Annotated in this window: 52 protein-coding genes and 2 other annotated features (1 of these 54 running past the window's edge); of the genes, 41 read left to right on the plus strand and 11 right to left on the minus strand. The window is 43.4% G+C overall.

Going from position 1 to position 57671, the window contains the following annotated elements; all coding sequences use genetic code 11:
- Positions 1-149: 149 nt before the first annotated feature.
- From ABS301_RS23990 to ABS301_RS24100, 23 genes are all read left to right on the plus strand, one after another.
- Positions 150-860 (plus strand): LytR/AlgR family response regulator transcription factor, encoded by a 711-nt coding sequence (locus ABS301_RS23990; RefSeq protein ID WP_349668419.1) that lies wholly within the window; start codon positions 150-152, stop codon positions 858-860.
- Positions 857-2167 (plus strand): GHKL domain-containing protein, encoded by a 1311-nt coding sequence (locus ABS301_RS23995; RefSeq protein WP_349674584.1) that lies wholly within the window; start codon positions 857-859, stop codon positions 2165-2167. Before ABS301_RS23990 ends, ABS301_RS23995 begins: the two co-directional genes overlap by 4 nt.
- Positions 2168-2318: 151 nt before the next feature.
- A complete protein-coding gene (locus tag ABS301_RS24000; RefSeq protein ID WP_349674585.1) occupies positions 2319-5186 on the plus strand; it encodes a glycoside hydrolase family 3 protein in 2868 nt (955 codons plus the stop codon).
- Complete coding sequence (locus ABS301_RS24005) at positions 5183-7606, plus strand: beta-glucosidase (protein WP_349674586.1); 2424 nt, start codon at positions 5183-5185, stop codon at positions 7604-7606. Before ABS301_RS24000 ends, ABS301_RS24005 begins: the two co-directional genes overlap by 4 nt.
- Before the next feature lie 14 nt (positions 7607-7620).
- Positions 7621-8214, plus strand: a complete 594-nt coding sequence (locus ABS301_RS24010) for a hypothetical protein (RefSeq protein ID WP_349674587.1) — start codon at positions 7621-7623, stop codon at positions 8212-8214.
- Between the two features lie 225 nt (positions 8215-8439).
- Complete coding sequence (locus tag ABS301_RS24015) at positions 8440-8721, plus strand: hypothetical protein (RefSeq protein ID WP_349674588.1); 282 nt, start codon at positions 8440-8442, stop codon at positions 8719-8721.
- On the plus strand, positions 8711-9382 hold the full coding sequence (locus ABS301_RS24020; RefSeq protein ID WP_349674589.1) for a hypothetical protein: 672 nt from the start codon (positions 8711-8713) through the stop codon (positions 9380-9382). Before ABS301_RS24015 ends, ABS301_RS24020 begins: the two co-directional genes overlap by 11 nt.
- Positions 9383-9469: 87 nt before the next feature.
- Positions 9470-10750, plus strand: coding sequence for a DNA polymerase Y family protein (locus tag ABS301_RS24025; protein ID WP_349674590.1), 1281 nt, complete (start codon positions 9470-9472; stop codon positions 10748-10750).
- Between the two features lie 18 nt (positions 10751-10768).
- Positions 10769-11086: a hypothetical protein gene (locus ABS301_RS24030; protein WP_104435797.1), complete on the plus strand. Its 318-nt coding sequence runs from the start codon at positions 10769-10771 to the stop codon at positions 11084-11086.
- Between the two features lie 21 nt (positions 11087-11107).
- Complete coding sequence (locus ABS301_RS24035) at positions 11108-11695, plus strand: SOS response-associated peptidase (protein WP_349674591.1); 588 nt, start codon at positions 11108-11110, stop codon at positions 11693-11695.
- A 156-nt stretch (positions 11696-11851) separates the two neighbouring features.
- Positions 11852-12355 carry a MarR family winged helix-turn-helix transcriptional regulator gene (locus ABS301_RS24040; RefSeq protein ID WP_349674592.1) on the plus strand — a complete coding sequence of 168 codons (504 nt, stop codon included), beginning with the start codon at positions 11852-11854 and terminating at the stop codon, positions 12353-12355.
- A 4-nt stretch (positions 12356-12359) separates the two neighbouring features.
- A complete protein-coding gene (locus ABS301_RS24045) occupies positions 12360-14093 on the plus strand; it encodes an ABC transporter ATP-binding protein (protein ID WP_349674593.1) in 1734 nt (577 codons plus the stop codon).
- Positions 14093-15967 (plus strand): ABC transporter ATP-binding protein, encoded by a 1875-nt coding sequence (locus ABS301_RS24050; RefSeq protein WP_349674594.1) that lies wholly within the window; start codon positions 14093-14095, stop codon positions 15965-15967. Before ABS301_RS24045 ends, ABS301_RS24050 begins: the two co-directional genes overlap by 1 nt.
- 522 nt (positions 15968-16489) lie before the next feature.
- Positions 16490-17812, plus strand: coding sequence for an electron transport complex subunit RsxC (gene rsxC, locus ABS301_RS24055; RefSeq protein WP_349674595.1), 1323 nt, complete (start codon positions 16490-16492; stop codon positions 17810-17812).
- 11 nt (positions 17813-17823) lie between these two features.
- A complete protein-coding gene (locus ABS301_RS24060) occupies positions 17824-18747 on the plus strand; it encodes an RnfABCDGE type electron transport complex subunit D (RefSeq protein ID WP_349674596.1) in 924 nt (307 codons plus the stop codon).
- Between the two features lies 1 nt (position 18748).
- Positions 18749-19363, plus strand: coding sequence for an RnfABCDGE type electron transport complex subunit G (locus ABS301_RS24065; RefSeq protein WP_349674597.1), 615 nt, complete (start codon positions 18749-18751; stop codon positions 19361-19363).
- An 11-nt stretch (positions 19364-19374) separates the two neighbouring features.
- Positions 19375-20169, plus strand: a complete 795-nt coding sequence (gene rsxE / locus ABS301_RS24070) for an electron transport complex subunit RsxE (protein WP_349674598.1) — start codon at positions 19375-19377, stop codon at positions 20167-20169.
- A gap of 12 nt (positions 20170-20181) precedes the next feature.
- The gene (gene rsxA / locus ABS301_RS24075; RefSeq protein WP_170821694.1) at positions 20182-20757 is read left to right on the plus strand and encodes an electron transport complex subunit RsxA; all 576 of its coding nucleotides are present in this window, start codon (positions 20182-20184) and stop codon (positions 20755-20757) included.
- 18 nt (positions 20758-20775) lie between these two features.
- A complete protein-coding gene (locus tag ABS301_RS24080; RefSeq protein WP_349674599.1) occupies positions 20776-21564 on the plus strand; it encodes an RnfABCDGE type electron transport complex subunit B in 789 nt (262 codons plus the stop codon).
- 200 nt (positions 21565-21764) lie between these two features.
- Complete coding sequence (locus ABS301_RS24085; protein WP_349674600.1) at positions 21765-22103, plus strand: cytochrome b5 domain-containing protein; 339 nt, start codon at positions 21765-21767, stop codon at positions 22101-22103.
- A 15-nt stretch (positions 22104-22118) separates the two neighbouring features.
- Positions 22119-22511, plus strand: coding sequence for a hypothetical protein (locus ABS301_RS24090; RefSeq protein ID WP_349674601.1), 393 nt, complete (start codon positions 22119-22121; stop codon positions 22509-22511).
- Between the two features lie 288 nt (positions 22512-22799).
- Positions 22800-23564, plus strand: coding sequence for a C39 family peptidase (locus tag ABS301_RS24095; protein WP_349674602.1), 765 nt, complete (start codon positions 22800-22802; stop codon positions 23562-23564).
- 88 nt (positions 23565-23652) lie between these two features.
- Entirely contained in the window at positions 23653-24795 is a 1143-nt protein-coding gene (locus ABS301_RS24100; protein WP_349674603.1) for a hypothetical protein, read from the plus strand.
- Between the two features lie 74 nt (positions 24796-24869).
- On the opposite strand, the gene uxaC is transcribed toward ABS301_RS24100, so the two are convergent.
- Positions 24870-26267, minus strand: coding sequence for a glucuronate isomerase (uxaC, locus tag ABS301_RS24105; protein WP_349674604.1), 1398 nt, complete (start codon positions 26265-26267; stop codon positions 24870-24872).
- Between the two features lie 31 nt (positions 26268-26298).
- Entirely contained in the window at positions 26299-27300 is a 1002-nt protein-coding gene (locus ABS301_RS24110) for a LacI family DNA-binding transcriptional regulator (RefSeq protein ID WP_349674605.1), read from the minus strand.
- 214 nt (positions 27301-27514) lie between these two features.
- Between ABS301_RS24110 and ABS301_RS24115 the strand changes: the two genes are divergently transcribed.
- The 9 genes from ABS301_RS24115 (at position 27515) to ABS301_RS24155 (ending at position 37703) form a co-directional block, all read left to right on the plus strand.
- Positions 27515-28276 carry an IclR family transcriptional regulator gene (locus tag ABS301_RS24115; RefSeq protein WP_349674606.1) on the plus strand — a complete coding sequence of 254 codons (762 nt, stop codon included), beginning with the start codon at positions 27515-27517 and terminating at the stop codon, positions 28274-28276.
- A 110-nt stretch (positions 28277-28386) separates the two neighbouring features.
- On the plus strand, positions 28387-29037 hold the full coding sequence (locus ABS301_RS24120; RefSeq protein WP_104435835.1) for a bifunctional 2-keto-4-hydroxyglutarate aldolase/2-keto-3-deoxy-6-phosphogluconate aldolase: 651 nt from the start codon (positions 28387-28389) through the stop codon (positions 29035-29037).
- Positions 29038-29071: 34 nt separating this feature from the next.
- Positions 29072-30103, plus strand: a complete 1032-nt coding sequence (locus ABS301_RS24125) for a sugar kinase (RefSeq protein WP_277407273.1) — start codon at positions 29072-29074, stop codon at positions 30101-30103.
- A gap of 117 nt (positions 30104-30220) precedes the next feature.
- Positions 30221-31246: a sugar kinase gene (locus ABS301_RS24130; RefSeq protein WP_349674607.1), complete on the plus strand. Its 1026-nt coding sequence runs from the start codon at positions 30221-30223 to the stop codon at positions 31244-31246.
- A gap of 331 nt (positions 31247-31577) precedes the next feature.
- On the plus strand, positions 31578-32846 hold the full coding sequence (locus tag ABS301_RS24135) for an extracellular solute-binding protein (RefSeq protein WP_349674608.1): 1269 nt from the start codon (positions 31578-31580) through the stop codon (positions 32844-32846).
- A gap of 23 nt (positions 32847-32869) precedes the next feature.
- Positions 32870-33799: a carbohydrate ABC transporter permease gene (locus ABS301_RS24140; RefSeq protein ID WP_349674609.1), complete on the plus strand. Its 930-nt coding sequence runs from the start codon at positions 32870-32872 to the stop codon at positions 33797-33799.
- Between the two features lie 12 nt (positions 33800-33811).
- Entirely contained in the window at positions 33812-34663 is an 852-nt protein-coding gene (locus tag ABS301_RS24145; RefSeq protein ID WP_349674610.1) for a carbohydrate ABC transporter permease, read from the plus strand.
- Positions 34664-34695: 32 nt separating this feature from the next.
- Complete coding sequence (locus tag ABS301_RS24150) at positions 34696-35739, plus strand: LacI family DNA-binding transcriptional regulator (RefSeq protein WP_349674611.1); 1044 nt, start codon at positions 34696-34698, stop codon at positions 35737-35739.
- 17 nt (positions 35740-35756) lie between these two features.
- On the plus strand, positions 35757-37703 hold the full coding sequence (locus tag ABS301_RS24155) for a glycoside hydrolase family 127 protein (RefSeq protein ID WP_349674612.1): 1947 nt from the start codon (positions 35757-35759) through the stop codon (positions 37701-37703).
- Positions 37704-37747: 44 nt separating this feature from the next.
- Here ABS301_RS24155 and ABS301_RS24160 read toward each other — a convergent pair whose 3' ends face one another.
- From ABS301_RS24160 to ABS301_RS24170, 3 genes are read right to left on the minus strand one after another with little or no spacing between them, the layout of a single operon-like run.
- Positions 37748-38521 carry an ABC transporter ATP-binding protein gene (locus ABS301_RS24160; protein ID WP_349674613.1) on the minus strand — a complete coding sequence of 258 codons (774 nt, stop codon included), beginning with the start codon at positions 38519-38521 and terminating at the stop codon, positions 37748-37750.
- A complete protein-coding gene (locus ABS301_RS24165; RefSeq protein ID WP_349674643.1) occupies positions 38518-39399 on the minus strand; it encodes an ABC transporter permease in 882 nt (293 codons plus the stop codon). The genes ABS301_RS24160 and ABS301_RS24165 overlap by 4 nt, the downstream gene beginning before the upstream one ends.
- A gap of 25 nt (positions 39400-39424) precedes the next feature.
- The gene (locus ABS301_RS24170) at positions 39425-40474 is read right to left on the minus strand and encodes an ABC transporter substrate-binding protein (protein ID WP_349674614.1); all 1050 of its coding nucleotides are present in this window, start codon (positions 40472-40474) and stop codon (positions 39425-39427) included.
- A gap of 80 nt (positions 40475-40554) precedes the next feature.
- Positions 40555-40798 (minus strand) — a binding site (T-box leader).
- A 120-nt stretch (positions 40799-40918) separates the two neighbouring features.
- Here ABS301_RS24170 and ABS301_RS24175 point away from each other — a divergent pair.
- Entirely contained in the window at positions 40919-41431 is a 513-nt protein-coding gene (locus ABS301_RS24175; RefSeq protein ID WP_349674615.1) for a cysteine hydrolase family protein, read from the plus strand.
- Positions 41432-41491: 60 nt separating this feature from the next.
- On the opposite strand, the gene aroA is transcribed toward ABS301_RS24175, so the two are convergent.
- The 3 genes from aroA to aroF are packed head-to-tail and all read right to left on the minus strand — an operon-like array spanning position 41492 to position 44891.
- On the minus strand, positions 41492-42769 hold the full coding sequence (gene aroA, locus ABS301_RS24180; protein ID WP_349674616.1) for a 3-phosphoshikimate 1-carboxyvinyltransferase: 1278 nt from the start codon (positions 42767-42769) through the stop codon (positions 41492-41494).
- Between the two features lie 12 nt (positions 42770-42781).
- Complete coding sequence (locus ABS301_RS24185; RefSeq protein ID WP_349674617.1) at positions 42782-43879, minus strand: prephenate dehydrogenase/arogenate dehydrogenase family protein; 1098 nt, start codon at positions 43877-43879, stop codon at positions 42782-42784.
- Entirely contained in the window at positions 43872-44891 is a 1020-nt protein-coding gene (aroF, locus tag ABS301_RS24190) for a 3-deoxy-7-phosphoheptulonate synthase (protein WP_349674618.1), read from the minus strand. The genes ABS301_RS24185 and aroF overlap by 8 nt, the downstream gene beginning before the upstream one ends.
- A gap of 337 nt (positions 44892-45228) precedes the next feature.
- Between aroF and ABS301_RS24195 the strand changes: the two genes are divergently transcribed.
- The 6 genes from ABS301_RS24195 (at position 45229) to leuS (ending at position 55798) form a co-directional block, all read left to right on the plus strand.
- The gene (locus ABS301_RS24195; RefSeq protein ID WP_349674619.1) at positions 45229-47667 is read left to right on the plus strand and encodes a hypothetical protein; all 2439 of its coding nucleotides are present in this window, start codon (positions 45229-45231) and stop codon (positions 47665-47667) included.
- Positions 47645-48709, plus strand: coding sequence for an acyltransferase domain-containing protein (locus ABS301_RS24200; protein WP_349674620.1), 1065 nt, complete (start codon positions 47645-47647; stop codon positions 48707-48709). Before ABS301_RS24195 ends, ABS301_RS24200 begins: the two co-directional genes overlap by 23 nt.
- A gap of 22 nt (positions 48710-48731) precedes the next feature.
- Positions 48732-49652, plus strand: coding sequence for an N-acetylglucosamine kinase (locus tag ABS301_RS24205; RefSeq protein WP_349674621.1), 921 nt, complete (start codon positions 48732-48734; stop codon positions 49650-49652).
- 196 nt (positions 49653-49848) lie between these two features.
- Positions 49849-51951 (plus strand): elongation factor G, encoded by a 2103-nt coding sequence (locus ABS301_RS24210; protein ID WP_349674622.1) that lies wholly within the window; start codon positions 49849-49851, stop codon positions 51949-51951.
- A 141-nt stretch (positions 51952-52092) separates the two neighbouring features.
- The gene (locus ABS301_RS24215) at positions 52093-53007 is read left to right on the plus strand and encodes a CPBP family intramembrane glutamic endopeptidase (protein WP_349674644.1); all 915 of its coding nucleotides are present in this window, start codon (positions 52093-52095) and stop codon (positions 53005-53007) included.
- 46 nt (positions 53008-53053) lie between these two features.
- Positions 53054-53300 (plus strand) — a binding site (T-box leader).
- Between the two features lie 83 nt (positions 53301-53383).
- A complete protein-coding gene (gene leuS / locus ABS301_RS24220) occupies positions 53384-55798 on the plus strand; it encodes a leucine--tRNA ligase (protein ID WP_349674623.1) in 2415 nt (804 codons plus the stop codon).
- 78 nt (positions 55799-55876) lie between these two features.
- Here leuS and ABS301_RS24225 read toward each other — a convergent pair whose 3' ends face one another.
- Both ABS301_RS24225 and ABS301_RS24230 read right to left on the minus strand, forming a co-directional pair.
- On the minus strand, positions 55877-56167 hold the full coding sequence (locus ABS301_RS24225; RefSeq protein ID WP_349674624.1) for a hypothetical protein: 291 nt from the start codon (positions 56165-56167) through the stop codon (positions 55877-55879).
- 59 nt (positions 56168-56226) lie between these two features.
- The gene (locus tag ABS301_RS24230) at positions 56227-56802 is read right to left on the minus strand and encodes a hypothetical protein (protein WP_349674625.1); all 576 of its coding nucleotides are present in this window, start codon (positions 56800-56802) and stop codon (positions 56227-56229) included.
- A 74-nt stretch (positions 56803-56876) separates the two neighbouring features.
- Between ABS301_RS24230 and ABS301_RS24235 the strand changes: the two genes are divergently transcribed.
- Positions 56877-57029, plus strand: a complete 153-nt coding sequence (locus ABS301_RS24235) for a hypothetical protein (RefSeq protein WP_170072241.1) — start codon at positions 56877-56879, stop codon at positions 57027-57029.
- Positions 57030-57081: 52 nt separating this feature from the next.
- Here ABS301_RS24235 and ABS301_RS24240 read toward each other — a convergent pair whose 3' ends face one another.
- Positions 57082-57351: a chorion class high-cysteine HCB protein 13 gene (locus ABS301_RS24240; RefSeq protein WP_349674626.1), complete on the minus strand. Its 270-nt coding sequence runs from the start codon at positions 57349-57351 to the stop codon at positions 57082-57084.
- Positions 57352-57505: 154 nt separating this feature from the next.
- Here ABS301_RS24240 and ABS301_RS24245 point away from each other — a divergent pair, with 154 nt between their 5' ends.
- On the plus strand, positions 57506-57671 hold the 5' portion of the coding sequence (locus ABS301_RS24245) for an alanyl-tRNA editing protein (protein ID WP_349674627.1). It continues 1001 nt past the right edge of the window; the window shows 166 of its 1167 coding nt (coding positions 1-166); its start codon is at positions 57506-57508; the stop codon falls past the right edge of the window.

Raw genomic sequence — 57671 nt, forward strand, 5'->3', positions numbered from 1 at the left:
GTACGGTGTTGTGAGAGGACGGTAGATGAAATAATCATCTACCTCCTACTCGATTTGCGTATGAATCATAATCCAAATTGATTGCCAGCTGGAAAAAATTGGTGTATCCTTAAAGATATGTATTGATTAACCCACTGGAGGAGAGAGTTATGATTCGAATTGCAATCGTGGATGATGATGCAGGGAGTGTATTACAGCTAAAGGAATATTTACTCCGGTATCAGAACGAACGAAATGAGATGTTTAGCATTCTCACTTTTTCTGACGGAGATGAAATCGTTGAAAATTATAAAGCAGAGTACGATATTATTTTGCTGGATATAGAAATGAGATTTATGGACGGGATGACGGCAGCACAGCTGATCCGGGAAAAAGATCCGGAGGTAATTCTTATTTTTATCACCAATATGGCACAGTATGCCATTAAAGGTTACACTGTCCGGGCAACCGATTATGTGTTAAAACCGGTTTCCTATTTTTCTTTTTCCCAGAGACTTGATAAGGTGATCGGGCGTATCAACCGGAATGTGAAAAAATATATGGCAGTTAATATAAAGGGAGGTACGGTGAAACTGTATCTGCCGGATATTTATTATATTGAAAGTCTGGGACACAGGCTTATTTTTCATACGCTGACAGGAGAATATGTGACCTTTGGGGCAATGAAAGAGGTGGAGGAAAGACTGAAGGGGTTAAATTTCTTCCGCTGCAGTAAGGGATATCTTTTAAACCTGGAACATGTGGAAAGCGTGCAGGAGGGCTGTGTGCTGATGAAGGGAGCCCGGCTGACCATCAGCAGAACCAGGAAAAAGGAATTTATGGAGGAACTGACCAATTATCTGGGAGGGGCTTTATCATGAACCATATTGCGCTGACAGAGATTCCAAGGCTGTACACGGGGATCGCGGAATGGGCTGCATGCACCATCTATGTTTTGAATCTGAAAAGGAAATTGAAAGGGCCCTCCCTGGTGGCAGTCATGTGTGCTGCCTGCCTTTTGCAATGCGGGATACAGCTGGCAGCAGGTACGTTTCCCAAGTCACTGTGGATTCCCGGAATGCTTCTGGCAATCGGCCTGATGCAGGTATATTTTATGATCACCTGTGAGGTTACGGCGGGAAGTGCAGGGTATTACTGTGTCCGGTCATTTATTCTGGCAGAATTTACGGCATCTTTAGAGTGGCAGCTTTATTATAATGCCGTATTAAGTACCCAGATTTCGGAGATGTGGCTGGATATTCTTGTTTTTTTCATCGTCTTCGGAGCTGTTTTTGGAGGCGCTTATTTTTTGGAAAGAAAACATATCCGGAAGGAAACGATTACGCTGAAAGAACTGCTTTTTGTGACGGCTACCGGAGTAACTGTATTTTTCGTCAGCAATTTAAGCTTTGTATATTCCAATTCCCCATTCAGCAGCCAGATTACAAAAGAGATCTTTAACATCAGGACTCTGGTGGATCTAAGCGGTCTTGTCATCCTTTTTGCATATCACATATTAAGACAGGAGATGCAGGTAAAATATGATTTAGAGGCCATGCGTAACATCCTGCAGAGCCAGTATTCCCAGTACCGCAAATCCGGGGAAAGCATCGAGATGGTCAACCGGAAATACCATGATTTAAAACATCAGATCGCTGTTTTAAGGGCAGAACAGGACTCGGAGAAACGGCTGGCATTTTTAGATGAAATGGAAAGCGAAATCCGTACCTATGAGGCCCAGAACAAAACAGGTAATTCCGTGGTGGACACCATACTCACCGGGAAAAGTATGACCTGTCAGAGGCATGAGATCGAGCTGACCTCTGTGGTGGATGGCAAGCTGTTAAATTTCATCCATGTGATGGACATTTGCACCATTCTTGGAAATGCGTTGGATAATGCCATTGAATGTGTCATACAAATCGAAGAAAAGGAAAAGCGGCTGATTCACGTGGAAGTCCTATCCAAAAAAGACTTTGTTGTTCTGCGGTTCGAGAATTATTTTGAAGGAAATATTCAGTTTGAGAATAATCAGCCAGCGACGACTAAGGCCAACAAGGAGTATCATGGATATGGCATCAAAAGCATTAAATATACGGTTAAAAAATACAATGGCTGGGTGACCATTGATACGAAGGATAACTGGTTTAAATTAAATGTGGTCATTCCCCTTCCCAGAGAGGATTAAGTAAAAATCCGGCAGTGCCGCCTATCCACCCGGACAGGCGGCACTGCTTTTCATGTAGAAAAACCGACCAGTTGTGCAATTGACAATCCGGTCCGCCATAACTGTGCTAAAGTAAGAATACAAAAACGATGTATGGAGGAGGATGAAAGAAATGCTACAGATCAATATTGATGATGTGCTAAAAATCGTCAAGCTGTGTGTACCATATCTCATTGGCTTTGCCGTAGTTGTGGCAGCTGCGGTCGTAGTCATGGTGGTATGCAGAAAGAGGAAGGGGTCTACAAGATATCTGATCCGTAAAAACAGTCTTATGGCCATGCTTCTTGCTTTGGTTGTGGTTGTAAACTTAATCTGCTGGGGACCAATGTCCAATTTAATTTCACTGGCAACCGGCAGCGGAACTATTTCACAGGAAACATCTGATGAGGCAACCGCTCTTTGTACCGAGATTGCCAGGGAAGGAATTGTTCTTTTAAAAAATGATGCAGACCTTCTTCCCTTAAAGACTTCTTCCAATTTAAACGTATTTGGCTGGGCCTCCACAAACCCGTGCTATGGAGGAACGGGTTCAGGATCTTTGTCAAAGGCATATGAGACGGAGTCGCTGCTTCAGGGTCTTACGGATGCGGGCTTTAAACTGAATACCAGTCTGACTGATTTCTATACAGCATACCGGACAGACCGCCCAAGCGTTGGTATGTGGGATCAGGACTGGACGCTGCCGGAGCCTGCAGCAGATACCTATGGCAATAAGCTTATGGAAGATGCCAAAGCTTTTTCCGATACGGCTATGGTAGTCATTACCCGCGTTGGCGGAGAGGGGGCAGATCTTCCCACAGATGTAAGCAAGGTTACATACACCGATAACTCCAGGGATTACAAGGATTTTGAACCAGGGGAACATTATCTGCAGTTAAGCAAGACAGAGAAAAATCTGATGGATCTGGTATGCTCAAGCTTTGACAATGTCATTGTGGTATACAACGGTGCCAACGCCATGGAACTTGGCTTTGTCAATGATTACAGCCAGATAAAAGGGGTTCTCTGGTGTCCGGGAACCGGTCAGTCCGGTTTTAAAGGGCTGGGTGAGATTATGAGCGGAGCCGTCAATCCATCAGGAAAAACAAGTGATACATTTGCGGCTGATTTGACAAAAGCACCTAGTTACAATAACTTTGGAAGTTTCACCTACGATAACATGGATGAATTCAAAGGCAAGGCATTTAAAGGAGCGGATACCTATCCCAGCTTTGTTAACTATACGGAAGGCATTTACACAGGCTATCGTTTCTACGAGACGGCAGCAGCAGAAGGACTGATTGATTATAAAAAGGAGGTAATCTATCCCTTTGGCTATGGATTGTCCTATACGTCCTTTCAGCAGGAAATGGGGCAATTAACAGAACAAGACGGAACAATCTCATTTGATGTGACAGTAACCAACACAGGGAATAATCCGGGTAAGGATGTAGTGGAGGTCTATTACAATCCGCCTTATACCAATAAGGGAATTGAAAAAGCTTCCGCGAATCTGATCGCATTTGATAAAACCGATATTTTAAAGCCAGGGGACTCCCAGACCATCAGGATATCCGTTCAGGCGGAAGACATGGCTTCCTTTGATGAGGCTGTAAACGGCTGCTATGTATTGGAATCCGGTGATTATGGCATATCAATCCGGTCTGATTCCCACAATATCATTGCGGAACAGAAGTATCACGTACCGGAAACTGTGATATATAATGAGTCTGCACCACGTACTTCAGATAAGGCAGTTGCAGGTAATCAGTTTAAAGATGCCAGCGGAGATCTGACCTATCTTTCCCGTGCAGATGGATTTGCCAACTATGAAAAAGCCACGGCAGCGCCCAAAAATATGAGCATGCCGGAGAAATACAAGAAAACCTTTGTAAACAACAGCAATTACGATCCGGCAGCCCACAACAATGACAGTGATCCCATGCCGGTGACAGGAGCGAAAAACGGAATAAAGCTGGCTGATATGCGGGGACTGTCCTTTGATGACCCCAAGTGGGAGAAGCTGCTTGACCAGCTGACGGTGAGTGATATGGATGCGCTGACTGCAATTGGAGGTTATCAGACCTCAGAGGCAAAAAGTGTGAATAAAGTTGGAACCGTAGATTGTGACGGCCCTGCTTCCATTAATAACAACTTTACCGGAACCGGGTCCATCGGTTTTCCATCTGCTGTTATGATTGCCAGCACCTGGAATCATGATATTGCAGAAGCTTTTGGAGAGAAGATCGGTAAGATGGCGGATGAAATGAAGGTATCCGGCTGGTATGCACCGGCCATGAATATCCACCGCTGTGCATTTGCAGGCCGTAACTTCGAGTACTATTCTGAGGACGGTGTACTTTCCGGACAGATGGCAGCCAAAGCAGTGGCTGGAGCTGAAAAGCACGGAGTTTATGCATATATCAAACATTTTGCACTAAACGACCAGGAAACCAACCGTCTTAATATGCTTTGTACCTGGTCCAATGAGCAGGCAATCCGTGAGATTTATCTAAAGCCTTTTGAAATCGCGGTAAAAGAAGGTCATGCAAAGGCAGTTATGTCCTCCTTTAATTATATAGGAACCGTGTATTCCGGTGCCAATGATACACTGCTTAATACAGTTCTGCGTGATGAATGGGGTTTTCAGGGATTTGTTCTTACCGATTATTTTGGAGGTTATGGATTCCAGAATGCAGATCAGGAGATCCGCAACGGCAATGACGCCATGTTAGTTGCCTATGATACGGAAACAAATCATGTAAAAGACAAGACCAGCGCTACCAGCTTAAATGCCATGAGAAAGTCCAGTAAAAATATTATGTATACAGTAGTAAACAGCCGTGCCTATGAAGGAAACAATGCAAATGTGAGCCTGCTGATGTGGCAGATTTCGGCAATTATCATTGATATAATCCTGGCGGCAGGAATTATTATTCTAGAAATAAGAATTATTAAAAACTACAAAAAGCGGCTGGAAAAGGAAGGAATGACAGAATGAAACATGAGGATATCATCCGAAAAATGACAATGGAGGAAAAGGCGGCTTTCTTAAGCGGAAAAAACGTCTGGCAGTCCAGAAATATCGACCGGCTTGGAATTCCTTCCATATTTTGTGCGGATGGACCCCATGGAGTCCGTAAACAGGCCGGTGCAGGGGATCATTTAGGACTCAATGCCTCCCTGCCGGCGACCTGCTTTCCTACGGCAGCCACCGTGGCAAACAGCTGGGATGAGGATCTTGCAGAGGAAATCGGAAGGGCCCTTGGAGAAGAGGCTTCCAGCCAGGACGTAAATGTCCTGCTGGGGCCAGGGCTGAACATCAAACGAAGCCCACTTTGCGGAAGAAATTTTGAATATTTTTCAGAAGATCCTCTTTTGTCAGGGAAGATGGCAGCGGCCTATATCAGGGGAATCCAAAGTGAGGGCGTTTACGCCTGCCCCAAGCATTTTGCAGTCAACAGCCAGGAGCGGCTTCGGATGTCCGTTGATTCCGTCCTTGACGAACGGACACTCAGAGAGATTTATCTGGAAGGCTTTGAAATTGCGGTAAAAGAGGGCGGCGCAAAATCCATCATGACCAGCTACAACGCTGTAAATGGGGTTTATGCCAATGAGAATAAACATCTGCTAAAGGATATTCTGCGCACTGACTGGAAATTTGACGGAATTGTCATCACGGACTGGGGCGGTTCCAACAACCATGTGGAGGGAGTTTTGGCCGGTTCTGATTTAGAGATGCCGGCACCTGGGCTTGGTTCTGCAAGAGAGCTGTTAACAGCGGTAGAAAACGGCACACTTACCATGGAGGAACTGGATACCTGTGTGGATGATTTATTAGATGCTGTTCTGGATCTTACAGCAGCCCCCAAAAATAAAAAGAAATCCTTTGACAAAGAAGCCCATCATGAACTGGCAGGAAAGGCATCTTTGGAAAGCATTGTACTTCTTAAAAATGACGATGGTCTGCTTCCGTTAAATTCCGGTTGTAAGGTAGCCGTAATTGGAGATTTTGCATTTATCCCCCGTTATCAGGGAGCAGGATCTTCCATTGTTAATCCACTGTCTCTGGAGACCATTGAGTCAGTAATAAAGAGTGCCCCCTTAAATCTGGTGGGATGCTCCAAAGGATATGAACGAAACGGCAAAGAGAATGAAGCGCTGAAAAATCAGGCGCTTGCCCTGGCGGCAAAAGCCGATGCAGTTCTTTACTGTTTCGGGCTTGATGAACTCAGTGAATCCGAGGGGCAGGACCGGACTCATCTGGAAATACCAGGCAATCAGATCAGCCTGCTGAAAGATCTGGCCAGGGTCAATCCCAACATTGTGGGAGTTTTAAGTGCAGGATCTGTAATAGAATTGCCGTGGCAGTCCTGTTGCAAATCCATTCTCCATGGTTACTTAGGCGGTCAGGCAGGAGCCGGAGCCATGATATCAGTGATAACCGGCGAGGTCAATCCCTCCGGCCGGTTAGCGGAAAGCTATCCCATGAAGCTTACGGATACCCCCGCATATCATTATTTTCCGGGGAAGGAACGCTGTGCAGAATACAGGGAAGGGATCTTTGTGGGTTACCGGTATTACAATACGGCAGGGATCCCCGTCCGTTATCCCTTTGGTTTCGGATTGTCCTACACAACATTTGATTATTCCGGTCTGCAGTTACTGGAAGACCGTGTTCGTTTTACTATCAGCAACAAGGGGGACCGGGATGGGAAAGAGGTGGCCCAGCTCTATGTAGGCGGGCCTGAGAAAGCAATTTTCCGTCCGAAGAAAGAATTAAAAGGCTTTGTAAAGGTTGATTTAAAAGCAGGAGAGAGTAAGACGGTGGAGATCCTCTTTGACCACAAGACGTTCCGGTACTGGAATGTGGTGACAGACCGGTTTGAAGCGGAAAAAGGAGATTATACCATATCCATTGGAGCCAGCGTGGAAGATTTAAGATTAAGCGGGATGCTCACTCTTTTAGGTAGCACCGATGTACTGCCATATGCGGCGGAAAAAATGAAATCTTATTATTCCGGGCGAATTGCTGATGTATCCGCAGAAGAGTTTGAGACGCTGTTAGGACGCCCCATTCCCAACGGGAAATGGAGCGGAGAGCTGGGAATCAATGATGCATTCTGCCAGATGTACTATGCAAAGAGCCGGCTGGCAAGACTCATTTACGCTATTTTGACGGGACTGAAAAATAAAAGTGAAGCAAAGGGTAAACCGGATTTGAACCTGCTTTTTATTTACAGCATGCCGTTTCGGGGAATTGCAAAAATGACAAATGGCGTGGTCAGCATGGAAATGGCAGAGGGAATGGTTCTTGTTGTTAACGGACATTTCCTGAAAGGGATAAAAAAAGTGATCGGAGGCTTTTTCTCCAATGCAAAAGAGAACAGGATTTATGAAAAGAAGCTGTCTGGGAAATAGATTGGAGTGATGGAATGCTGACAGGTTTAAAAAGTGGGTGGAAGTCGTTTACAGGCAGACATCCCGCAATGGCACAATTTATAATATTTTTTATGGTATCCAATGGGGTTACGGTCCTGCAGATGATATTAATGCCGGTTTTCAGGAATGTATTTGAGATGACCGCTCTAGTAAATACCAATTTCCAGATCGGCCACATCGGTTCCAACTTAGATGGCTCTCCTTACTATATTTTTAATTACGGGGCAGGAACTCTTTCCATGGGCGGAGGCGGAGGACTTGCATACTTTCTGGCAGTGGAAATTACTATGGCAATTGCACAGGTGATCAATTTCTTTCTTCAGAGAAATGTGACATTTAAAGCCAATAACGGTATTTTTAAAGCAGCCGTGTGGTATGTGATCGCCTATGTGATCATTACCATCGGCGCAGCTGCCCTGCAGGGACTTTATAAGGCTCCGGTCTATGATCTCTTTATGAACAGGTTTCATTTAGGCAGAAGCGGTGAAACCATGGCAGATGTGATCACAATGCTGATTAATTCAGCTGTTTCATTCTGGGTCTTTTTCCCCATCTTTCGTATTATTTTTAAAAATAAGGAAGCTTAAAGCGGTATTTGCAGGAGCTGGCTCAGTTTCTGGGGCAGTTCACATCTTGTCTCTGTACTCCATATAATAAAGTGTACAGCAGATAAATCAAAATACACAAATGGCTAGTGAAACTTTTACGTCGCAGAAAGCTCTTTGCTGTCAGGAACATTTAAATACCTAAGTGTATTAACTAAAAGGTGTGAACGTTGAACTGCTTTTTCGAATCTTGCTGGAATAACTGTAATGGGAACTGCAGCGGCGACGATTGTAGTTAAAATAAGCGGAAGTCAGGTGGTAAGGGCTTCCGCTTTTCACATGAACAAAAGCAGAAAACAGACACAATTAAGGGGCAGGCTGCATATTCTGAATGGTACTATAAAAATATTAAAGGAAATTCAGAGCGATGCAAAGGGGGAAATACTACCGGGATTACCCGCCGGGAAGGGAACCATATTACTGCCTGAAAGGAGTCAGGAAAGAAAGAAACGTACTAAGAGCGTGGATAAAAGGCATATTGTGGTATAAACAGGCACTGAAGCAGGAACCGTTTATTACAACGAAAGTAAAACTTGTGGCACAGCAGACCGGTGTGGATATGGTCGGTACTCAGTACCGGATCAAGTCAGTTGGCTCTTATTTAAAAAAATTCTACCGCAAATACAGCCAGACAGGGCAGGCGTGTGAAATTAACGACATACTGCGTTACACCTATACCCTTTCTCCAGAAGTGCTTTCAGAAAAAGTATTAAAAATTATTGAAATCTACAAAAGTTCTGGTTATAATACGGTTGAAATTGAGAATTACTGGCTTGATAATCAAAATCCCTATAATGGAATCAATACGATACTGCGGTCACCACAGGGGCAGACGTTTGAGCTTCAGTATCATACACCGGAAAGCTTCGGTGTAAAGAGCGGAAAAATCCATGAACTATATGAGAAACAAAGACTGATAAAGGATGTCAGCAGCAGGGAATACATAGAACTGGGGGATCAGATGTTTGAACTTTCTGATTCTATGGAAATTCCGAAGGGCATAGAAAAGGTGCAGTTCTTTGGATATGAGAACGGAGAATGGGTGAGACGGGGATTGTCTCTGGGATATTTTTATGCCGACGCCCCGGAATTTGACTGCTATGAGGTCATTACGGAAATAGAAGCAAAACGGCTTTTAAATGAAAAATAAAAGGATGTATTCCGATAAAAATACATCCTTTTATTTCCACTATTAATCGAACATACATTCGGTTATCATATACTCAGAGGTGAGTGTATGAATCGGGTTATTTTTCATATTGATGTAAATTCTGCGTTTTTAAGCTGGGAAGCGGTTTATCGTTTAAAGCATCTTTCGGGAAATCTGGATCTGCGGCTGGTGCCTTCCGCAGTGGGGGGAGATGTGACCATGCGCCATGGAATTATTCTGGCGAAGAGCATCCCGGCAAAGAAGTATGGCATCCACACCGGTCAGTCCGTTACGGAGGCGCTCCAGAAGTGTCCAGAACTTTTACTGGTTCCGCCCAACTATAATCTGTATCAGCGGTCCTCGGAGAGTTTTATCCGCATTTTGAAGGAGTATTCTCCCACAGTAGAGCAATATTCCATTGATGAGGCATACATGGATATGACGGGAATGGAAGCGCTGTTTGGAGAGCCACAGAAAGCGGCTTTGGAAATCGGGAGGAGAATCAGAGAAGAACTGGGCTTTACCGTTAATATTGGGATTGCCGATAATAAAGTCCTGGCAAAGATGGCTTCGGATTTTAAAAAGCCGGACCGGGTTCATACGCTGTGGACCGGGGAAATCCAGGAAAAACTCTGGCCACTGCCGGTCAGTGAATTGTTTTTTGTAGGCAGGGCCACGTTTCGGAAACTTAGCCAGCTGGGAATAAAAACAATCAAAGATCTGGCGGAAACGGACCCTGGACTCATAAAAAGCCATTTTGGCAAGATGGGAGAGGTGATCTGGTGCTTTGCCAATGGGCTGGATTTTTCAGCGGTAGAACCAGTTCCGCCGCCCAACAAAGGATACGGCAACAGCACCACCATCGCCTTTGATGTAGCAGATAAGGAACATGCCCACCTGGTTCTGTTATCCCTTGCGGAAACCCTGGCTGCAAGACTTCGGTCGGATAACGTCCGCGCTGGAGTGTTATCCGTTGGAATCAAGGACTGGGATTTTCACTATTACAGCCATCAGACCATTCTTTCTTCCCCTACCAATATAACAGAAGAGATCTTTCAGGCAGCCTGCCAGGTATTTGATGAGGCATGGGATGAACAGCCCGTCCGCCACCTTGGAATTCACACAACCCGGATTACGAAGGGGAGTGACCGGCAGCTTGGCCTGTTTGACACAGGAGATTATGAAAAGCAGCAGCGTCTTGATGAGACCGTGGATGAAATCAGAAAACGGTTCGGCAATGATTCTATTATAAGAGCCTCTTTTTTAACATCACCACAGAATACGGCAGCACGCTGTCTGGATCATATGGGAGGCGGAATCAGCAGGGAAAAACGGACTGTGGATTACAGCAGACAGACTATTTTATAAAAACAGGAAGTGAGAAGGATGTCCACTTTTGGAATCGGGATCAATGCAGAGGCGATTGACAGCGGAGAAATAAAAGGTAAAATGTATCATATAGCCTGTAAGGCGTGGTTTACAGCCAGCTGTAATCTAAGACCGTTAAGCTTTAAATTTGAAGGCGATGACGGAGAGATCCAGACGGTAAGGGAAATCACGGTAAAGCATAGCGAAAATAAAATTTATTCAGGAATTCCTTCCAAAGAATATGGGTGCGAAGCCATAATCGGAGGAATACGCCATGAATTTAAGCTGATTTTTTACATGGAAGCCTGCAAATGGGTTATGATATTACCAAAATAAAATACAGGGAGGGAGAATGGCATGTGCGGAAGGTATTATGTGGATGATGAGACAGCAAGGGAAATTGAACAGCTGGTAAGAGAAATTGACAACAAAATAAGCAGAGAGCACCTTACCGGTGATGTTTATCCCACCAGCCAGGCAATGGTTCTTATCAGCAGGGACCGTCAGGTAATGCCTGTTCGGCAGCGCTTCGGATTTGAGAACTTTCAGAAAAAAGGTGTGATTTTTAATGCCAGATCGGAGTCTGTGCTTCAAAAGCCCATGTTTCGTGAAAGCATTCTCTTACGCAGGGCAGTCATTCCATGCAGCGGATTTTATGAATGGAGTAAAAACAAGGAAAAAGCGGCCTTTTACAGGGAACATCATCCCACCATATTTCTGGCTGGCTTTTATCAGCGGGCAGAGGAGGACCGTTTCGTAATTCTCACTACCAATGCCAATTCTTTTGTGGCACCGGTTCATGACCGGATGCCGCTGATACTGGAAAAAGATGAGATCAGGGACTGGCTTTCTGACAAAGAAGCGTTCCGGGATATGCTGGAGGAGAGGCAGATTCCGCTGAAGCGGCGTCAGGAATATGAGCAGCAGGAGCTTAAGCTTTTTTAACCATAATTGAGAATTTATATCAAAAACTTACAAAAAAAATGGGTTTTGCCGCCTGAATTCCATTAAAAAAAGGATTGTAAAGGAAATCAGGCGGTGTTATAATTTTGTATAGTTAATTAGCTAACTATTAACAAGCTAACAAAAGGAGGCGTGAAAATGAAACCGATGTGCCGTTTTGGAGCGGAAGGATCAATGGAAATTAGCTCACCGATGCACAACGTTATGACAAAATATATGAGGATCATGAAGATGCACCGGTGTATTTTAGATGAACAGGGAAAGCAGACGGGAGTATACCGAAGCCAGCATCAGATTTTAATGATGCTTTTTGAACATTCCAATGTGTCACAAAAGGAGATCGCAAAACGCCTTTACGTTTCCACTGCCACCATAGCGGTATCAGTAAAGAAACTGGAAAAAGGAGGTTACATTACCCGGATCGTCGACAAAGAGGATAATCGGATGAATCAATTGTGCCTGACAGAGAAAGGGAGGAATATGGTAAGCAAAAGCCGGGAATATTTCCGTAATGTAGAAATGAAGATGTTTCAGGGCTTTTCCGATGAAGATTTAATGAATATGGGCAAGGTTCTGGACCATATTTATGACAATTTATCCCAAATACCTGTAGAAAAGGACATGGCAGAAAGAGAGGAATAACAACTTGAAACGATACTGGAAATATATAAGACCCTATCTGGGTGCCTTTATTCTGGCTCCTGTTCTGATGCTCACGGAAGTGTTCGGCGAGATATTGCTGCCCAGGCTGACTTCCATGATTATCAATAACGGAGTGCTGGTAAGAGATGAAACATATATTGTAAAAATGGGCATTATTATGATTCTCATTGCTGTAGTCATGGCAATCGGTGGAATCGGAGCTTCTTATTTCTCGGCAAAGGCTTCCATCAGCTTCAGCACCGATTTAAGAAAAGATGTTTTTCATAAGGTTCAGGAATTTTCTTTTAAAAATATTGATGATTTCAGTACCGGATCACTGGTGACCAGGCTGACCAATGATATTCAGCAGATACAAAACGTAGTGATGTTAACCCTTCGTATGATGTTTCGGGCTCCCGGCATGCTGATTGGCGGGTTAATCATGGCATATTTAATGAACAGGGAGCTGGTCAGCATTCTTCTTGTGGTGATTCCCGTGCTGGTCATTATAATTGTCATTATACTGATCATAGCATTTCCCCGGTTCGAGGCCATGCAAAAGAAGATCGACCGCTTAAACTCCGGCGTACAGGAGGCATTAACCAATGTCAGGGTAATTAAATCCTTTGTCAGGGAAAGTCATGAGGAAGAAAAGTTTCAGGTCACCAACCGGGACTTAAAAGAAGGCAGCTTAAATGCCATGAAGGTAGTGATCACTTCCATGCCCTTAATGATGCTGATGATGAACATCACCACCATCGCGGTCGTGTGGTATGGAGGGAATTTAATTATCGCAGGCAAAATGCCTGTAGGAGATTTAACTGCATTTACCATATACATTGTTCAGATTCTCATGTCTCTGATGATGCTTTCCATGGTATTTTTGCAGGCCTCCCGTGCCATGGCCTCTTTAAAGAGAGTAAAAGAGGTCTTAGATACGGAAATTGACCTGACAGATGAACATGCTTCTCAAAAATCCGCACAGATTACTGCCGGAAAAGTGGAGTTTCGCAATGTCTGCTTCCAATATGCAGAGGATGATCTTGTTCTGGATCACATTAATTTCACTGCAAATCCAGGCGAGACCATTGGTATTATCGGCGCGACAGGAAGCGGCAAGACGTCCCTGGTTCAGCTGATTCCCCGCCTTTACGATGCAGGGGAAGGAGAAGTGCTGGTAGACGGGATTAATGTAAAAGATTATGCCATCCGGAATTTAAGAGAAGGCGTGGGTATGGTGCTTCAAAAAAATGTTCTTTTTTCGGGAACCATTGAAGAAAATTTACGATGGGGGAATGAAACGGCTGATCTGGATGAAATAGTCCTGATGTCAGAAAGTGCTCAGGCTCATGGATTTATCTCCGGCTTTAAAGACGGGTACGATACCGATTTGGGGCAGGGCGGCTCCAATGTCTCAGGCGGACAAAAACAAAGGCTGTGTATTGCCAGAACTCTTTTAAAGAAGCCTAAAATTCTTATTCTTGATGACAGCACCTCTGCAGTGGATACGGCGACTGAAGCAAAGATCAGGCAGAGCTTTACAACTACGCTGAAAGATACCACAAAATTTATCATTGCCCAGAGAATCGGGTCAGTGGAAAATGCGGATAAAATAATCGTTCTTGACGAAGGGAAAATTGCAGGGATTGGAACTCATGGAGAACTGATGGAAACCTGTGAGGCTTATCAGGAGATTTATTATTCACAAAAAGACCGGGAAAAGGAGGCAGGTGCATAATGGAAGAACAAAAGAAGATAGAAAGCTTAAAAAGGCGTTACGGCCGGTCTGCCTCAGCTCAAAAAGGCGAGAGAGGCATGGGAGGAGGCCCTGGGCACGGAAGACCCATGAAAAAAGGCAATCCCAGGAATGCCAATGTCACCGCCAGACGCCTCCTGTCTTATTTAAGAGAATACAGACCCCAGATGGCAGTCGCATTGGTCTGTGTAGTGATTGGAACTCTTTCTAATTTAGGCGGCTCCTATCTGTTGCGGCCAATTATGAATCAGTTTATTGCACCTTTAGATGGAAGCAGGGGAGATGTGGCAGGTCTTGCAAAAGGGCTTACAGTTATGGCGGCGGTTTTCCTGGTGGGAGTAGCAGCCAACTATGCCCAGTCAAGAATCATGATATCAGTTGCCCAGAACGCCCTCCAAAAAATAAGAGATGATTTATTTAAAAAGATGCAGACCCTTCCGGTACGGTTTTATGATACCAATAATACCGGAGACTTAATGAGCCGGTTCAGCAATGATGTGGATACCATCGGTCAGATGTTAAGCAACACCTTAATCCAGCTCTTCTCAGGGGCATTAAGCATTGTGGGAACGCTGTTTCTTATGATTTATACGAATATCTGGCTGACACTGGTGACTCTGGTGCTCATACCGGTTATGATAAAGGCAGCAGGAATGATTGGTGCGAGAAGCCAGAAATATTTCAGCGCCCAGCAAAGCTCTCTGGGTGCAGTTAATGGATATATTGAAGAGACAATCAGCGGACAGAAAGTGGTAAAAGTATTCTGCCATGAAAATGATGCAGAAGAGGAATTTGGAATTCTCAATGATGATTTGAAGAATAACATGATAAAAGCCCAGTTTTTCGGCGGTGTCATGATGCCGATCATGTTTAACCTAAGTCAGCTGAATTATATTTTAACTGCCTGCATCGGCGCACTTTTATGTGTAATTAAAGGATTTGACGTTGGCGGACTGACGGTATTTTTAAATTTTTCCAGACAGTTCAGCCGGCCGATTAATGAAATTTCCATGCAGATCAGCAACGTCTTTTCTGCTCTTGCAGGAGCAGAACGGGTATTTGCGATAATGGATGAAAGCCCGGAGCCTGCAGACGATGATAATGCAAAAGTGCTGGAGCCAATGAATGGTTTTGTGGAATTAAAGAGCGTGACATTTGGCTATAATCCGGATAAAGAGATTTTAAAAGATATCAGCCTTTATGCTAAGCCAGGCCAGAAGATTGCCTTTGTAGGTTCAACCGGAGCGGGTAAAACAACAATTACCAATTTGTTAAACCGTTTTTACGATATACAGGGCGGAGAAATTAACATTGACGGAGTGAATATCAGAAATATAAAAAGAGAAAATCTTCGGGAAAACATCGCCATGGTGCTCCAGGACACCCATTTGTTTACAGGAACCGTAATGGAGAATATTCGGTATGGAAGACTGGATGCGACAGATGAAGAAGTGATTGAGGCGGCAAAAACAGCTTCTGCCTATTCCTTTATCATGAGACTGCATGACGGATTTCAAACGGTTTTAGAAGGAGATGGAGCTAATTTAAGCCAGGGTCAGAGACAGCTTCTTAACATAGCAAGAGCAGCTATTTCCAAAGCCCCCATTTTAATTCTTGACGAGGCCACAAGTTCCGTAGATACAAGAACAGAAAAGCATATTGAACGGGGGATGGATCGCCTTATGGCCAACCGGACCACCTTTGTAATCGCTCACCGGCTGTCAACTGTTAGAAATGCCAATGCCATTATGGTACTGGAAAATGGTGAGATCATTGAACGGGGGGATCACGAGGAGCTTTTAAATCATAAAGGACGATATTATCAACTTTACACCGGAGCAGTAGAATTGGATTAATCCATGGTTTTTAACAGGTGATTTAGTGAGGGAGCATTGGGTGAAGCTATGAATGGGAAGGGATTTCTGCTCATAGTAAGCCGGATGCTCCTGTTTTGTTATTATTTTTTTTAATAAATAAATGGGTTGATTAATGAAAAATATTTATTAATAATAAAGATAATTTTCCAACAAAAAGAAAAAATTAACAAAAATTTAACAAAGAAGAATGTATAAAAATAAAAACAATATTTAAAAAAGCTGATTATTTTGTTTTTTTATGTATACATGAAGAAATGATTGTTTTTTTTAGAAAACAAAGGCATTGGTTACAAGGCCTGATTGTTTATAGTTTAACAATGAATCGCAACTTAAGGGAGGTCATTCCTCCCACCAATGGTAAGAATTACAATCCGAACACAGTATACAATATGTAATTTCGGATTGTTTCGACCTACAGATTGTGTTATACTTACTCCGGTGACAAAGTGAGAATATTTTGTCGGGAGAGATAAAGAATTGTAGAGAAAGAGGGTTAGTCTAATGGGTTTGGCTACATTTAAAGGCGGCATTCACACCTATGAGGGAAAAGAATTGTCGGAAAATAAACCTGTGCAGGTACTGCAGCCAAAAGGCGAGATGGTGTTCCCGCTATCCCAGCATATCGGTGCTCCTGCGAAGCCTCTGGTGGTGGCAGGTGATCAGGTATTAGTTGGTCAGAAGATCGGAGAAGCAGGCGGTTTTATTTCAGCTTGTGTAATCAGTTCTGTTTCAGGAACAGTAAAAACCATTGAACCAAGAATGGTTGCCAACGGCTCCATGGTAATGTCAATCATTGTTGATAATGATGGCAAATATCAGGAGGCGGAAGGTTTTGGAAAACAGCGGGATCCCAAATCCCTGTCAAAAGAGGAGATACGTGATATCGTAAAGGAGGCCGGCATTGTAGGACTTGGCGGTGCAGGATTTCCCACACATGTAAAGCTTACACCAAAGGATGAGACAAAGATTGATACGATTATCGTAAACGGAGCAGAATGCGAACCATATCTGACCTCCGATTATCGGATGATGCTGGAAGAGCCGGAAAATATTATTAAAGGTCTTAATATTGTCCTTCAGCTGTTTGATAATGCAAAAGGTGTAATTGGTATTGAAGACAATAAACCGGAGGCAATCAGAGTGATGACAGAGCTTGTAAAAGATGAGCCAAGAATCACGGTTTGCCCCTTAAAGACAAAATATCCACAGGGTGGAGAGCGCGCTCTGATCTATGCGGTAACAGGAAGAAAGATCAACTCTTCCATGCTTCCGGCTGATGCAGGCTGCATCGTGGATAACGTGGATACGGTTATATCCATTTACAATGCAGTTGCAAATTCCACTCCTTTAATCAGAAGAATTGTAACAGTTACCGGTGATGCGATTGCAAACCCACAGAACTATAATGTGAGAACAGGAACAAATTATGCCGAGCTGTTAGAGGCTTCCGGCGGATTCAAAACAGAACCGGAAAAAGTAATTTCCGGAGGACCCATGATGGGGCAGGCGTTGTTTAACATGAATATTCCTGTTACCAAAACCTCCTCTGCGCTTACCTGCATGTCAAAGGATGAGGTTGCACTGAATGCACCTACTGCCTGCATCCGCTGCGGCAGATGTGTCAATGTATGTCCAAGCCGCGTGGTTCCCCAGATGATGATGCAGGCAGCTATGAGATCTGACATAGATACATTTGTAAAATTAGATGGTATGGAATGCTGCGAATGCGGCTGCTGTGCATATGCCTGTCCGGCGAAACTGCCATTAACCCAGGCATTTAAAGAGATGCGCAAAACAGTGATCGCAAGCAGAAAAAAAGCGTAGGAGAGTGAAGTATGAGTAAATTATTAAACGTATCATCATCACCTCATGTCAGGGACCAGGTAACATCACAGAATCTTATGCTGGATGTTGCGATTGCCATGATCCCGGCAACTGCGTATGGTGTATATCAGTTTGGAGTAAAAGCTGCCCTGGTGTTGCTTGTCAGCATTTTATCCTGTGTATTAAGTGAATATGTTTTTGAAACCCTTATGGGGAAACCAGTAACTGTCAGTGATGGCAGTGCACTTGTAACCGGAATGATTCTTGGACTTAACATGCCTCCGGCAATTCCGTTATGGATGCCATTTTTAGGCGGTGTGTTTGCGATCATTGTTGTAAAACAGCTTTACGGCGGTCTGGGACAGAACTTTATGAACCCAGCCCTTGCGGCAAGATGTTTTCTTCTGATCTCTTTTGCAGGTCCTATGACCATGTTTACATACAATGACGCGGTTGTAAGTCCTACCCCTCTTGCAGCATTTAAAGCTGGTCAGTCAGTTGATGTGGCGGCCATGTTTATCGGAAAAATTCCTGGAACAATCGGAGAAGTTTCCGTTATCGCCCTTTTGATTGGTGCGGCGTATTTAATCGCAAGGAAAGTAATATCTATCCGTATTCCGGCTGCCTATTTAATTACATTTTCGCTGTTTGTATTTGTGTTTGGACAGCATGACCTGATGTACGTCCTGACTCACTTATGCGGCGGTGGTATCATATTTGGTGCATTCTTTATGGCAACCGATTATGTAACAAGTCCTGTTACAATAAAGGGGCAGATCTATTTTGGAATTCTGTTAGGTGTGCTTACCGGTCTGTTCCGTCTTTTCGGAGGTTCTGCAGAGGGAGTTTCTTATGCAATCATCATCAGCAATATTCTGGTTCCGCTGATTGAGAAGATTTCACTTCCAAAAGCATTTGGAAAGGAGGGCAAATAAGATGAAGAGTGGCGGATATATGAAAGACGCGTTGATTTTATTTGTCATTACTCTGGTTTCCGGTTTCCTGTTAGGCGGTGCTTATCAGATTACGAAAGCTCCGATTGAAAAAGCAACTCTTGCTGCAAATATTGAGGCATATAAGGCAGTGTTTCCAGAAGCAGCTGATTTTAAGTCTGATGATAAGATGAAGGCGGCCATTGAAACCTGCAATACAGATCTTACCACACAGAACTTTGGTAATGTTGGTGTGAACAATGCACTTCAGGCGGTAGACGCAAGCGGCACACTGCTTGGTTATGTTATCACGTCCCATTCCGATGACAGCTACGGCGGTACAATCCAACTGTCTGTAGGAATTAAAGCCGATGGAAGCATAAGCGGTATTGAATTTCTGGCAATCAGCGATACTCCAGGTTTAGGTCTTAAGGCGAAAGAACCGGCATTTAAAGATCAGTACAATGGAAAGAGTGCGGAGTCACTTACGGTTACCAAATCAGGTAATGCAGGCGATGCTGAAATCAACGCCATCAGCGGTGCTACCATTACATCAAGCGCTACTACCAATGCGGTTAATGCGGCATTGTATTATGTGCATCACTATATGAATCAGTAGGAGGTGGGAAGATGAACAACAAATGTACAGAACGTTTATTTAACGGTATCGTAAAAGAGAACCCGACCTTCGTGCTGATGCTCGGTATGTGTCCGACTCTGGCTGTTACCACATCTGCAGTAAACGGAGCAGGTATGGGACTTTCCACAACTGTGGTACTGTTATTTTCTAATATGATTATTTCTGCTATGCGTAAGATTATTCCGGACCGTGTCAGAATTCCGGCTTACATTGTTATTGTAGCAACTCTCGTTACTATCGTGCAGCTGCTTTTACAGGCATATGTGCCCAGCCTTTATTCAGCTCTTGGAATCTATATTCCGCTGATCGTAGTTAACTGTATTATCTTAGGTCGTGCAGAATCCTATGCTTCCAAGAACGGAGTGGCAGAATCCACATTTGACGGAATTGGTATGGGACTTGGTTTCACAGTAGCCTTAACCTGTATCGGAATTGTTCGTGAGATCCTGGGTTCCGGTGCAGTATTCGGACACACCATCATTCCGGAGAATTACCACATTGCTATTTTTGTTCTGGCTCCTGGTGCATTCTTTGTGCTTTCTATTTTAACTGCTCTGCAGAATAAATTTAAAGCTCCGTCTGCAACCAACGGCTCTGTTCCACAGTCTAAGTTAGCCTGCGGAGGCAACTGTATGTCCTGTACCGGTTCTTCCTGTATGTCAAACCATGAAGTTTTAGATACCAGAAAAAGACAGGCAGAGGAAGAAGCTCTTGCAGCGAAAAAAGCAGAAGTAGCCAGAAAAGAAGCAGAATTAAAAACTGCAACTTCCAAGAAAGACGAATAGGAGAGTGGATCGATGAAAGAATTATTACTAATTGCCATTGGCTCCGCACTGGTTAATAACGTAGTGCTCAGTCAGTTCCTCGGCCTTTGTCCATTCCTTGGAGTTTCCAAAAATGTGAAAACTTCTGCCGGCATGGGCGCGGCTGTTATCTTTGTTATTACCATTGCATCATTTGTTACCAGCTTAATTTATAAGAGTGTATTGGTCGGTCTTCATCTGGAATTTTTACAGACGATCGTATTTATTCTTGTAATTGCAGCGCTGGTACAGTTTGTAGAAATGTTTTTAAAGAAATCCATGCCTGCTCTTTATGAGGCTCTTGGTGTATATCTGCCCCTGATTACAACGAACTGTGCTGTTTTAGGTGTGGCACTGACCAATGTTCAGAAGGACTATAACATTCTGGAGAGCGTTGTAAACGGTGTGGGTATTTCCGTTGGTTTCACCATTGCCATTATTATGCTGGCTGGTGTCCGTGAAAGAATCGAATATAATGACGTTCCTCATTCCTTTAAGGGATCACCAATTGTTCTGATTACCTCTGGCCTGATGGCAATTGCATTTTTCGGATTTTCCGGATTAATTTAAGGGAGGAGACGAAAGAACATGATAACAGGAATTATTTTTGCGGCGGCCGTTGTTGGCATTATCGGTATTCTGATTGGAGTATTCCTCGGCATTGCAAGTGAGAAATTTAAAGTTGAGGTTGACGAGAAGGAGATCATGGTCAGAAATGAGCTGCCAGGCAACAACTGCGGCGGCTGCGGCTATGCAGGGTGCGATGCTCTTGCAAAAGCCATTGCTGCAGGTCAGGCTGATGTTGGTGCCTGTCCAGTCGGTGGTGCTTCTGTGACAGAAAAGATCAGTGAAATCATGGGAGTAGCTGCAGGTTCAGCTGAGAAGAAGGTTGCTTTTGTGAAGTGCAAAGGCAGCTGTGATAAAACAAAAGTTCAATATAATTATTATGGTATTGATGACTGCCGAAAAATTTCAGTCATACCTGGATCTGGTGAAAAGTCATGTGTTTATGGTTGTATGGGATACGGATCCTGTGTGAAAGCATGTGAATTTGATGCAATCCATGTTGTGGACGGTATTGCGGTAGTTGATAAGGAGAAATGCGTTGCCTGCGGTAAGTGCGTGGCTTCCTGTCCCAATGCATTAATTGATATGGTTCCATATAAAGCTGAGTATTTAGTTCAGTGTAACTCCCATGATAAGGGAAAAGATGTTAAGGCTAAATGCGAAGTGGGCTGTATTGGTTGTACCATGTGTATCAAACAATGTGAATTTGATGCCATCCACATGGACAATAATGTTGCAATCATTGATTATGACAAATGTACCAATTGCGGTAAATGTGCGGCCAAATGCCCGGTTAAAGTTATTATATAAGAAAATGATATAGGAATAAGAATGCTGTAATACAAGCTTGCTTCATAATAGTCTTGTGTTACAGCATTTTTTCTGTTAATTTTCTAGTAATTTAACAGAAAATGTAAAAAAAATTAGTTATAATTTAGATTAATTCTTGATAAAAAACAAATATACTGATATAATAGCAAATACAAAAAAGATAAAAAGGAGATGGTTCTATGAAAAAAAACATGATAATTTATGTTCTTTCATTCTTGATTATATTCCTGCTTGCGGGCTGTGCCGGTTCAAAAGTTCAGGACAATACTACTGGATCCTCAGAAAAACTGGAACTTACATTGGATGAACTTTCAAAATATAATGGTAAAGACGGAAATCCTGCTTATATCGCGGTTGACGGCGTGATCTATGATGTGACTGAAAGCAAGATGTGGAAGGACGGAGAGCACAACGGCTATACGGCAGGTAAGGATCTGACAGAAGAGATTAAGAAAGTATCGCCTCACGGAACTTCAGTTTTAAAAAAGATAAAAGAAGTAGGAAAAATTGTGGAATAAACGGGAGGCGATGATATGTATGAAGTATTAGGTATTACAAGCGCAGTTTTGTTTGCAATTGTTATGATGCCGTTTTTACTGAGGCATTTTAACCGGATATTCTACAAAGGGAAAAATCGTATGATTACCAGTTGGAGAATGAGGTTTAGAAAGATTCATAAACCTGCCGGGTTTGGTCTGGCAGTGATTTCCCTGATTCATGGATACCTGGCGCTTGGTTCAATCAGGCTTCATACAGGTACCCTTGCCTGGATTGTCAGTATTGCAGCGGTGATTCTTGGAGTACTCTTTTCCATAAAGAAAAAAGCTGTAATCTTAGTATGGCACAGGAGAGCAGCGTTGCTGGCGATTCTTTTTATAGCTTTGCATCTACTGGTACCAGGAGCGCTTTATTACATCGGATTTTAAAAGAAGAGTGTTACATTTTATCAGGATGAACAGACCCACACAGGTAGATTATAAATCAAACCTGTGTGGGTCTGTTCAATTTAGTGGAAAATAAGACCAGTATTTTATTACATATAAACTGCTATTTTCAACATGATTCCGTTTTTTGTAGAATTTTGTAGTATATTGGAATAACAGACCCAGGGGGAGGTGAGTGCTATTTCGTATTAAGTATTGCATCAGGTCGCCGGATATCCGGTAAATGAATCAAAAGAATCTGGTAACAAAAGAAAATGGAGGGTAATAATTATGAAAAAGCTACTTTTAATGTTTCTGACTTTATCGATGGCGTTGTCAGCCAACAGCATCTCCTTTGCTGCGCAAGAGGATTCCACGAAAGAATTTATAGAAGCGAAAACAGTATCTGTAAGTGGAGAGAGCAGCCCTGTAAGCGGGGATTCCCTGAAAACTCCCAAAGGCGCCCGATCTGCAAGACCACAGGATAAATCAGGCGTTAAGAAAGATGATTTGCTGAATCAAAGCCTTTCACGTCAGGCAGCTACTTCCTGGAAGTACCTAAATGGATATACCGTATACAGTCAGATTACAAACTATAATTGCGGTCCGGCAGCTGTTCAGGCTACATTAAATTATCTCGGAGTTGCCCGCAATCAGTCGGACATAGCAAGAGGATGCCGGACTACTGCCGATGGCTCTTATCTTGCTGATATGATAAACTATATTAACGGGCAGCAGACGAGATGCAGATACGTAGGAAGATACAATGAATCCTCCTCTGAGATGTGCAGACTATTATACAATGGTGTTTCCACATCCAAAGCGGCGCCCATTATTGGATTGACTTTTTCAACCAGTGACGGCTGGCTTTATTCAACAAACGGTCATTTTATGTCGGTGTATGGAGCGAAAAGTGATAAGTCTGCGTTTGCACTGGGTGATCCATGGATTGGATACTCTGGTTCAGGACTGGACGGAGAATCCTGGACATATACGAAGTCTGCCTCTACTTTATATAAAGCATACAGCCGGGTAAATATTGGATTTATGTATTAAATTTATAGAATGCCAGGTTTCTTAAAAAGACTGAGGGGATATGTTCCCTTTGGTCTTTTTAAGGCACTAAGAGGGAGTTCCTGAATATATGAATAAGAAAATCAAAGGCTTTATCCTGCCGCTGATCATGGTATGCATCATATTCCTGTCAGGATGCCATATTCAGACGGATCATGGCAATACCGGTGAATCCACATCAAATGAAGTCCAGGCATACAATGTGACCTTTGATGATTCTGCTCTGAGAACCTATATAGATATTTATGAAACCAAATTATTATATATGGAGATGAGCGAGTCGGATGCCACTTTTTATATTTACAATTTTAAGGATGGAAGTAATCAAACGATTTTAACCGTAGATAATTTCGCCTTGAAAGGGCTGAGCAACGCATTGATCAATGACACGCTCTATTTTTATTTAAGTCTTTATAATGGATCTGAACTGGAGAATGACTTATATGCTGTAAATTATACGAAAGATAAGATGTATGCAGTATCTAAAAATATGTATTCCCAGAAGCTTATTCCATTAACAGTCTTAGGGAGCAGCCTGGTATCTCTTCAAGGGAATCATACGGAGAATGGAGCCTTTTATTCTTTTGTGGAAACAATGAACAGTAACCAGAACATGGAGCTGGCTGAACTGGATTCAAAAGCCAGTACCCCGATTTCAAGTAAAGTAAACCCACCCCGTCAAATTATATATATAACCAGCGATGGGAGCTATCTGTATGCTTTAGAAAAAAGCAAGCCCGGTTCCAGCTTCAATTGCTTTATTACCAGGTATAATTCTGATTTCACTTTTATAAGTGAAACAAATATAACCGATCTGCTAAAAAACTACGAATTAACCAGTGGAATAGGTTCTTTTAGTGTATTCAATCACTATTTCACCATTACGGATTATTCCAATCATACCATTGTCAGTGATTTTGATCAGGGCGATAATCAGGCTCTTTTATATGAAAATGATGTTGAGTATGTCCGTGATTTTTCCGGTCTTTCTACTAATAAATACTTATATAAAAGGAATACCAATCAGATTTACAGAATGGATGAGGGTACGGGAAAAATTGAACTTCAAAATTTTGATTTAGAAAATGATTCATCGAATATTCGTGTCATGCTGTCTTATGGGGATAATCTCTTAATTGTAAAACAGCCGGATTCCCAACATAGCGGCAGTGAAACGGTATATCTGATTCCCCAAAATAACAATAAATCGTGAAGTGAAAAGAAAAGATGCCGTCAAGCAGCTGAAATCAGCTATGCTTTGCGGCATCCTGTCTTTATATTAATGACTTAGAATCCAAAATAGTTCATGGCATTGTTATAAGAAATGCCTTCGATCATTTCTTTTAACGCTTTCTGGTCGTCCGGATATTCTCCGTTATCTACCCAGCCGCCTACCAGCTCGCAAAGAATTCTGCGGAAATATTCATGTCTGGTATAAGATAAGAAGCTTCTGGAGTCGGTAAGCATTCCGATGAAGTTTCCAAGGCATCCTAAGTTGGCAAGAGAAGTCATCTGGTCTGTCATGCCGGTTTTGTGATCATTAAACCACCAGGCAGAACCCTGCTGGATCTTTCCTGGGTACTGACTCTGGAAGCAGCCAAGGATCGTTCCGATGGAAGCGTTATCATTAGGGTTTAAGGAGTAGATAATTGTCTTCGGAATCTCATCAGTAACGCTTAAGGCGTTAAGATAATCAGCCATCTGTGCAGAAGGAGCGTAGTTGTTGATACAGTCAAATCCTGTATCAGGTCCTAACTGCTCAAACATATACGCATTGTTATCTCTCTTGCAGCCATAATGAAGCTGCATGATCCAACCCATGTGATTGTATTCTTTTGCTACAAATAACATAAATGCAGTTTTGTACTTCAGCTCTTCTTCTTTCGTAACAGCTTTTCCGGAAACGCTCTTTGCAAAGATAGCATCAAGCTCTGCATCATCTGCAGGTACATACATTACATACTCAAGGGCATGGTCGGAAACGCAGCAGCCCTGGCTTGTAAAGAATTCCATACGGTTCTTTAAAGCAGCCTTTAAAGAAGCGAAGTCTTTGATCTCCATGTCGCTTGCTGCAGACAGTTTTGCAATATAAGCTGCAAAATCAGGCTTTTCAACATTCATGGCTTTGTCTGGTCTCCATGCTGGAAGAACCTTTACATCAAATGTAGAATCTGCAGCAATTTTCTGATGCCATTCCAGTGTATCAGCAGGATCATCAGTAGTACAGATTACGGTTACATTGGACTGTCTGATTAAATTACGTACACTCATGGAATCCTGATGAAGCTTTTCGTTGCATAAATTCCAGACTTCTTCTGCTGTATCTCCGTTTAAGTAACCGGTGTAACCAAAATATCTCTGAAGTTCCAAGTGGCTCCAGTGATAAAGAGGGTTTCCAATGAGCTTTGGCATGGTTTCTGCCCATTTCTGGAACTTTTCTCTGTCAGTGGCATCTCCTGTGATGTACTTTTCTTCTACACCGTTGGAACGCATCTGACGCCATTTATAATGATCGCCGCCCAGCCATACCTGAGTAATGGTATCAAATTTGCGGTCTTCATAGATTTCCTGTGGATTGATGTGGCAGTGATAGTCTACGATAGGCATCTTTGCCGCATAATTGTGATAAAGATCTTTTGCAGACTGGGTAGACAGTAAAAAGTCCTTGTCCATAAACTGTTTCATGTTGGTGAGTCCTCCTTAAAAATATATGTGATTAGAAATTAGTAGTACCTCGCTTTATCAGCTCTGGAGTAATGGTGGTCTTTGCAGGCACATTGCCTCCTTCCAGCACCTTCATCAAAGTATTGACGGTAGTGGTGCAGAGAGCTTCTACCTTGTTGTCCACGGAAGTGATTTCGGGCGTTGTACAACGGGACAATATGGAATTATTGTATCCGATGATGCTTAAGCCCTCAGGGATGGAAATTCCGGTCTGATTCGCATATTTTACCGCACCAACGGCCAAAATATCCTCAGCAGCCAAAACGGAATCAAACCTTATTCCGGAATCGGACAGTTCCTTAAGCTGTTCCATGGCAAGATCCGGATCTTTGGAACAGAGAACCATAAGTTCGTCCCGAACCGGTAAATTGGCAGAAGCAGTTGCCTGACGGTAACCGGAGAGCTTCCGTAAATTGCTGTAAGAAGTGCCGGAATAAAGATATAACAGTGCTGACCGGCCTGATTGGTATAGCTTTGCAGCAGCAGAATAGACAGCGGCCTGATCGTCACAGACTGTGCTGTAAATCTGTCCGCCCTCCAGACAGCCATTGACCAGCATAATGGGGATGTCCTTTGCAGCTTCCAAAAGATAGGCATTGTCCTTTTCTCTGGCTTCCACGTAATGGGAGCCGGCAAGGATTATGGCATCCACCCGCTTGGAACGCAGCAGTTCCAGATACTTCTTTTTGGTTTCGGGAAGATAGCCGCTGCAGCATAAGATGGAATCATATCCGCTGCTTCTCAGTTGCTTTTCCAGAAAATAGACAGCCTCTGCAAGCCATGGGTCAGAGGAATCCGCACACATGATTCCAATGGTCTTCATGGTGTTAAGCCCCAGACTTCTGGCGAACACATTCGGTGTATAACCAAGCTCGTCCATGACAGCGAGAACCCGCTTTCTGGTTTTCTCACTGACATTGGGATTCCCGTTAATCACGCGGGAAACGGTGGCGATTGAAACATGAGCATGTTCGGAAACATCATAAATATTCAAAAGCATCCCTCCGTAATTGTAAGTATTTACATTCCTAAGTTATTATACATAATTATGATATATATTACAATCCCTCATTTATTAATTTTGCAAAATAATCCATAAAATCAGTATAATCCTGTAAACACTTACAAATACTTCGTATATGCGAAAATAATCTTGCTTTTTTGTGGATCCCGGGAGTATACTAGAGCCTAGAAACGGAGGCTATACCATGAAACTTAACAGAACCACACAACGTACAGTAGAAATTCTGAAGCTTATTTCGAAAACACCGGAAGGCGCAACGTTAGATGATATCTGTCAGAAACTGGATTTACCAAAGACCAGTGCCTATGATATTGTCACTACTCTGGGAGAGATGGGCATGGTCAATGTGACACGGGGGCAGAAGCAGAATTATACCATTGGCTTAATGGCATACAGAATCGGAGTTAATTATACCAATAATCTGAATTTCATCGGAATTATTGAGCCGGTACTGAAGGCATTTTCCAAAGAAGTAGGAAAAACTGTTTTCTTTGGAATTCCGTCGGATCATCATGTTGTATACATATGTAAGTTCGAACCGGAGAATCCTATTATTACAACCGCTACGGTGGGATCGAAAAATCCGATGTACTGCACTTCCCTGGGGAAGGTGATTCTTGCGTACAGTGATGAGGAAAACAGAGATCAGATCATCAGCCGTATCCGATTTGCCCGGTATACAGAACGAACCATTGAAAACAGAGAAGGCCTCCTTGCTGAACTGGAAGAAGTCAGAGAAAGAGGATACGCCTTTGATGCAAGAGAGATGGAAGAGCATATGCAGTGCGTGGGAGCACCGGTTTTTGACCGGGATGGCAACGTACTGGGAGCGATCAGCATTTCCAGCTTATATAAGCCGGCGGAAGATTATGAGGCTCTTGGAACGCTGGTTTCCAGAAAGGGTATGGAGGTTTCCAGGTTATTAGGCTTTCTTGGAAAAATATGAGGAATACTTATTGACAAAATGCCTGGAAGCGATTAATATTTCAAGTATAAGAATCGTAAATATGAAGTTGATTCGTATATACGAATTTAAAAAAGGAGAGAAGAACAATCATGAAAAAAGAACAAGTTTTATCAAAGATGAAAAAAGACTGTCTGGTTGCTGTTGTTCGTGCAAAAAGCCTGGAACAGGGCGAGAAAGTCGTTGATGCAATCATTGCAGGCGGAATCAATTTTATTGAAATTACTATGACTATGGATGAAGGAAACCCAATTGAATTCATCGCTAAAATGTCTGAAAAATATAGCACCAATGAAGATGTTGTAATCGGTGCAGGTACCGTACTTGATCCTGAAACTGCAAGAGCAGCTATCCTTGCAGGTGCAAACTATGTGGTAAGCCCAGGCTTAAACGTAGAGACAATCAAGCTTTGCAACCGTTACAGAGTACCGATGCTTCCAGGTGTTATGACTCCTACCGAAGCAATCACTGCACTGGAGTGCGGCTGTGACATCATCAAGATCTTCCCAGGCAACATCATGGGACCGGCAGCTATCAGCTCCTTTAAAGGACCCCTTCCTCAGGGTGATTTCATGCCATCCGGTGGTGTTGACGTTGATAACGTTGATAAGTGGATCAAGGCAGGTGCATATGCCGTTGGTACAGGCAGCAGCCTGACAAAGGGCGCTAATACAGGCGATTTTGCAGCAGTTACAGCAAAAGCAAAAGAATTTGTTGAAGCAGTAGCAGCAGCTCGCAAATAATAGAAAACAACTTGAGAATTAAGGAGAATACAAAATGGCAAAGATCGTAACCATGGGCGAGATCATGTTAAGATTATCTACCCCGAACAATGAAAAGTTTATTCAGGCAGATGAGTTTGATGTAAATTACGGCGGCGGCGAAGCAAACGTTGCTGTTTCTCTTGCAAATTACGGACATGAAGCAGAATTCGTTTCAGCAGTTCCGAAGAATCCAATCGGTGATTGCGCAGTTGCAGCATTAAGAAAATATAATGTTGGAACAAAGCACATTGCAAAGACCGGCGAAAGACTTGGTATCTACTTCTTGGAGACAGGCTCTGCTATGAGAGCTTCTACTGTTGTATATGACAGAGCACATTCCTCTATCTCTACTGCAACAGCAGCAGACTTTAATTTCGATGAGATCTTTGAGGGTGCAGACTGGTTCCACTTTACAGGAATCACTCCTGCTGTCAGCGACAGTGCAGCTGAACTGACTGAGGCAGCTTTAAAGGCAGCTAAGGCTCATGGCGTAACTGTATCCGTTGACTTAAACTTCCGTAAGAAATTATGGTCTTCTGAGAAAGCTCAGAAGGTTATGACTAACTTAATGCAGTATGTTGACGTATGTATCGGTAACGAAGAAGATGCAGAGAAAGTACTTGGCTTCAAGCCAGGCAACACTGATGTTACTTCCGGAGAACTGGAATTACAGGGATATGTTGATATCTTCAATCAGATGGTTGACAAGTTCAACTTCAAATATGTAATCAGCTCTTTACGTGAAAGCCATTCCGCTTCCGATAACGGCTGGTCTGCATGTATTATGGATGGAGCTACCCGTGAATTCTATCACTCCAGAAAGTATCACGTTACACCAATCGTAGACCGTGTAGGCGGCGGAGATTCCTTCGCAGCAGGCGTAATCTGCGGTATGGCTGATAAGAAAGATTTCAAGGCTGCACTGGAATATGCAGTAGCTGCTTCCGCATTAAAGCACACCATTCCTGGCGACTTTAACCTTGTATCCAGAGAAGATGTTGACAGCCTTGCTGGCGGTGACGGATCAGGACGTGTTCAGAGATAATCAGGCTGAACTGTTTTCGGCAGTAGATATGACTGCCTCTAATTGAACGAGGAAAGACATCGGGGGTCATTATGCAATGACCCCCTTTTTTTTAGAATCTATGGAGGAACGATCAAGATGAGTGACAGACCATTTGATTTATTAAGCCTGGGAGAATTGCTTTTACGTCTGTCTCCGGACGGAGTGGAAAGACTGGTCCGGGGAGATTCCTTTCAGAAACAGGTTGGTGGAGCAGAGTTAAACGTTGCGGTAGGAGCTGCTCTTTTAGGGCTTCATACCGGTGTGGTGACCCAGCTTCCTGCCAATGATATGGGAAATTTTGTAAAGAACAAAGTGCGTTCTTATGGAATCAGTGATGATTATTTTGTTTATGATGACAGCTCCAATGCCAGACTTGGACTTTATTATTACGAATATGGTGCATATCCGAGGAAACCCAAGGTAATTTACGACAGAAAGAACAGCTCTTTCTATCATATCAGTGAAGCCTCTTTTCCAGATGATATGTATAAAGCGACTACCTGCTTTCATACCACCGGCATTACCCTTGCTCTGTGTGAGAATACGAGAAAGACTGCCATTGATATGATACGCAAATTCAAAGAGAGCGGCACCATCATTTCTTTTGATGTAAATTTCCGCGGTAATTTATGGACAGGAGAGGAAGCAAGAGCCTGCATCGAGCAGATCCTTCCCTTTGTGGACATTTTCTTCTGCTCGGAAGATACAGCAAGGCTGACCTTCAAAAAAGAAGGAACAGCCAAAGAGATGATGAAGAGCTTTACAAAAGATTATCCCATTTCCATCGTGGCTTCTACGCAGAGAATCGTACATAGTCCGAAAAGCCATACGTTCGGTTCCATTATTTACGATGCTGCAAGAAACGAATATTATGAGGAAGAACCATACCATAATATTGATGTTGTTGACCGGATTGGAAGCGGAGATGCTTATATAGCAGGTGCACTTTATGGCCTTTTAAGCACTGGCGGTGACTGCATGAAAGCAGTTCAGTACGGCAATGCCACTGCGGCTTTAAAGAACACCATACCAGGTGATCTTCCAACCTCTGATTTAAGCGAAGTGAATACTGTAATTCGGGAACATAATGATAAGGGACCTCAAAGCGAGATGAGCAGGTAGGGTAATAAGATCGAATGACAGGCGGAACAGGATCATGAAATTCCTGCTCCGCCTGATTTGATATTATAGTGTTCATTCCACCATGAATTTAAACCTTTAAATAAAATAATAGAATTTAAATCATATAAAAATAAATTTATAATGCATAATTGACAAAATAAAAATTATATTATATAGTTAGATTAGTTAATATGTGTAATAAAAGTTCTGTAATTTATAATTTAAACGTTTAAACTGCATTCATGCTGAAAGATTTTATATTATCTTTTAGCTTTTCTTAAACATGCTGGTTTAAACGATTAAATAAAAAATAATTTGGAGGGAAAATTTTATGAGAAGGAAGAAATTATGGGGATCGCTTTTTCTGACAGCGGCTGCAGTGGGAATGCTGGCCGGTTGCAGCACAAAGGGAGGAGAGACAGCTGGGGGTACAAAAAAAGACGGAGGACAGAAGGTTACCATAGCTGTCTGGAATGAACCCAATAAGGATGAGGCGCTGAATATGTATGCCCAGGCAGAAAAAGCAACCGGGATTAAAGTGGAAGTAACAGTGATTCCGGAAAGCGACTATTCTTCCAAGTTAAATCAGATGGTTTCCACAGGGGATAATTCTGCTGACATCTATGTAATCTGGGAGAATGATATTGCCAATTTTGCCAAGGCAAAAGGTATCATTTCCCTGGATGATTACCTGAAAAATTCATCCGTTAAAACAGGAGATTTTATTGACGCAGTTTCCACACTGTCCGCCGGGCTTGGAGGTACATACGGTCTGCCGTGGTGTGCTGCGACAGAGCTACTTTTCTATAATAAAGATATGTTTGATGCTGCCGGGATTTCTTATCCAGACAACAACTGGTCTTATGAGGATTATAAGTCCGCTGCAGAAAAGCTGACCCAAAAGGCAGCTGATGGTACAACAAAACAGTATGGCTGTACACTTCCCAATACCCAGACCTGGTGGGCGGGGGTTGGCGGTGCAGGCGATCAGGTATACGACCCTTCCAAAGGACAGATGGTTATTGGCGACGGAGCGGTATCCTTTGTCTCAGATGTGGCAGCTATGGCAAAAAACGGGGTAATTCCGGAACCATCTTCCGATACGGCAGATTTATTTGCTTCTGGTAAGGCGGCTATGAGCTGGCAGGGAAGCTGGAATATCGGAACTTATGGAAACAGTCTGCCCTTTCAGTGGGATATTGCTACCATACCTACAGATAAGGTAAAATACAATACCCTTCATACCGGCTTTTACAGCATTAACGCAAAAAGTAAGAACCAGGATGCCGCATTTAAGGTAATCGAATATCTGATGGGAGAAGAGGGGCAGACCATTAACTCAAAGTCCAGCGGCAATCCATCTGCCATCAAATCCATTGCAGAAAAAGGTGCATGGAAGGTGGAAAGTGCCACTACCATCAAAAACTGGGATGCAATGACCGATTCGTTAAAAGCCGGTGTATTTGGATATACCTGTCTTCCTTCCGGAGTTACCAACAATGCAGTCAGCGAATTTAACGCGGCAGTACTTGGCCAGAAGACACCCGAAGAAGCTGTAAAAAAAGCCGATGCCTATGCCCGGGAAACCATTGGTTATTAGGCGGTAAGCTGGAAGGAAAGTGAATGATAATGGAAAAAGAAAGCAGTAAGACGGCGAAGAAGAAAAAGCTTATGAACCATTTGACAGCCTATGCTTTTTGCGCTCCGTGGATGATAGGATTTGTATGCTTCACCCTGTTTCCCATTGCCTTTTTATTTGCTGTCAGTCTGACAAACCGGAAACTGAGTGGTGTTTCCCAGTTTATAGGTCTGGCCAATTATGTAACTATGTTTCAAAGTGCCACGTTTTGGAATTCCATTCGTGTAACCTTGTTTTTCACAATTGTTATGATGATAGTAACTACTGTATGGGCTGTGGTTATGGCACTGCTGCTAAATTACAGGCAAAAGCTCAATGGTCTCTTTCAGTTTTGTTATTTTCTACCGTCGGTTATTCCGACGGTAGCACTTGCCTATACGTTCCGAACCATATTCGGAAAAGAAGCAGGGCTTTTAAATGGGATTATTTCTGCTTTAACTGGTAAAAATGTGATGATTAACTGGCTGTACGACAGCCGTACTGTCTATATGGCTCTGTTTTTTATCACCCTGTTTACGTACAACACAGGACAAATGATGCTGATATTTCGATCTGGTTTAAATGATGTGCCCAGAGAGCTTTATGAGGCATGTGAAATTGATGGAGCCAGCCCGTTAAAAAAATTCTTTCGCATTACCCTTCCCATGATATCACCCATTATCCTGTTTAATGCGGTTATGGGTTGTATCAGTGCATTGAATGGCTCATTTGCTCTGTTATATCCACTGACTGGAGAAAATGGTGATCCAAACGGAATGTCACAGGTGCTCAGCCTTCTGATCTATAAGGAAGCGTTCAGCAATATGAAGGTAGGCTATTCCTGCGCCATGTCTGTCATACTTTTTCTGATTGCGTGTTGTTTTGGCATCGGTATATTTGCAATCTCAAAAAAGTTTGTTTACTATGAAAATTAAAGGGGGAGAGACATGAAATCAGCAAAAACGAAAAAAAGAGCCAGCCGGATTCTGGTTTTCATGATGAAAATTCTGGTCGGAATAGTCATGTTTTCTCCGATTATCTGGGTACTCACCGGTTCCTTTAAGACCTTAACAGAGTTTACTTCATCATCTGGTATTTTCCCACAAAAAGGGACCTTAGAAAATTATAAGTATATTTTTTATCACTCCAACTATGTGCTTTATGTCAGAAACACAGTTCTTCTGATGGCGGGAACCACGGCGGGAACCTTAATTTCCTCCTCTCTGGTTGCCTATCCTCTGGCCAGAATGGAGTTCCCGGGGAAAAATCTGATTTTTTCCCTGATTGTGGGAACAATGATGATTCCCAATATCGCACTCATCGTTCCCCAGTATATCATGTTTGGAAAAGTTGGCTGGCTGGATTCCCTGCTTCCCATGATTGTTCCTGCATTTTTTGCCTATCCCTATAATGTATTTCTGTTCCGGCAGTTTTTCCGTTCTATCCCGAAGGAACTGGATGAGGCTGCTACCATGGATGGCTGCAGCAGAATCGGTATCTTTTTCCGTGTGCTGATTCCTTTATCAAAGTCAACCTTTACCACAATTGGCGTGTTATCCTGCGTCTTCTGGTGGAACGAACTGACCCAGCCGGTTTTTTACATCAACAGTGATAAATGGAGGACTCTGACCATTGCACTTATGACTACATTTATGTATACTTCAGGTAATGCATTTGTAATCAACTGGCCTTCAATAATGGCTGCTTCCACGCTCATGATTCTGCCTCCCATGCTGCTTTATCTGTTCGGATCCAGATTTTTAGTGGAAGGAATTAAAACGTCTGGGCTGAAGGGCTAAACAGGGAAAAGGAAAGAGAGAGTAGAGAATACATGACACTAAAGGAAATTGCATCAATGGCAGGAGTTTCCGTGGCAACAGTATCGTATGTTTTAAATAATACGGCACAGGTCAGTGATGAAACCAGAAAAAAGGTAGAGAAAATTATCAAGGAAACCGGTTATCGGTCCAATATCCTGGCAAAGAGCTTAAGAAGGAATGAATCCTTTCTGGTAGGAGTGATCGTAGAGGATGTAACGGTATGGCATACGGCTTATATTATTGACGGGATCAATGAGATTGCAGAAGCAAGAGGCTATAATACCATACTGAGCAATTTAAGGCTGTTAAATAAAATTGAATCCCAGTTCGAGCACATTTCCAACTATCAGAAGGATATTGATAAGGCACTGGATGTAATGATTGGAATGCAGGTGGATGGCATTATTTATGTAGGTATGCATGACCGGAAAATCAGTCATATCCTGGGCAATATAAAAAAACCGGTGGTTTACTGCTACTGTTACACAGATGGAGAAGGATCATCGGTTCGCTATAGCAATGAAAAGACAGTTTATCATATGACAAAAATGCTCATCCAAAATGGACATAAAGAGTTTGGGGTTATTAATGGATTAAAGGAGTCAGAGCCCGCCGCATTAAGATACAATGGGTTTTTAAAAGCGTTAAATGAGGCCGGTATTACCATGAAAGAGGAGAATATAACCTGTGGGAACTGGAAGTACCGGGAAGGAAAAGAAGCAGCAAAAAAATTATTGAATAAAAGCGATCACCCCACAGCTGTTGTAGCGATGAATGATGACATGGCAGTGGGTGTCCGTGATGCCGCAAGAGAGCTGGGACTTAGGGTACCTGATGATGTTTCTGTCACAGGTTTTGACAACTCTGATATTATTCAATACGTAACGCCAAGAATTACAACCGTGGAACGGCCTTTGCAGGAGATGGGCTACCGCGCTATGGAGCTGCTGCTTGAAAATGTAAGCGGAGTCAGCGTTGGAGATGTGAGTATCACACTTCCCTGTACTCTGATTGAAGGGGAGTCAGTAAAAAAACTGAATCAGGAAAATAGATAGCAGAGCGAGGAAAAGGTATGGTGGGAAATAAACTGACGGGTGCAGGTTTAAAACATGTTACAATACAGGATACATTCTGGGGTAAATACATTGATCTGGTGGATGAGGTAATTCTGCCATTTCAATGGGACCTGATTAATGACCGGGTGGAAGGAGCGGAAAAAAGCTACTGCATCAGGAATTTCCGTATTGCAGCCGGGAAGGAAACAGGAGAGCATAAGGGCATGGTGTTTCAGGATACCGATGCAGCAAAATGGCTGGAAGCAGTTGCCTGTTCCCTCAATAAAAACAGAAACGAGAGTCTTGAAAAAGCGGCGGATGAGGCCATTGATCTGATTGCTGCAGCCCAGTGCGAGGACGGATACCTAAACACTTATTATACAATTACTGGAAACAAAAGATGGTCAGACTTGTTTGAAGGACATGAGCTTTATACAGCTGGTCATATGATTGAAGCGGCTGTTGCGTATTTTGAGGCTACTGGAAAAAGAAAATTTCTTGATGTAATGTGTAAATTTGCAGATCATCTTTGCCTTGTTTTTGGACCGGAGGAAGGTAAAATTCATGGCTATCCGGGGCATCCGGAAGTTGAGCTGGCACTGGTGAAATTATACCGGGTGACGGAAAACAGAAATTATCTCTGGCTTGCGGATTATTTTGTAAGGACAAGGGGAGAGAGACCCTGCTATTTCTTAAATGAGGATTGTATTAAGAACGGGAACTATATTTTTCCTGAATTTAAAGATTTTGATCTGGATTATAATCAGGCCCATATGCCGTTGAAGGAACAGGAGACGGCGGAAGGCCATTGTGTCCGGGCTGTTTATCTTTACAGTGCAATGGCAGACCTGGCTTATGAATACCAGGACGGAGCCCTTACCAGCCAGTGTGAAACGCTGTGGGAAAATATTGTGAACAAGCGGATGTATATAACTGGCAGTATTGGATCAGCCGCCTATGGCGAACGGTTTACAGCAGACTATGACCTACCCAATGATACCAATTATTCTGAATCCTGTGCGACGGTAGGCCTTGCCATGTTCTCCAACCGGATGTTTCATCTCACCAGAGATGGAAAATACATGGACATCGTGGAGAAAGCCTTATATAACACCCTTCTTGCAGGAATCGCAATGGATGGGAAACATTTCTTCTACGTAAATCCCCTGGAGGTAGTGCCTGAAGTGGCGATGAAAAACCCCACATACCGGCATATTAAAACCACCAGGCAGCTATGGTTCGGAGTGGCCTGCTGCCCGCCCAATATTGCGAGGACCCTTGCTTCCCTTGGTAATTACATATATGCTTCCGATGAAAATACCATCTACGTCAATCTTTTTATACGTAGCAGTATGGATTGTCAGCTCTCAGACGTCGGAATCTGTGTAAGGCAGGAATGCGACTATCCTGAAAATGGAAGGGTTACTCTTTCCATAAGTCCGGAAAAACCAGGAAGCCAGTTCACCCTTGCTGTTCGTATTCCTTCTTACTGTGAGGGCGCGGTACTAAAAATCAATGGGGTAGAAGAGAATGGAATCATGGAAAAAGGGTATCTTTATATAAAGCGAATTTGGGAGATGGATGATGAGGTTGTTATGGAACTGAATGTTCCGTTCCGATACGTCAGATCCAACCCCAGGGTGCGCCACAACATAGGAAAAGTAACCCTTATGAAGGGACCTGTGGTTTATTGCCTGGAAGAGGCGGACAACGGTAAGTATTTATCCGGGGCGGTTATAGACACCAGCCTGGAGCCAGAGGAAGAATCTGACCACCAGCTTTTAATCGGAACCCTGTGCGCCAGATTACAGGGAAGCCGTATTGATTATGAAAAGGCAGGGGATTCTCTTTATGGAGAAGAAAGGCCGGTTTATAAAAAATCAGAGTTTAAAGCAATCCCTTACTTTTGCTGGAACAACCGGGGAGAGGGAGAGATGACCGTCTGGATGAGGGAAAAGGAATAGAAGAAAGCCTGGATCGTTGAGTAATTGATCCAGGCTTCTTATATTTAGTTTCCGCATTCCACACTGATTTCATTAAATTTCTCAAGAATAAAGTTAATGTCCAGGCCGTTTTTTTCTTCCTCTGCGCAGTCCACGACTGCATTGCCCTGATGCATCATCAGAAGTCTGTTTCCGTAATCCACCGCGTAGCGCAGGTTATGGGTTACCATGATGGTTGTCAGCTGTTTTTCTTTCACGATCTTATCTGTCAGCTGCATGATAATCTCAGCCGTTTTCGGGTCAAGCGCTGCGGTGTGTTCATCAAGAATCAAAAACTCGATGGGAGTCATGGTTGACATTAAAAGTGCCATGGCCTGTCTCTGACCTCCGGATAAAACCCCTACCTTTACGTGAAGTTTCTCTTCCAGCCCAAGACCTAATGTATGAAGCTGTTCTTTGTAATAGCCAATCCGCTGCTTATTGGTTCCGGGTAGCAGATTAAAGGGTTTCCCTTTCGTATCAGCCAGTGCCATATTTTCCAGAATGGTCATATTCGGGCAGGTTCCCATGGCGGGGTTCTGATAGACTCTTCCAATGCGCCGCTGGCGGCGGTATTCAGGCATGTTGGTAATATCGGTGCCGTTAATGAGTATGGATCCGCTGTCCAAAGGAATGCTGCCGCAGATCAGATTTAAAAGAGAAGTCTTTCCGGATCCGTTGCTTCCCACAACAGAAACAAACTGCTGATCCTTTATGGTTAATTCAAAATTGTGGAACAGACACATTTCATTGACAGTCCCGTGGTTGTAATATTTATGAATGTTTTTCAGTTCAATCATGCTTTCACCTTCTTTTCCCTGCCGTTGCTCAGTACCAGAATGGCTAAGAATAGAACTGATGTGATCAGTTTTAAGTCTGAAGCTTCCATTCCCAAGTAAATTGCGAAAGATACGCAGGCCTTGTAAATGATAGAGCCTATAATGACAGCAGTGGTTGATTTAACAAATCCGATCCGCTTAAAAAGCTTTGTACCGATAATTACATTGGCAAGCCCGATGACAATGGTTCCGGTTCCCATGCTGATTTCAAAAAAGCCTTTTTGCTGGCAGTATACAGAACCTGCCAGGGCTGCCAGACCGTTTGCAATTGCAAGGCCCACAATTTTAACCATTCCTCTGTCTTTCGCCAGGGAAGTGACTAGTGTTTCGTTATCACCAACTGCTCTTAACAGATATCCGGAGCGGGTTTTTAAGTACTGGTCTAAAATAAATTTTACAACGAAAACGATGACTGCCAGAATCACAACCACAGTAATGCCACTTAGTGACGCCGGAAACAGCCTGTTAACCAGGCTGTTTTCAAAAATGGTGCTTACATTGAAAAATGGAACATTGGCTTTTCCCGCAACTCTTAAATTAACGGAGTACAAAGCAGTCATGACAATAATACCAGACAAAAGATCCCGCACTTTTAATTTTACATGGATAAAACCTGTGATGCACCCGGCCAGAGCTCCAATGGCAAATGCGATAAACAGGGTTGCCAGAGGATTTATACCGGCTAATATAAGCGTAACGGTAACAGCGCCTCCAAGGGGAAACGTGCCATCAACGGAAAGATCGGGAAAATCCAGAATCTTATAGGTGATGTATACGCCCAGCGCCATAATGGCATAAACCAGACCTTCTTCCAAAACGCCAAGTATAATTGACATGATTTAACTTCCTCCACTCAGTTTCTTCTTATTTTGTTCCTTTAGAAATATCAGTAAACATCTTGGCAGCAGAATCGGTCAGTTCCTTTGGTAGGGTAATACCAAGTGTATCAGCAACCTTGGAATTTCCGTAAAATGCCGCATCTTTGATTACTTCAAAATTTAATTCGCTTGCTTTGGCGTCTCCCTTTAATACCTTGGCGGCCATAACACCGGTCTGTTTTCCTAAATCCACATAATCAAGACCCATTGCTGCAAGGCAGCCTATTTTTACCTGTTCCACTTCACTGCCGAATACTGGTATGTTTTTCTTGCCTGCTTTGTCAAGGATAAGTGGAAGAGAGCTGACTACGGTATTATCAGTTAAATTGTTAAGGCAGTCAACTTTTTCTAAAAGGCTGTCAGTTGCCAGGGAAATATCAGCAGTAGAGGTAACTGCGCCTTCCACGATTTCAAATCCATAATTTGCAGCAGCAGCTTTGTATTCTTTGATGGCTGTCTCTGAGTTTACTTCGCTTGTGCTGTATAAAATTCCGATTTTCTTTGCATCCGGAAGAATCTTACGGATCATCTCCAACTGTTTCTCAACGGGAAGCTTGTCGCTGGTGCCGGTTATTTCTCCTACCGGAGTGCCGTCTTCTTTGGCAAGAGCAGCAGCTACCGGATCAGTTACAGCTGTGAATATAACGGGAACATTGACTTTTTTAGCTCCGCCGTAGGCAGCCTGTGCCATGGGAGTTGCTATGGCGCAGATTAAATCGGTCTTCTTTGCAAGAAAGTTGTTTACGATCTGGCTTGCAGTACCACCGTCGGCCTGTGCATTTTCATAGAGGACAGTTAAATTCTTTCCTTCTTCAATTCCTTCTGAGGCAAGCCCCTGTAAAAAACCTTCCCGGCAGTTATCGAGAGAGCCGTGCTCTGCAAACTGGGCGATTCCGATGGTATAAGTTCCTGCTTCGCTTTTTGCAGATGATGCTATCGTGGTTTCCGGTGTCTTTTCCGGTGCTTTGCCAGAGGCACATCCGGTGAGAGAAGCAGCAAGTGCTGCCAGTAACATGATTTTTAAAGATTTTTTCATAATAATTCCTCCTAGAATTTATTTTTATTGATAGAATCACTTTTGTTGCATAAAAAAAGTCCCAAGTATGTTATACACATACTTGAGACGAATCATACAATCCGCGGTGCCACTCAAATTGGCTTACTATAAGCCCTCTTTTCATATACTAACATATATGCCACATTATATAACGGTTGTGGATTCCGTCAGCCCCTACTACCATTCGGTTCAAGGCTGCCCTCAAAAGTCCATTCAGCTATCTGCACTATACCGCACTCACACCACCGGCGGCTCTCTGAAATACTGCTGGGAAAGCTTACTCTTCTTTTTCAACGGTTTCTTTTATTAATCAATATATTAATGCGTGAAAGGAATTTTGTCAACAGGTAATTTAAAAAACTTTATTTATTTACCGGGATCTGTGATAGAATAAAAAAAAGACATGCGATGGAAGGAGAATTTATGAACAGACTGTTAGTTGTGGTGGACATGCAGAAGGATTTTATAGACGGTTCACTGGGAACGATAGAGGCGCAGGCAATCGTTGCCAGCGTAAAAAAGAAAATCGAAGAATATCAGGCGGCAGGAGACGATGTGATCTTTACTCTAGATACTCATGAACATAATTATATGGATACCCAGGAAGGAAAGAACCTTCCAGTCCTGCACTGCGTGAAGGGAACCGCCGGCTGGGAGCTGGCTGATGTTTTAAAAGAGATTCCGGGCAGACGTTTTGAGAAAAATACCTTTGCCAGTACGGCTGTGGGGGAATATGCAGCATCAGGCAATTTTGAATCCATAGAGCTGATCGGCCTGTGCACCGATATCTGCGTTATTTCCAATGCCCTGTTAATCAAGGCTTTTCTTTCGGAGACTCCGGTAATTGTCGATTCTTCCTGCTGTGCGGGAGTTACACCAGAAAGCCATGAAAATGCATTGAATTCCATGAAGATGTGCCAGGTTACCATTTTATAATGAAACATAAAAAGCAAAAAAACAGGTCACGCAGCTGTTTTTTTGCTTTTTTAATTGTAATTATCTGCCCAGGCGTTCTAAGTCCTGATAGAAACCGGGGTAGGAGATATTTACGCACTCTGCTCCCTTAATTTCGGTTTCCCCTTCTGCACATAATCCGGCAACAGCGAAGGTCATGGCAATTCTATGATCCAGCTTACTGTCAATCACGGCTCCATGAAGAGGTCTGCCTCCACGAATGATCATACCATCCTCAGTCTCTGTGACATCAGCGCCCATTGCAGAAAGATTGCGTACCATTACTTCAATCCGGTTGGATTCCTTAACCTTTAATTCCCCTGCATCTCTTATTACGGTTTCCCCCTCTGCAAAGCATGCCATGGCAGCTATGACGGGAAGTTCATCAATTAATGTGGGGATGATGGAACCACCTATTTCCGTTCCGTGAAGCGTACTGGATTTTATAAGAATATCAGCAGTCGGTTCACCGGAATCGGTATTTTTGTTAAGCAGTGTGATATCCGCACCCATATCCCTGCATACGGAAAGAATTCCGTCTCTGGTTGGATTGATTCCCACATGTTTTAAAAGTATTTCGGAGCCAGGTACTAAAAGACCTGCCGCAATGAAAAAGGCAGCAGAGGAGATATCTCCAGGAACGACGATTCTGTTCCCGTACAATTCCTTTGCAGGCCGTATGGCAGCAGTTGTACCTTCTGCGGAAACATCGGCACCAAAGTATTTCAGCATGATTTCAGAATGGTTTCTTGATACATAAGGTTCCGTTACCTTTGTCTCGCCATCCGCATAAAGACCTGCCAGAAGTATGGCTGATTTTACCTGGGCAGAGGCTACCTTGCTGGTATAATGAATGCCGTAAAGCTTCTTTCCGGTAATAGCAAGAGGCGCACAGCCATTGCCCTCCAGGCTTCTTATGTCTGCACCCATGTGAGAGAGCGGATCCATGATCCGTTTCATCGGCCGTTTTTTTATGGAGTCATCACCGGTAAGAGTGACGTCAAAGTCCTGGGCAGCCAGAATGCCGGATATGAGGCGGGTGGTGGTTCCGCTGTTGCCGCAGTCCAGAATTGTATCCGGTTTTTTAAGCCCGAACAGACCGTTTCCGTGAACGATCACAGAGTCCCCGTTATTTTCAATCCCGATTCCCATTTTTTCAAAGCAGGCAATGGTGGACAGACAGTCAGCGCCCTGGAGGAAATTGGTGATCTCAGTGGTTCCCTTTGCCAGAGAACCGAACATAATACTGCGGTGGGAAATGGATTTATCGCCAGGTATGGATAGTTCTCCCCTGAGAGGGGAGGCTTTTGTAAATTTCATAGGATACCTCTCTTAATTGGATATTAATTCATAATGATAGCGTTCCAGCTGCTTCCAGGCCTGATCCATGGTGTCCTTGTCGTAAAATGCAATGCGCAGGGTTCCTTCTCCGTGTTCCCGGTTATGATTGATTCCGATATTTCGGATACTGATCCCTTTGGCAGCCAGGATAACAGAAAGGGTGGAAATGGCACCAACTTCATCTGCCATATCAACGGTAAAGGAATATTCAGGTGCAATGGGACCGGTTGCTTTTTCAGAAAAAGAATTCCGGTAATCCCTGGAGGTTTCAAACAGCTGGTTAATATAACTGCCATTTTTTTTATTTAATTCACCCAGAATCAGATTTAAGGAAGCGATGTAGCGCTCCAGAATAAGAGAAAGATTCTTATGGTTTGTCATACAGATCTGTTCCCACATTTCCGGTGAAGAGGAGGCGATTCGCGTAATATCCTTAAATCCTCCGGCAGAAAGCCGTTTCATAAGCCCCTGCTGGTTGTCAGAGTCCTTTACTAGGTTTACCAGACTTGAAGCAACAATATGGGGCAGATGACTGATGGCAGCCGTTACAAAATCGTGCTCATGGTAATCTAAAACGATGGGAATGGAGCCGATTATCTCTGCAATATGGACGAGCCGATCGGTCTGCTCCTTCGTTGTCTGTGCAGTGGGAGTAATGATATAGTAAGCGTTTTCCAGCAAATGATCCGTAGAATTTTCATAGCCTGTTTTTTCTGAGCCTGCCATTGGGTGACCGCCCACAAACCAGGATTCCATACCAAGGCGGATTACGGCTTCGTGGATGTCGGTTTTGGTGCTTCCCACATCGGTGACGATGGCTCCCGGTTTTAAAAAGGGCTGGATTTTGCTTAAATATTCTGCATTGTATTCCACTGGCGTACAAAGGAATATAAAGTCACATTCCGAAAGCTCTTTTCCAATACCGTCTAGAATGACATCCACTATGCCGTCTTCTCTGGCTTTGTCAAGTCTGGAACGTGTCCGCATATAAGCCATTATTTTTGTATCTGGTGCTTCACGCTTGATCCGACGGGCGATAGACCCACCGATCAGACCAAGCCCGATAAAGGCTATGACTTCATCATTCATTGAAAACCCTCCCTGAAAGTTTTGCGTATGGCTGTAACTGCTCTGTTAACTGTTCAAACTGCTCAAAGGTGAGAGACTGAGGACCATCAGATAATGCACAGGCAGGACAGGGATGAACTTCCACAATCAGACCGTCTGCACCCACTGCAAGGGCTGCCTTTGAGATGGGCTCAATGTAAGCACGAACACCAGTAGCATGACTGGGATCCACAATAATTGGAAGATGGCTCTTAGACCGGATAACGGGAATTGCGCTGATATCCAGGGTGTTTCTGGTTGCAGTTTCATATGTGCGGATTCCTCTTTCGCAAAGAACAATGTTTGGATTGCCTTCGGAAGCGATGTATTCAGCTGCATTTAACCACTCATCAATGGTAGCGCAGAGACCTCTTTTTAAAAGAACAGGAATTCCTGCTTTTCCTGCTTCTTTTAAAAGCTCAAAATTCTGCATGTTTCTTGCGCCGATCTGGATCATATCAACGTATTTTACCGCAGTTTCCAGTGATCTCAGACTGGTCACCTCACAGACTACATTCAGTCCAGTCGCCTCTCTGGCTTCCTTCATGTATTGTAATCCTTCTTCTTCCAGCCCCTGAAATGCGTAGGGGGAAGTTCTTGGCTTGTAAGCGCCTCCTCTTAAGAACTGGGCACCGGCTTTTTTTACTGCATAGGCAGTTTCTAAAAGCATGTCATGGTTTTCAATGGCACAGGGACCAGCCATCATGGTAAGGTGGCCTGGGCCGATTTTGGCATTGCCCACTGTAATAACAGAATCTTCCGGATGGAACTTCTTGTTTACTACCTTGTAGCTTTCTGTTACCGCAACGATTTTATCAACGCCATCCATCATCTCGATATTAGCACCCTGAAGTTTTGTTTTATCCCCTACAACACCTACTATGGTTACTTCCGTTCCCTCAGATAAATGAGCGGTCAGGCCGTTGGATTCAATCAAGTGCTTTACTTTACTTACAGCCTCTGCAGAAGCGTTTGGTTTCATAATAATGATCATATCTCTTTTTCCTCTTTTCTTACAAATGATTAATCCCCATTGTAATGGATAGCAGGGAAGTTGTCAACGCTTTTATACGTTAAAGTTTAACACTTTAAAGTAAATTATTAATTTTAGAATTATTATTAGAAATAATGTACAGGGAACGAGAGAAGGATTCTGAATTATTATGATAAACATGTCAACAGATTATTAAAAATAGAAAAATGTTAAAAAAAGTTACATCAAACGTGGAAAATGCCATGTGATTTTTTGAAAAAATCATGTAATATAGACATAAAACAGATCAAAAATATATTTATTTATGCACCAATTGGGGCAGTAAAGGGATAAGATAATGGAAAAATTACAATTGAACAGAACCGGATTTCTTACGAATTACCTGATATCCGGTCCAAAAGTAACGGATTTTATCAATCATGAATCAGATGACAACCAGCTGCGTTATGAACAGCATTTAAGATCCCTCGTGGCGGACTTAAACAAATCCTGCCCCGAAGGCCCGGTTATCCTTGGAGAAACCAGCAGACTTCAGATGCCATGGAAGTATTATTATCATTATGGAAACTGGTTTGTAGACGAAAGCACATTCTATTCTACATTACAGAAAGTGGAACTGGATGCAGTGACGGGAATCGAGGTAAAAGAAGATATCACAGTGAATGCTGTTGTATGGTCCTATGCGGCAGTAGATGTCTGGTGCAATGGGGAACTGGTATGCCGTATGGATACGCCGGTTTATAAGCCTATTAAAAAGAAACAGATGGAGCTTTGTCTGAAAAAGGGAATCAATGAAATTTATATCAGTCTGCAGACACTTGGTGTCAGAGATACGAGAACGTTATTTGGCATTCAGATTATGGATCATAAGGAAGAGATCTGTATTGTACTGCCAGATGAGAAACATACCGATGAACTGGTAAGGACGGAAAACTGGCTTGGTTCCATTTCCATTAAGAATTCCATTATGACTTTTAAGGAAAGCGCTCCCCAAGGTGCTTCTTTGGCCTATGACAGCCAAAGTCCAGATTTTGCACAGGTGAAAAGCCGGAAGGAATGGATGGAGATCAGCGGGGAAAATCAGGTGAAGCTTAAGGTCGAAAAGCCAGGTGTTATTTTAGTAAGTGTAAAAAATGACCATGGAGTACTCACCAGAAAAGTGGAGAATATCCTGGCTCAGAGACCCGAATATGGGAAAGACAAAGACTTTGAGGAGAATAAAAAGGCTGTTTTCCACAGAATTGCAGAAGCAGAAAGTCTGTCCAGAGGTGATGAATTCGGGTTTTCCATCTCCAATATTCTTGCGAGAAAAGCCCTTGGAATGGACAGTGGGCGGGATATAGAACTCCTTTATGAGACTCTGGATCAGATTGAAAGCAGATATGACTGCTCTGATTTTCTGGTGTGCGGCATGATCCGGTATCTAAAGAATTATCCGGTCAGTGAGGATCTGGCAAAACGTGCAAAAGTGGTTCTTTTAAACTGGCGTTACTGGATGGATCAAAAAGGATCTGACGCCATGTGTTTCTGGAGCGAAAATCATTCTCTTATGTTCTATACCTGTGCCATGAATGCAGGAGAGATGTATCCGGATGAGTATTTCCCACGGGCAGACATGACCGGCAGAGATCTTTTTGAAATCGGAAGAGCCAAGGTAGAAGCATGGCTGGCAGATGTGGAGGAACATGGATTTGAAGAATTCTTAAGCACAGTTTATATGTGCGTTACGTTTGCAGCGTTGTTAAATGTAATCGATTTTTCAGAGGAAGCCATTTCAAAAAGGGCAGTTAAGATTACCGATAAACTTCTTGAAATGCTGTGCCTCCATACCTATGACGGTGTTGTAATTGCTCCTATGGGACGAGTATATAGGGAAGTGATCCATCCCTTTGAGCAGGGAGCCCAGGCATTGATGAATTTAATCAATCCTGACGTCCCTTATTCCTACGGAGAGGGTTGGCTGGGCTTTTATTCATGCAGCAGCTATCAGCTTCCAGAAGGATTAAAAGGACTTATGGAGCGCCCGGCAGATATGGATTATTCCACTGGAAATGCTCTGATAAGGCTGAAGAAAACGGCGGAGTACTGTATGACCTCCGTTCAGTCCCCAAGACCGGACCCGGAATTCAAACGCTGGAAAAACCTGACTCTGGATCCGGATTCCGATACTACAACCTGTGAATACACCAAGTCGCTGAACGAACGGTTCCATGGAACCACCTGCTTTGAGCCTGGCGTATATGGCTATCAGCAGCACATGTGGTATGCCGCCCTTGATATGGAGACAGACATCTTTACAAACCACCCGGGAGGAACCTGTGATTCCTGTTCCATGAGACCGGGATACTGGTTCGGTAATGGAGTAATGCCTGCATTGGTTCAGGAAGGAAATTTACTGGGAGCTGTTTATCATATACCGGAGGAGCACCCCATTCATTTCACTCATGCTTATTTTCCTTCACCGAAATTTTCCGGGACGATAATCACCGGTAATTGGCTTTTCGGCAGTAAGGCAGGAGGTTTTGTGGCTCTTTGGTGCAGCAGTACGCTGGAACCCGTGGATGACCAGCTGTTTGAATGCGAATACCGTACCTATGGGGATGATATTGCCTACTTCTGCGTATGTGCAGGGAATCAGGAATTTAAATCCCTTGCCGAGTTTTCAGCCTATGCAGAAAATCTCCGGCCGGTATTTGATGAAAAGCAACGTATTTTAACAGCGGGACCGTTGAAAGTGGGATTTACTAATAACAATGACAAAACTCAGTATATTTAGTGAAGATACTCAGGCAGCGGTGGATTTTTTTGCCGCTGCCTATGAGAGTAATGAATATTTTATGAGAAATTACAGCAGATGCCGGGAACTTCTGCTGGTGGAAAAAGATCCAGAGGGAGCAGCAGAAGCTGTGATGTTTGGAATCAGGCATGCCAGACTCCTTCATATGGATGACTTTTTGCTTCCGGTCATTTACATTGACTGGATGTTACCGGAACTGGTACATGAATTGGAAAAACAGGGCATCCCGGAAGCTGTTATCCAGGATTCTTTCAAAGATGTTGAAATCTGGATTCAGTCATATCGCAAATATCATGAGGGTCAGGTGGGACTTGACCGGGTTGAGTGGGTATTCCGTTCCCTTGCCGGAAAAGTACGAAGATTCGGCAGCCTGCAGTTTGAGGAAGTCACTTATGAATTCCCGTTTCTGATTTTTGAAAACAGACAATCCGGTGAGTTTCAGGCACTGGCATGTCCGGATCTGCTGATTGACCAGGACGGATCTATATCAGGTACAAATGGAAGAAGTGTGAAACGTGAAACAAAAACTTATCTGGATTTTGGGGACAGGGCTTTGACTGGATATAGGGTGGATTTGAAATCAGGAACTGTAAAAATGGAGTCCCCTGTTCTGTTAAATACAAAGGAGTGGGAGCTTAAGCTTGCACCGGGAGAGAAGACGGTTGCCGTTCATATTCCGGAAGGTTCTGATTTATCCTCCGACAGCATTGACTCTTCTTTTTGTACTGCAAAGAATTATTATGATAATCAGATTCTTGTCTGCGACAGCTGGCTGCTGGATCCCCATCTGGAGCACATCCTGCCTGAGCACAGCAAAATCATAAGCTTTATGAATCGATTTCATAAAATGCCTGTACTGACCGGGAGACCACAGATACTGGAGCGGGTTATGGGATTTGACTTTACCATGGAAGAACTTGAACAATTTTCCTGCACTACTTCGCTGCAGGCCTCATTAAAGAAGTATCTTTTAGATGGAAATGAGATGTTTACCACAGCAGGTTTTATGCTATGGAGATAACAACCGGGAGGAGAACAGGGTTATGACAGGATTTTATGCCGGATTGGATGTGGGAGGAACTAGCGGACGTCTAAAGGTCTGCGATTCCGCAGGTAACGTGCTGGGTGAATTTACAGCACCTGGCTGCAGCCTCAATACAGATGGAGCTGAAAAAAGCAGGCTGCGTTACCGGGAACTGGTAATTCCAGCTTTGAAAAGGCTGAATCTGGATTCTGGCAGCTGCCTGGGAATCTGTGTGGCAGCAAGCGGAATTGATTTTCCGGCCCATGAACGTGATTGCAGATCCTTTTTTGAAGAAATGGGATTTTTACCTGACAAACTGAAGGTAATCAATGACTGCGAAGTATTTCTTTATCTGACGGAAATGCCGGCTCTTGTAATAATATCCGGCACCGGTTCCGTGTGTTTTGGAAGAGATGAGAACGGGATCATACACAGAACAGGAGGCTATAATCACATTGTAAGCGATGAAGGAAGCGGTTTTGATCTGGGGCTAAAGGTTTTAAGAGCGGTGGGCAATGATTTATCCGGGCGGAGCAGGAACTCCATTCTTACGCCTCTTTTTATCAAGTCAACGGGAATTGATACATTGGGAAAAATAGATGATTATATCAATGCCAATCTTATGGAGAAATCTCAGATCGCCAGATTTTCCCTGCTTGCCTGTCAGGCGGCAGCATTGGGAGACGAGACTGCCATAGAGATACACCGGGAATGTGCAGACGCCTTATGGGGGCTGATCCGTGATACAGCAGCTAAAATGGAAGCAGGCGGATTTGATCTCTGGTACTGGGGAAGCCTTCTTGTGAAAAATGATATTTTGCGGGAGATGGTGGATGAAAAAGTAAAGAAAGGACTGCCAGGGGTGAGGACTTCCATACCACGGATTACAGCACTTGACGCGGCGCTCCAGGCTGCTGTAAAATTTCATCACATACCCTGAAAACTCGGATTTTGTTATAAATATAATGTTTATAGAATAATATAGGAAAAGAAGAGGGTGGCGCCCTCTTTTCTTTTATCAAAATATAGAAAAATGTCGAAAAATATTTGTGCAAATTGTACCTTTTACTTGCAATTATAAGACATCTTTAGTAAAATATTGTTATAGACTTAAATACCGAACAGGAGGAATGCTTATGAACGTGTATGGAACCAAACAAATCCGTAACGTCGCCTTACTCGGGCACGGGGGCGCCGGTAAAACTACCCTTGCTGAAGCAATGGCGTTAGTGACCGGAGCCATCAGCAGAATGGGAAAAGTTACCGATGGCAATACCATCAGCGATTATGACAAAGAAGAGATTAAGAGACAGTTCTCCATCTCCACTTCCCTGATTCCATTGGAGTATGAAGGAGAGGATGGACCGATCAAGATTAATTTACTTGATACTCCCGGTTATTTTGATTTTGTTGGTGAGGTTGAAGAAGCAATCAGCGTAGCAGATGCTGCTGTAATCGTAGTAAACTGCAAGGCAGGAATTGAAGTTGGTACGTTAAAGGCATGGGAGCTCTGTGAAAAGTACAAGCTTCCCAGACTGTTTTTTGTAACCAATATGGATGATGATCAGGCCAGCTTTCGTGAACTTCTTTTAAAGCTGGAGAAAGAATTCGGAAGAAAGATAGCTCCGTTCCACCTTCCTATCAGAGAGAACGAAAAGTTCGTAGGATTTGTGAATGTGGTGAAAATGGCTGGGCGGCGCTTCACCGTTAACAGTGATTATGTAGAATGTGAGATTCCTGAGTATAGCCAGAAGAATTTAGGAATTGCCAGAGAAGCTTTGATGGAAGCAGTTGCTGAAATCAGTGAGGAATACATGGAACGGTATTTCTCAGGCGACGAGTTTACTCTGGAAGAGATTTCTTCTGCACTTCGGGAACATGTAATACAGGGAAATATCGTTCCGGTCATGCTTGGTTCCGGAATTAATGCCCAGGGTGTAAAGATGGTTTTACAGGCAATTGACAAGTATTTTCCATCACCGGAGCGTTATGAATGCATCGGTGTGGATGTTTCCACCGGAGAACGTTTTACTGCCAGATACAATGACAATGTATCGTTGTCAGCCAGGGTATTTAAGACAATCTTAGACCCATTTATCGGCAAGTATTCTCTGATGAAGATCTGTACAGGAACATTGAAAGCGGATTCAGCCATCTATAATGTAAATAAAGATACGGAAGAGAAAATTGGAAAACTCTATGTGTTAAGGGGAAAAGATGCTATCGAAGTTCCAGAATTAAAAGCGGGAGATATTGGTGCAGTATCCAAATTGAACGTGACACAGACCGGTGATACCATAGCCCTTCGCTCCGCACCTATTGTCTATCATAAGCCTGAGATTTCTACTCCTTATACGTATATGCGTTATAAGACGAAAACAAAGGGTGACGATGATAAGGTTTCCAATGCACTGGCTAAGTTAACGGAAGAGGACTGGACCTTAAAAGCAGTGAATGATACGGAGAACCGTCAGTCTCTTCTGTATGCAATCGGCGATCAGCAGCTGGAGGTAGTGGTCAGCAAGCTGTTAAACCGCTATAAGGTTGAAATTGAATTAAGCAAACCTAAATTTGCATTCCGTGAGACCATCCGCAAAAAAGTGGAGGTTCAGGGAAGATATAAGAAGCAGTCCGGCGGTCATGGCCAGTTTGGAGATGTAAAGATGACCTTTGAGCCTTCCGGCGATTTGGAGACTCCCTATGTATTTGAAGAATCTGTGTTTGGCGGAGCGGTACCCAGGAATTATTTCCCGGCAGTAGAAAAAGGAATTGCAGAATGCGTCTTAAAAGGACCATTAGCTGCCTATCCCGTTGTGGGAATCAAGGCAACGCTGACCGACGGATCCTACCATCCGGTGGATTCCTCTGAGCTTGCTTTTAAGATGGCTGCAACCCTGGCTTTTAAAAAAGGCTTTATGGATGCAAATCCGGTACTGCTGGAACCCATCGCTTCCTTAAAAGTTACAGTGCCGGATAAATTTACCGGCGATGTTATGGGAGATTTAAACCGGAGAAGAGGACGTGTTCTTGGAATGAATTCCAATCATCATGGAAAACAGGTCATAGAGGCGGATATTCCCATGTCTGAGCTGTTTGGCTATAATACAGACCTTCGCTCTATGACAGGTGGTATTGGTACCTTTGAATATGAGTTCAGCCGTTATGAGCTGGCTCCCGGAGATGTTCAGAAGAAAGAAGTTGAGGAACGGGCATCCAAGGTTGACCGTATGGAAGCATAGAATAGTAACCAGGGCGGATCCAATGCATGATTGGATCCGCCTTTTGCGGCATCAGGATTCCAATGGCAGCAACCGGTGGAATTGCGTATTTGCCCATTCTGTGATAAACTGGTAACAATTCAGCAGGAGGTAAGATTTTTGGTGGAAGAGACAAAGGGCGCAAAAAAAATATTTGGTAGAATCGGACTTGGATATACGGGGTTTCTCTGTGCATCAATTGTACTGCAGATTGTGTTAAGGATTGTGATTCAGGTGGTCAGTCAGAAAGGAATTTTTAATTTGTCAAGGGGCTGGTCCTTGTTTACCGTTTCCCTGGCTAATTATGCAGCGGGAGGGCTGGTTTTATTTCTGATTATAAAGAATATACCTGTTACCCATAAGCCGGTAAGCCGGAAACCGGAAAACATGCTGTTGATTTATTCTTTTTTTATCTGTATCAGTGCATTGGTTGCTGGTAATCTGGCGGGGCAGCTGCTTATGAGTCTCATCAGTGCGCTGGAAGGAAAACCCATGATGAATCCCATAGCAGAAGTACTTAAGGGACTGAATACAGGAACAATCTTTGCAATTATGGTAGTCATGGCACCGGTCTGCGAAGAGGTTCTCTTTCGAAAACTCGTCATTGACCGTGTCCGCAGATATGGAGATAAGGCGGCTATATTGGTATCCGCTATTATTTTTGGATTGTGTCATGGAAATTTTTATCAATTCTTTTATGCATTTGGGATCGGTCTGGTATTTGGCTATATTTATACCAGAACAGGAAGAATCCGCTATACCATTGGATTTCATATGATCATTAATTTCCTTGGATCCGTTGCAGCGATTTATATTCAGAATTCCATTCCCCTTGCAGTTGTCTATGCACTGTTTTTGTATGGGTCCATGATCGCCGGTATCGTATTGTTTTTTGTCACAAGGGAAAAATGGATTTTCTGGCAGGGTGAGGAATCGGTATGGGGCAGAGGAGCAGGTAAGATCCTGTTTTTGAATGTTGGTATGGTTTTATTTTTTGTATTGTCTGCCATTTCCTTTGTTGTCGCAGAGTTTTCATAAAATCGGGTTGACACTTCGGGGTAATTATGTTACATTTACAGTTAGCAAAAATACTGTGATTAGGAGTAGTAAGCAGTCTGAAACATTCAGAGAGCCGGCGGTTGGTGAGAGTCGGTTGGGAAGGATTGCTGAACTGGCCTTTGAGTAGCATACTGAAGAAAGCCATGGCTTTTGTGTAGGTATAGCCGGAATCCCGACCGTTACAGCGGGCGGACAGGAGAGTCTGTCCAGTTGAGCGCATACGTTTTGTATGAAATAGAGTGGTACCACGCGGTAGATACTGCGTCTCTATAGCCGTTTTATTACGGGTAGAGGCGCTTTTTTTATGCAATCAGGATAAATTTACCGTGACTGTTAATTAAGGAGGAATTTTGTTATGGCATCATCTTATAACCACAGTGCCATTGAGAAAAAATGGCGTGAGAATTGGGAAAAGAACCCGATCAATGTTGACGATGGAAAGAAACCAAAATATTATTGTCTGGATATGTTCCCATATCCGTCTGGCAGCGGCCTTCATGTTGGCCATTGGAGAGGTTATGTTATCTCTGACGTCTGGAGCCGTTATCAGATTTTAAAGGGACATTATGTCATTCACCCTATGGGCTGGGATGCATTTGGTCTTCCTGCAGAGAATTATGCGATTAAGATGGGCGTTCATCCGGCAAAATCAACGGCTGAAAACGTAAGTAATATCAAAAGACAGATCAATGAGATCGCAGCTGTTTATGACTGGGATATGGAAGTAAATACCACAGATCCTGGATTTTATAAGTGGACCCAGTGGATTTTTGTCCAGATGTTTAAGAAGGGTCTTGCCTATGAAAAGGAATTCCCCATTAACTGGTGTCCTTCCTGTAAAACCGGTCTTGCCAACGAGGAAGTGGTAAACGGCTGTTGCGAGCGCTGCGGAACCACAGTTACCAAGAAGAATTTAAGACAGTGGATGTTAAAAATCACTGCTTATGCAGACCGTCTTTTAAATGATTTAGATAAGCTTGACTGGCCGGAAAAGGTTAAAAAGATGCAGACTGACTGGATCGGAAAATCTTATGGTGCAGAAGTAGACTTTAAAGTAGAGGGTAAGGAAGAAGCCATTACGGTTTATACCACAAGACCTGATACCTTATACGGAGCTACCTTTATGGTGCTTGCACCCGAGCATGCCCTTGCGGCTTCTCTTGCAACAGAGGATACCAAAGCAGAAGTGGATCAGTATATCTATGACGCTTCCATGAAATCCAATGTTGACCGCCTTCAGGACAAGGAAAAAACAGGAGTATTTACCGGAAGCTATGCAATCAATCCTTTAAGCGGAGCAAAAGTTCCGATCTGGATTTCTGATTATGTACTGGGTGACTACGGTACTGGCGCAATCATGTGTGTGCCGGCTCACGATGACAGAGATTTTGAATTTGCAACCAAATTTAATATTCCGATCATCCAGGTAATTGCAAAAGACGGCAAAGAAATTGAGAATATGACAGAGGCCTATACAGAGGCCAGCGGAACCATGATCAATTCCGGGGAATGGAATGGCATGGAATCAGCAGTTCTCAAAAAAGAGGCGCCTGCCATGATCGAAGCAAGAGGTCTTGGTAAGAAAACGGTAAACTTCAAACTTCGTGACTGGGTATTTTCCAGACAGCGTTACTGGGGTGAGCCGATTCCGATTATTCACTGCCCTCACTGCGGCAATGTTCCCGTGCCGGAAGATCAGCTTCCCCTTACTCTTCCAGAAGTGGAAAGCTACCAGCCAACTGGTACAGGAGAATCCCCTCTGGCAGATATTGATGAGTGGGTTAATACCACCTGCCCGGTATGCGGTGCGGCTGCAAAGAGAGAGACCAATACCATGCCTCAGTGGGCTGGATCTTCCTGGTATTTCCTGCGTTATGTAGACAGCCACAATGATAATGAACTGGTATCCAGAGAAAAGGCGGATAAATATCTTCCTGTTGATATGTATATTGGCGGTGTGGAGCATGCAGTTCTTCATCTTCTGTATTCCCGTTTCTACACCAAGTTCTTAAATGATATCGGTGTGGTAGATTTTGATGAGCCATTCACCAAACTGTTTAACCAGGGAATGATTACTGGTAAAAACGGAATTAAAATGAGCAAATCAAAGGGCAATGTGGTTTCACCTGATGAGCTTGTTCAGGATTATGGATGTGATTCCCTTCGTATGTATGAACTCTTCGTAGGACCGCCTGAGTTAGATGCTGAGTGGGATGACAGGGGAATTGAAGGCGTCAGCCGTTTCTTAAACCGTTTCTATAATCTGGTATCAGATAACTGTGAAAAGGACGTGGAGGCGACCAAAGAGATGATCCGTCTTCGCAACAAACTGGTATTTGATATTGAACAGCGTTTCAACCAGTTTAACTTAAACACCGTAATATCCGGCTTTATGGAATATAACAACAAGCTGATCGAGCTTGCAAAAACAGCTGGCGGCATAGATAGAGAGACATTAAAGACCTTTGTGATTCTTCTTGCTCCATTTGCACCTCATATCGGGGAGGAACTGTGGCAGCAGCTTGGCGGCACAGACTCTGTATTCCATGCCACATGGCCGGAGTGGAGTGAAGAAGCCATGAAAGAGGATGAAATCGAAGTGGCTGTTCAGGTAAATGGAAAAACAAGAGCAGTTGTAAAACTTCCGGTGGATGTTTCAAAGGAAGATGCAATTGAAGCAGGCAAAGCACTGATTCCGGATAAGATTACCGGAACCATTGTGAAAGAAATTTATGTTCCTGGAAGAATTGTAAATATCGTCTGCAAATAGAACTATTTGTAAATAGAAAAAGGACATTATGGAGAGCCCCGTCAGGAGTTGTCTATAATGTCCTTTCTTTTATTTCTTTTATTTCTTTCCATTTCGTTTCATCATATTTTTCGATAGCGTGCGAATGGTTTCGATCCGCTGCCGTTCGCTTGGATTCATATTGGCGCCGATAATAGAAATAAGAAGATCAGTTTCTTCATCGTTAAACTGGACTCCCTTTTGATTGGCCTCCGCGCTCAGACTCATAAGTGTTTGAAAAAGCTGGTCTTTTGGAGCGGACTCCGCCCGTTTTGCAAATTCGGTCAGCATGGAAAGCTTCTGGGGATTCATATTTTTTAACCGTGGGTCCTGTTTCCAGTTGGAATTCATAAGTTGATACGCTTCCTTTCCTGTGAATATGTATGGAGTAAGATGGTGACAGTTGTATCTTAGTTCATCTGCTGCATGGCGGACATCATCATCTGCATGGTTTCCAGGCGTGACTGCTGTTCCGGGGGCATGAAATTCTTTAGCTGTTCAAAGGGCATCCTGCCAAATGGGTTGCTTTGGCGGTGGGAATTATTGGAACGGTTTTGCCCATCGGACTGAGTCTGATTATGGGGCTGTGATTGTGCCTGTGATTGTGCCTGCGCCTGAAGCGGGATCGTAGAACTTGGAACAGCTTCCGAATAGGCATTTGCCATATTAAATCCCTGGAGGATGTTAATAAATAAGTCAATTAAGTCCTGCTCGGAAGGATCGGCATAGGGTTTAATGGTATTTAACATCTCGAGGGGGGAGCCAGACCGTTCTTTTTCACCTGCAGAACTGATTCCCATAGCAGCCACTTCTCCATCTTCAAATAAGTTTATGGTGCGCTGCAGTTCGTTGAATTTAACAAAGGTGGAGATCATACGTTGCTGGGGAACATTCATATAAGGCAGGGCGGCTTTCATCATATCAAGATGATTATCCCCGATACGGGAGTCTAATTCATTTGCGTGGACATTTTGTTCATTATTCATTTCATGGGATCCTTACTTTTCTTGTTGACAATATATGCGGCCGCATATATTAGTATTACAGGAGAGTGATTTATATGAGAAACCGATTAATCATAGATGGAAATGCGGTTTACGAAATTGATGATGAGTGCATGAAACAGAAGCAAAACAGAAATAACCAGGAAGGAACAGGTAACCAGTCCGCTTTTACAAGACCGGGACAGGAAAAAGGTCAGAGCCGCAGTTAGACGGAAACAGGGCCCGAACCAAAGATGGTTCGGGCCCTGTTTTATGTTTTGTTTAGCAGCCGAATCCGCCGCCAAATCCGCCGCCGCATCCGCCACAGCAGAACAGAAGAATGATGATCCAAATCCAACTTCCACAACCATCATTTCCGCAACCGCCACAACTGTTGCCGCATCCGCCACCACAGCTGTTACCGCCGCCGCAGAAGCACAGAAGAAGGATAATCCAGATAAAACTACAACCGCCGTTGTTATTACTGCATCCACATCCTCCGTTGTTGCAATCGCATCCGCATCCACAGTTAGTTGCTGCCAGATCACTCATATTGGTTCCTCCAAATAATTTGTTTACACTGTAAGTGTATGAATGTCAGCTTGCCACTGTTTCCTTTTTTTCTTAAAAATTTTAGATTTGATATGATTGATCTTAAAGAAATGTTGTGTATAATTAGTAACAACAGGATTAAAAGGAGCAAAAGATGGAAAAATTATATTATGAGAGACCTTATGTGAAGCAGTTTGAAGCAGAGGTGACTGGATGCATACCGGATAAGGATGGTAAATATCTGGTTCGTTTAAACAGGACAGCCTTTTACCCTGAGGGTGGAGGGCAGCCCGCGGATACAGGCACATTGGGAGACGCTC

Source organism: Lacrimispora sp., assembly GCF_031982545.1.
Taxonomy (GTDB): domain Bacteria; phylum Bacillota; class Clostridia; order Lachnospirales; family Lachnospiraceae; genus Lacrimispora.

Excerpts from the sequence above, each read along its gene's own strand:
- rsxE (WP_349674598.1), top strand. The coding sequence starts at position 19,375 with ATGAACAACAAATGTACAGAACGTTTATTTAACGGTATCGTAAAAGAG.
- ABS301_RS24035 (WP_349674591.1), top strand. The coding sequence starts at position 11,108 with ATGTGCGGAAGGTATTATGTGGATGATGAGACAGCAAGGGAAATTGAA.
- uxaC (WP_349674604.1), bottom strand. The coding sequence starts at position 26,267 with ATGAAACAGTTTATGGACAAGGACTTTTTACTGTCTACCCAGTCTGCA.
- ABS301_RS24210 (WP_349674622.1), top strand. The coding sequence starts at position 49,849 with ATGAACGTGTATGGAACCAAACAAATCCGTAACGTCGCCTTACTCGGG.
- ABS301_RS24205 (WP_349674621.1), top strand. The coding sequence starts at position 48,732 with ATGACAGGATTTTATGCCGGATTGGATGTGGGAGGAACTAGCGGACGT.
- ABS301_RS24155 (WP_349674612.1), top strand. The coding sequence starts at position 35,757 with ATGGTGGGAAATAAACTGACGGGTGCAGGTTTAAAACATGTTACAATA.
- ABS301_RS24150 (WP_349674611.1), top strand. The coding sequence starts at position 34,696 with ATGACACTAAAGGAAATTGCATCAATGGCAGGAGTTTCCGTGGCAACA.
- ABS301_RS24060 (WP_349674596.1), top strand. The coding sequence starts at position 17,824 with ATGAGTAAATTATTAAACGTATCATCATCACCTCATGTCAGGGACCAG.
- ABS301_RS24040 (WP_349674592.1), top strand. The coding sequence starts at position 11,852 with ATGAAACCGATGTGCCGTTTTGGAGCGGAAGGATCAATGGAAATTAGC.
- ABS301_RS24235 (WP_170072241.1), top strand. The coding sequence starts at position 56,877 with ATGAGAAACCGATTAATCATAGATGGAAATGCGGTTTACGAAATTGAT.
- ABS301_RS24065 (WP_349674597.1), top strand. The coding sequence starts at position 18,749 with ATGAAGAGTGGCGGATATATGAAAGACGCGTTGATTTTATTTGTCATT.
- ABS301_RS23995 (WP_349674584.1), top strand. The coding sequence starts at position 857 with ATGAACCATATTGCGCTGACAGAGATTCCAAGGCTGTACACGGGGATC.
- ABS301_RS24025 (WP_349674590.1), top strand. The coding sequence starts at position 9,470 with ATGAATCGGGTTATTTTTCATATTGATGTAAATTCTGCGTTTTTAAGC.
- ABS301_RS24225 (WP_349674624.1), bottom strand. The coding sequence starts at position 56,167 with ATGAATTCCAACTGGAAACAGGACCCACGGTTAAAAAATATGAATCCC.
- leuS (WP_349674623.1), top strand. The coding sequence starts at position 53,384 with ATGGCATCATCTTATAACCACAGTGCCATTGAGAAAAAATGGCGTGAG.
- ABS301_RS23990 (WP_349668419.1), top strand. The coding sequence starts at position 150 with ATGATTCGAATTGCAATCGTGGATGATGATGCAGGGAGTGTATTACAG.
- ABS301_RS24090 (WP_349674601.1), top strand. The coding sequence starts at position 22,119 with ATGTATGAAGTATTAGGTATTACAAGCGCAGTTTTGTTTGCAATTGTT.
- ABS301_RS24230 (WP_349674625.1), bottom strand. The coding sequence starts at position 56,802 with ATGAATAATGAACAAAATGTCCACGCAAATGAATTAGACTCCCGTATC.
- ABS301_RS24240 (WP_349674626.1), bottom strand. The coding sequence starts at position 57,351 with ATGAGTGATCTGGCAGCAACTAACTGTGGATGCGGATGCGATTGCAAC.
- ABS301_RS24120 (WP_104435835.1), top strand. The coding sequence starts at position 28,387 with ATGAAAAAAGAACAAGTTTTATCAAAGATGAAAAAAGACTGTCTGGTT.
- ABS301_RS24125 (WP_277407273.1), top strand. The coding sequence starts at position 29,072 with ATGGCAAAGATCGTAACCATGGGCGAGATCATGTTAAGATTATCTACC.
- ABS301_RS24130 (WP_349674607.1), top strand. The coding sequence starts at position 30,221 with ATGAGTGACAGACCATTTGATTTATTAAGCCTGGGAGAATTGCTTTTA.
- ABS301_RS24145 (WP_349674610.1), top strand. The coding sequence starts at position 33,812 with ATGAAATCAGCAAAAACGAAAAAAAGAGCCAGCCGGATTCTGGTTTTC.
- ABS301_RS24005 (WP_349674586.1), top strand. The coding sequence starts at position 5,183 with ATGAAACATGAGGATATCATCCGAAAAATGACAATGGAGGAAAAGGCG.
- ABS301_RS24015 (WP_349674588.1), top strand. The coding sequence starts at position 8,440 with ATGGGAACTGCAGCGGCGACGATTGTAGTTAAAATAAGCGGAAGTCAG.
- aroF (WP_349674618.1), bottom strand. The coding sequence starts at position 44,891 with ATGATCATTATTATGAAACCAAACGCTTCTGCAGAGGCTGTAAGTAAA.
- ABS301_RS24195 (WP_349674619.1), top strand. The coding sequence starts at position 45,229 with ATGGAAAAATTACAATTGAACAGAACCGGATTTCTTACGAATTACCTG.
- ABS301_RS24030 (WP_104435797.1), top strand. The coding sequence starts at position 10,769 with ATGTCCACTTTTGGAATCGGGATCAATGCAGAGGCGATTGACAGCGGA.
- ABS301_RS24115 (WP_349674606.1), top strand. The coding sequence starts at position 27,515 with ATGAAACTTAACAGAACCACACAACGTACAGTAGAAATTCTGAAGCTT.
- ABS301_RS24160 (WP_349674613.1), bottom strand. The coding sequence starts at position 38,521 with ATGATTGAACTGAAAAACATTCATAAATATTACAACCACGGGACTGTC.
- ABS301_RS24185 (WP_349674617.1), bottom strand. The coding sequence starts at position 43,879 with ATGAATGATGAAGTCATAGCCTTTATCGGGCTTGGTCTGATCGGTGGG.
- ABS301_RS24095 (WP_349674602.1), top strand. The coding sequence starts at position 22,800 with ATGAAAAAGCTACTTTTAATGTTTCTGACTTTATCGATGGCGTTGTCA.
- ABS301_RS24175 (WP_349674615.1), top strand. The coding sequence starts at position 40,919 with ATGAACAGACTGTTAGTTGTGGTGGACATGCAGAAGGATTTTATAGAC.
- ABS301_RS24010 (WP_349674587.1), top strand. The coding sequence starts at position 7,621 with ATGCTGACAGGTTTAAAAAGTGGGTGGAAGTCGTTTACAGGCAGACAT.
- ABS301_RS24085 (WP_349674600.1), top strand. The coding sequence starts at position 21,765 with ATGAAAAAAAACATGATAATTTATGTTCTTTCATTCTTGATTATATTC.
- ABS301_RS24135 (WP_349674608.1), top strand. The coding sequence starts at position 31,578 with ATGAGAAGGAAGAAATTATGGGGATCGCTTTTTCTGACAGCGGCTGCA.
- ABS301_RS24140 (WP_349674609.1), top strand. The coding sequence starts at position 32,870 with ATGATAATGGAAAAAGAAAGCAGTAAGACGGCGAAGAAGAAAAAGCTT.
- rsxC (WP_349674595.1), top strand. The coding sequence starts at position 16,490 with ATGGGTTTGGCTACATTTAAAGGCGGCATTCACACCTATGAGGGAAAA.
- aroA (WP_349674616.1), bottom strand. The coding sequence starts at position 42,769 with ATGAAATTTACAAAAGCCTCCCCTCTCAGGGGAGAACTATCCATACCT.
- ABS301_RS24200 (WP_349674620.1), top strand. The coding sequence starts at position 47,645 with ATGACAAAACTCAGTATATTTAGTGAAGATACTCAGGCAGCGGTGGAT.
- ABS301_RS24100 (WP_349674603.1), top strand. The coding sequence starts at position 23,653 with ATGAATAAGAAAATCAAAGGCTTTATCCTGCCGCTGATCATGGTATGC.
- ABS301_RS24000 (WP_349674585.1), top strand. The coding sequence starts at position 2,319 with ATGCTACAGATCAATATTGATGATGTGCTAAAAATCGTCAAGCTGTGT.
- ABS301_RS24170 (WP_349674614.1), bottom strand. The coding sequence starts at position 40,474 with ATGAAAAAATCTTTAAAAATCATGTTACTGGCAGCACTTGCTGCTTCT.
- rsxA (WP_170821694.1), top strand. The coding sequence starts at position 20,182 with ATGAAAGAATTATTACTAATTGCCATTGGCTCCGCACTGGTTAATAAC.
- ABS301_RS24080 (WP_349674599.1), top strand. The coding sequence starts at position 20,776 with ATGATAACAGGAATTATTTTTGCGGCGGCCGTTGTTGGCATTATCGGT.
- ABS301_RS24050 (WP_349674594.1), top strand. The coding sequence starts at position 14,093 with ATGGAAGAACAAAAGAAGATAGAAAGCTTAAAAAGGCGTTACGGCCGG.